The 53962-nt window shown below is 70.0% G+C and carries 65 protein-coding genes and 1 pseudogene (2 of these 66 running past the window's edge); 44 read left to right on the top strand and 22 right to left on the bottom strand.

The annotated features are described in order from the left end of the window. The 3 genes from ABIE45_RS06000 to ABIE45_RS05990 form a co-directional block, all read left to right on the top strand. Positions 1-621, top strand: partial view of a porin family protein gene (locus tag ABIE45_RS06000; RefSeq protein WP_192711346.1) — the 3' portion only. 204 nt of this gene lie to the left of the window's left edge; only the last 621 of its 825 coding nucleotides appear in the window; its start codon lies beyond the left edge, outside the window; the stop codon is at positions 619-621. Between the two features lie 451 nt (positions 622-1072). Further along, on the top strand, positions 1073-1624 hold the full coding sequence (locus ABIE45_RS05995; RefSeq protein WP_192711347.1) for a sigma-70 family RNA polymerase sigma factor: 552 nt from the start codon (positions 1073-1075) through the stop codon (positions 1622-1624). Next, entirely contained in the window at positions 1621-2316 is a 696-nt protein-coding gene (locus ABIE45_RS05990) for an anti-sigma factor domain-containing protein (protein WP_192711348.1), read from the top strand. The genes ABIE45_RS05995 and ABIE45_RS05990 overlap by 4 nt, the downstream gene beginning before the upstream one ends. An 89-nt stretch (positions 2317-2405) precedes the next feature. On the opposite strand, the gene ABIE45_RS05985 is transcribed toward ABIE45_RS05990, so the two are convergent. The 3 genes from ABIE45_RS05985 to ABIE45_RS05975 all read right to left on the bottom strand — a co-directional run bounded on the left by ABIE45_RS05985 (position 2406) and on the right by ABIE45_RS05975 (position 5386). Then, complete coding sequence (locus tag ABIE45_RS05985; protein WP_192711349.1) at positions 2406-2975, bottom strand: fasciclin domain-containing protein; 570 nt, start codon at positions 2973-2975, stop codon at positions 2406-2408. Between the two features lie 114 nt (positions 2976-3089). After that, entirely contained in the window at positions 3090-4742 is a 1653-nt protein-coding gene (locus ABIE45_RS05980) for a GAF domain-containing protein (RefSeq protein WP_192711350.1), read from the bottom strand. 353 nt (positions 4743-5095) lie between these two features. Next, a complete protein-coding gene (locus tag ABIE45_RS05975) occupies positions 5096-5386 on the bottom strand; it encodes a hypothetical protein (protein ID WP_192711351.1) in 291 nt (96 codons plus the stop codon). A gap of 323 nt (positions 5387-5709) precedes the next feature. Here ABIE45_RS05975 and ABIE45_RS05970 point away from each other — a divergent pair, with 323 nt between their 5' ends. Then, entirely contained in the window at positions 5710-6048 is a 339-nt protein-coding gene (locus ABIE45_RS05970; RefSeq protein ID WP_192711352.1) for a DUF1491 family protein, read from the top strand. 148 nt (positions 6049-6196) lie between these two features. Here the strand turns inward: ABIE45_RS05970 and ABIE45_RS05965 are convergent, their stop codons facing one another. The 5 genes from ABIE45_RS05965 to ABIE45_RS05945 all read right to left on the bottom strand — a co-directional run bounded on the left by ABIE45_RS05965 (position 6197) and on the right by ABIE45_RS05945 (position 11848). After that, positions 6197-7246, bottom strand: a complete 1050-nt coding sequence (locus ABIE45_RS05965) for a 2-dehydropantoate 2-reductase N-terminal domain-containing protein (protein ID WP_192711353.1) — start codon at positions 7244-7246, stop codon at positions 6197-6199. 406 nt (positions 7247-7652) lie between these two features. Then, a complete protein-coding gene (gene dgcA / locus ABIE45_RS05960; protein ID WP_192711354.1) occupies positions 7653-8636 on the bottom strand; it encodes an N-acetyl-D-Glu racemase DgcA in 984 nt (327 codons plus the stop codon). A 1-nt stretch (position 8637) separates the two neighbouring features. Beyond that, positions 8638-9651, bottom strand: coding sequence for an N-acetyltransferase DgcN (gene dgcN, locus ABIE45_RS05955; protein ID WP_192711355.1), 1014 nt, complete (start codon positions 9649-9651; stop codon positions 8638-8640). Positions 9652-9902: 251 nt separating this feature from the next. Beyond that, positions 9903-10454 carry a GNAT family N-acetyltransferase gene (locus ABIE45_RS05950; RefSeq protein ID WP_192711356.1) on the bottom strand — a complete coding sequence of 184 codons (552 nt, stop codon included), beginning with the start codon at positions 10452-10454 and terminating at the stop codon, positions 9903-9905. A 227-nt stretch (positions 10455-10681) separates the two neighbouring features. Further along, on the bottom strand, positions 10682-11848 hold the full coding sequence (locus tag ABIE45_RS05945) for a type III PLP-dependent enzyme (RefSeq protein ID WP_192711357.1): 1167 nt from the start codon (positions 11846-11848) through the stop codon (positions 10682-10684). Positions 11849-12562: 714 nt separating this feature from the next. On the opposite strand from ABIE45_RS05945, the gene ABIE45_RS05940 reads away from it, so the two are divergent. The 8 genes from ABIE45_RS05940 to dxs all read left to right on the top strand — a co-directional run bounded on the left by ABIE45_RS05940 (position 12563) and on the right by dxs (position 21497). Beyond that, positions 12563-13069, top strand: a complete 507-nt coding sequence (locus tag ABIE45_RS05940; protein WP_192711358.1) for an N-acetyltransferase — start codon at positions 12563-12565, stop codon at positions 13067-13069. Between the two features lie 431 nt (positions 13070-13500). Next, entirely contained in the window at positions 13501-15600 is a 2100-nt protein-coding gene (locus ABIE45_RS05935; protein ID WP_192711359.1) for a HAMP domain-containing methyl-accepting chemotaxis protein, read from the top strand. A gap of 127 nt (positions 15601-15727) precedes the next feature. Then, the gene (locus ABIE45_RS05930; protein WP_192711360.1) at positions 15728-17170 is read left to right on the top strand and encodes a lipopolysaccharide biosynthesis protein; all 1443 of its coding nucleotides are present in this window, start codon (positions 15728-15730) and stop codon (positions 17168-17170) included. Between the two features lie 48 nt (positions 17171-17218). After that, positions 17219-17833: a DNA-3-methyladenine glycosylase I gene (locus tag ABIE45_RS05925; RefSeq protein ID WP_192711361.1), complete on the top strand. Its 615-nt coding sequence runs from the start codon at positions 17219-17221 to the stop codon at positions 17831-17833. A 41-nt stretch (positions 17834-17874) separates the two neighbouring features. Beyond that, positions 17875-18435, top strand: coding sequence for a hydrolase (locus tag ABIE45_RS05920; protein WP_192711379.1), 561 nt, complete (start codon positions 17875-17877; stop codon positions 18433-18435). A 51-nt stretch (positions 18436-18486) separates the two neighbouring features. After that, positions 18487-18999 carry a tyrosine phosphatase family protein gene (locus tag ABIE45_RS05915; RefSeq protein ID WP_192711362.1) on the top strand — a complete coding sequence of 171 codons (513 nt, stop codon included), beginning with the start codon at positions 18487-18489 and terminating at the stop codon, positions 18997-18999. Positions 19000-19198: 199 nt separating this feature from the next. After that, positions 19199-19459, top strand: coding sequence for an exodeoxyribonuclease VII small subunit (locus tag ABIE45_RS05910; protein ID WP_192711363.1), 261 nt, complete (start codon positions 19199-19201; stop codon positions 19457-19459). A gap of 43 nt (positions 19460-19502) precedes the next feature. Then, the gene (gene dxs / locus ABIE45_RS05905; protein ID WP_192711364.1) at positions 19503-21497 is read left to right on the top strand and encodes a 1-deoxy-D-xylulose-5-phosphate synthase; all 1995 of its coding nucleotides are present in this window, start codon (positions 19503-19505) and stop codon (positions 21495-21497) included. A 102-nt stretch (positions 21498-21599) separates the two neighbouring features. On the opposite strand, the gene ABIE45_RS05900 is transcribed toward dxs, so the two are convergent. From ABIE45_RS05900 to ABIE45_RS05885, 4 genes are all read right to left on the bottom strand, one after another. Next, positions 21600-21797, bottom strand: a complete 198-nt coding sequence (locus ABIE45_RS05900; RefSeq protein ID WP_192711365.1) for a hypothetical protein — start codon at positions 21795-21797, stop codon at positions 21600-21602. Between the two features lie 143 nt (positions 21798-21940). Then, entirely contained in the window at positions 21941-22153 is a 213-nt protein-coding gene (locus tag ABIE45_RS05895) for a hypothetical protein (RefSeq protein WP_192711366.1), read from the bottom strand. A 10-nt stretch (positions 22154-22163) separates the two neighbouring features. Further along, positions 22164-22334, bottom strand: coding sequence for a hypothetical protein (locus tag ABIE45_RS05890; protein WP_192711367.1), 171 nt, complete (start codon positions 22332-22334; stop codon positions 22164-22166). Next, positions 22331-22789, bottom strand: a complete 459-nt coding sequence (locus tag ABIE45_RS05885; RefSeq protein ID WP_192711380.1) for an NUDIX hydrolase — start codon at positions 22787-22789, stop codon at positions 22331-22333. The genes ABIE45_RS05890 and ABIE45_RS05885 overlap by 4 nt, the downstream gene beginning before the upstream one ends. A 246-nt stretch (positions 22790-23035) precedes the next feature. Here ABIE45_RS05885 and ABIE45_RS05880 point away from each other — a divergent pair, with 246 nt between their 5' ends. Both ABIE45_RS05880 and ABIE45_RS05875 read left to right on the top strand, forming a co-directional pair. Continuing rightward, entirely contained in the window at positions 23036-23509 is a 474-nt protein-coding gene (locus tag ABIE45_RS05880) for a CYTH domain-containing protein (RefSeq protein WP_192711368.1), read from the top strand. A gap of 45 nt (positions 23510-23554) precedes the next feature. Then, positions 23555-23827, top strand: coding sequence for a hypothetical protein (locus tag ABIE45_RS05875; protein ID WP_192711369.1), 273 nt, complete (start codon positions 23555-23557; stop codon positions 23825-23827). A gap of 28 nt (positions 23828-23855) precedes the next feature. Here the strand turns inward: ABIE45_RS05875 and ABIE45_RS05870 are convergent, their stop codons facing one another. Both ABIE45_RS05870 and ABIE45_RS05865 read right to left on the bottom strand, forming a co-directional pair. After that, entirely contained in the window at positions 23856-24407 is a 552-nt protein-coding gene (locus ABIE45_RS05870; protein WP_192711370.1) for a hypothetical protein, read from the bottom strand. Between the two features lie 183 nt (positions 24408-24590). After that, a complete protein-coding gene (locus ABIE45_RS05865) occupies positions 24591-24824 on the bottom strand; it encodes a hypothetical protein (RefSeq protein ID WP_192711371.1) in 234 nt (77 codons plus the stop codon). A 359-nt stretch (positions 24825-25183) separates the two neighbouring features. Here ABIE45_RS05865 and ABIE45_RS05860 point away from each other — a divergent pair, with 359 nt between their 5' ends. The 7 genes from ABIE45_RS05860 (at position 25184) to ABIE45_RS05830 (ending at position 31445) form a co-directional block, all read left to right on the top strand. Continuing rightward, positions 25184-26053 carry a sensor histidine kinase gene (locus ABIE45_RS05860; protein WP_192711372.1) on the top strand — a complete coding sequence of 290 codons (870 nt, stop codon included), beginning with the start codon at positions 25184-25186 and terminating at the stop codon, positions 26051-26053. Between the two features lie 107 nt (positions 26054-26160). Continuing rightward, complete coding sequence (locus tag ABIE45_RS05855; RefSeq protein ID WP_192711373.1) at positions 26161-27732, top strand: ABC transporter substrate-binding protein; 1572 nt, start codon at positions 26161-26163, stop codon at positions 27730-27732. Between the two features lie 442 nt (positions 27733-28174). Next, positions 28175-29509 carry an MFS transporter gene (locus ABIE45_RS05850; RefSeq protein ID WP_192711374.1) on the top strand — a complete coding sequence of 445 codons (1335 nt, stop codon included), beginning with the start codon at positions 28175-28177 and terminating at the stop codon, positions 29507-29509. 89 nt (positions 29510-29598) lie between these two features. After that, complete coding sequence (locus tag ABIE45_RS05845; RefSeq protein WP_192711375.1) at positions 29599-30360, top strand: SDR family oxidoreductase; 762 nt, start codon at positions 29599-29601, stop codon at positions 30358-30360. A gap of 48 nt (positions 30361-30408) precedes the next feature. Continuing rightward, positions 30409-30588, top strand: coding sequence for a hypothetical protein (locus ABIE45_RS05840; RefSeq protein ID WP_192711376.1), 180 nt, complete (start codon positions 30409-30411; stop codon positions 30586-30588). A 25-nt stretch (positions 30589-30613) separates the two neighbouring features. Continuing rightward, a complete protein-coding gene (locus ABIE45_RS05835; RefSeq protein WP_192711377.1) occupies positions 30614-31027 on the top strand; it encodes a VOC family protein in 414 nt (137 codons plus the stop codon). An 82-nt stretch (positions 31028-31109) separates the two neighbouring features. Beyond that, positions 31110-31445 (top strand): HPF/RaiA family ribosome-associated protein, encoded by a 336-nt coding sequence (locus tag ABIE45_RS05830; RefSeq protein ID WP_192711378.1) that lies wholly within the window; start codon positions 31110-31112, stop codon positions 31443-31445. Positions 31446-31587: 142 nt separating this feature from the next. Here the strand turns inward: ABIE45_RS05830 and ABIE45_RS05825 are convergent, their stop codons facing one another. After that, the gene (locus tag ABIE45_RS05825; protein ID WP_373622194.1) at positions 31588-32424 is read right to left on the bottom strand and encodes an outer membrane protein; all 837 of its coding nucleotides are present in this window, start codon (positions 32422-32424) and stop codon (positions 31588-31590) included. Positions 32425-32856: 432 nt separating this feature from the next. Between ABIE45_RS05825 and ABIE45_RS05820 the strand changes: the two genes are divergently transcribed. From ABIE45_RS05820 to ABIE45_RS05790, 7 genes are all read left to right on the top strand, one after another. Beyond that, the gene (locus ABIE45_RS05820) at positions 32857-33351 is read left to right on the top strand and encodes a GAF domain-containing protein (RefSeq protein WP_192709562.1); all 495 of its coding nucleotides are present in this window, start codon (positions 32857-32859) and stop codon (positions 33349-33351) included. A gap of 121 nt (positions 33352-33472) precedes the next feature. Beyond that, positions 33473-33622, top strand: coding sequence for a hypothetical protein (locus ABIE45_RS05815; protein WP_192709563.1), 150 nt, complete (start codon positions 33473-33475; stop codon positions 33620-33622). A 561-nt stretch (positions 33623-34183) separates the two neighbouring features. After that, the gene (locus tag ABIE45_RS05810) at positions 34184-34636 is read left to right on the top strand and encodes a DUF1440 domain-containing protein (RefSeq protein ID WP_373622193.1); all 453 of its coding nucleotides are present in this window, start codon (positions 34184-34186) and stop codon (positions 34634-34636) included. A 153-nt stretch (positions 34637-34789) separates the two neighbouring features. Next, positions 34790-35398 (top strand): PAS domain-containing protein, encoded by a 609-nt coding sequence (locus tag ABIE45_RS05805; RefSeq protein ID WP_192709565.1) that lies wholly within the window; start codon positions 34790-34792, stop codon positions 35396-35398. Between the two features lie 564 nt (positions 35399-35962). After that, a complete protein-coding gene (locus tag ABIE45_RS05800; protein WP_192709566.1) occupies positions 35963-36337 on the top strand; it encodes a hypothetical protein in 375 nt (124 codons plus the stop codon). Positions 36338-36366: 29 nt separating this feature from the next. Continuing rightward, on the top strand, positions 36367-37011 hold the full coding sequence (locus tag ABIE45_RS05795; RefSeq protein WP_192709567.1) for a hypothetical protein: 645 nt from the start codon (positions 36367-36369) through the stop codon (positions 37009-37011). A 728-nt stretch (positions 37012-37739) separates the two neighbouring features. Then, on the top strand, positions 37740-38207 hold the full coding sequence (locus tag ABIE45_RS05790) for a MucR family transcriptional regulator (protein ID WP_192709568.1): 468 nt from the start codon (positions 37740-37742) through the stop codon (positions 38205-38207). A gap of 107 nt (positions 38208-38314) precedes the next feature. Here ABIE45_RS05790 and ABIE45_RS05785 read toward each other — a convergent pair whose 3' ends face one another. Then, the gene (locus ABIE45_RS05785) at positions 38315-38542 is read right to left on the bottom strand and encodes a hypothetical protein (protein ID WP_373622192.1); all 228 of its coding nucleotides are present in this window, start codon (positions 38540-38542) and stop codon (positions 38315-38317) included. A 149-nt stretch (positions 38543-38691) separates the two neighbouring features. Between ABIE45_RS05785 and ABIE45_RS05780 the strand changes: the two genes are divergently transcribed. Then, positions 38692-38940, top strand: a complete 249-nt coding sequence (locus ABIE45_RS05780) for a hypothetical protein (protein WP_192709570.1) — start codon at positions 38692-38694, stop codon at positions 38938-38940. Positions 38941-38996: 56 nt separating this feature from the next. Beyond that, positions 38997-39275: an adenylosuccinate synthase gene (locus ABIE45_RS05775; RefSeq protein ID WP_192709571.1), complete on the top strand. Its 279-nt coding sequence runs from the start codon at positions 38997-38999 to the stop codon at positions 39273-39275. A 9-nt stretch (positions 39276-39284) separates the two neighbouring features. Here the strand turns inward: ABIE45_RS05775 and ABIE45_RS05770 are convergent, their stop codons facing one another. Then, the gene (locus ABIE45_RS05770; RefSeq protein ID WP_283214895.1) at positions 39285-39413 is read right to left on the bottom strand and encodes a hypothetical protein; all 129 of its coding nucleotides are present in this window, start codon (positions 39411-39413) and stop codon (positions 39285-39287) included. 217 nt (positions 39414-39630) lie between these two features. Here ABIE45_RS05770 and ABIE45_RS05765 point away from each other — a divergent pair, with 217 nt between their 5' ends. From ABIE45_RS05765 to ABIE45_RS05725, 9 genes are all read left to right on the top strand, one after another. Beyond that, a complete protein-coding gene (locus ABIE45_RS05765) occupies positions 39631-40143 on the top strand; it encodes a DUF3016 domain-containing protein (protein WP_192709572.1) in 513 nt (170 codons plus the stop codon). A gap of 71 nt (positions 40144-40214) precedes the next feature. Beyond that, complete coding sequence (locus tag ABIE45_RS05760) at positions 40215-40436, top strand: hypothetical protein (protein WP_192709573.1); 222 nt, start codon at positions 40215-40217, stop codon at positions 40434-40436. Between the two features lie 298 nt (positions 40437-40734). After that, positions 40735-41229, top strand: coding sequence for a ferritin-like domain-containing protein (locus ABIE45_RS05755; protein WP_192709574.1), 495 nt, complete (start codon positions 40735-40737; stop codon positions 41227-41229). 171 nt (positions 41230-41400) lie between these two features. Next, positions 41401-42888 (top strand): HWE histidine kinase domain-containing protein, encoded by a 1488-nt coding sequence (locus ABIE45_RS05750; protein WP_192709575.1) that lies wholly within the window; start codon positions 41401-41403, stop codon positions 42886-42888. Beyond that, the gene (locus ABIE45_RS05745; protein WP_192709576.1) at positions 42885-43250 is read left to right on the top strand and encodes a response regulator; all 366 of its coding nucleotides are present in this window, start codon (positions 42885-42887) and stop codon (positions 43248-43250) included. The genes ABIE45_RS05750 and ABIE45_RS05745 overlap by 4 nt, the downstream gene beginning before the upstream one ends. Positions 43251-43373: 123 nt before the next feature. Next, complete coding sequence (locus ABIE45_RS05740) at positions 43374-44165, top strand: PIG-L family deacetylase (protein ID WP_192709577.1); 792 nt, start codon at positions 43374-43376, stop codon at positions 44163-44165. After that, a complete protein-coding gene (locus ABIE45_RS05735) occupies positions 44162-45193 on the top strand; it encodes a glycosyltransferase (protein WP_192709578.1) in 1032 nt (343 codons plus the stop codon). The genes ABIE45_RS05740 and ABIE45_RS05735 overlap by 4 nt, the downstream gene beginning before the upstream one ends. Further along, the gene (locus tag ABIE45_RS05730) at positions 45190-46035 is read left to right on the top strand and encodes a class I SAM-dependent methyltransferase (RefSeq protein ID WP_192709579.1); all 846 of its coding nucleotides are present in this window, start codon (positions 45190-45192) and stop codon (positions 46033-46035) included. Before ABIE45_RS05735 ends, ABIE45_RS05730 begins: the two co-directional genes overlap by 4 nt. Then, positions 46032-46976, top strand: a complete 945-nt coding sequence (locus tag ABIE45_RS05725; protein WP_192709580.1) for a GNAT family N-acetyltransferase — start codon at positions 46032-46034, stop codon at positions 46974-46976. The genes ABIE45_RS05730 and ABIE45_RS05725 overlap by 4 nt, the downstream gene beginning before the upstream one ends. Positions 46977-47587: 611 nt before the next feature. On the opposite strand, the gene ABIE45_RS05720 is transcribed toward ABIE45_RS05725, so the two are convergent. Continuing rightward, positions 47588-49054: an FAD/NAD(P)-binding protein gene (locus ABIE45_RS05720; RefSeq protein WP_373622191.1), complete on the bottom strand. Its 1467-nt coding sequence runs from the start codon at positions 49052-49054 to the stop codon at positions 47588-47590. Positions 49055-49345: 291 nt separating this feature from the next. On the opposite strand from ABIE45_RS05720, the gene ABIE45_RS05715 reads away from it, so the two are divergent. The 4 genes from ABIE45_RS05715 to ABIE45_RS05700 all read left to right on the top strand — a co-directional run bounded on the left by ABIE45_RS05715 (position 49346) and on the right by ABIE45_RS05700 (position 51448). After that, positions 49346-49549, top strand: coding sequence for a hypothetical protein (locus ABIE45_RS05715; RefSeq protein ID WP_192709582.1), 204 nt, complete (start codon positions 49346-49348; stop codon positions 49547-49549). A gap of 330 nt (positions 49550-49879) precedes the next feature. Next, entirely contained in the window at positions 49880-50143 is a 264-nt protein-coding gene (locus ABIE45_RS05710) for a hypothetical protein (protein WP_192709583.1), read from the top strand. Positions 50144-50355: 212 nt separating this feature from the next. Then, positions 50356-50664 carry a hypothetical protein gene (locus tag ABIE45_RS05705; protein ID WP_192709584.1) on the top strand — a complete coding sequence of 103 codons (309 nt, stop codon included), beginning with the start codon at positions 50356-50358 and terminating at the stop codon, positions 50662-50664. Between the two features lie 526 nt (positions 50665-51190). Continuing rightward, entirely contained in the window at positions 51191-51448 is a 258-nt protein-coding gene (locus ABIE45_RS05700) for a hypothetical protein (RefSeq protein ID WP_192709585.1), read from the top strand. Between the two features lie 149 nt (positions 51449-51597). Here the strand turns inward: ABIE45_RS05700 and ABIE45_RS05695 are convergent, their stop codons facing one another. Both ABIE45_RS05695 and ABIE45_RS05690 read right to left on the bottom strand, forming a co-directional pair. Next, a complete protein-coding gene (locus ABIE45_RS05695; RefSeq protein WP_373622845.1) occupies positions 51598-51825 on the bottom strand; it encodes a hypothetical protein in 228 nt (75 codons plus the stop codon). 262 nt (positions 51826-52087) lie between these two features. After that, positions 52088-52342, bottom strand: coding sequence for a hypothetical protein (locus tag ABIE45_RS05690; RefSeq protein WP_192709587.1), 255 nt, complete (start codon positions 52340-52342; stop codon positions 52088-52090). 592 nt (positions 52343-52934) lie between these two features. Between ABIE45_RS05690 and ABIE45_RS05685 the strand changes: the two are divergent. Then, positions 52935-53168: pseudogene (locus ABIE45_RS05685) on the top strand (hypothetical protein); the annotation flags it as partial. 27 nt (positions 53169-53195) lie between these two features. On the opposite strand, the gene ABIE45_RS05680 reads toward ABIE45_RS05685, so the two are convergent. Both ABIE45_RS05680 and ABIE45_RS05675 read right to left on the bottom strand, forming a co-directional pair. After that, a complete protein-coding gene (locus tag ABIE45_RS05680) occupies positions 53196-53387 on the bottom strand; it encodes a hypothetical protein (protein ID WP_192709588.1) in 192 nt (63 codons plus the stop codon). Positions 53388-53549: 162 nt separating this feature from the next. Beyond that, positions 53550-53962, bottom strand: the 3' portion of a protein-coding gene (locus ABIE45_RS05675) for a hemerythrin domain-containing protein (protein WP_192709589.1). Its footprint extends 226 nt past the window's final position; only the last 413 of its 639 coding nucleotides appear in the window; its start codon lies beyond the right edge, outside the window — the gene reads right to left on this strand; its stop codon occupies positions 53550-53552.

Genomic DNA, 53962 nt, shown 5'->3' with positions numbered 1-53962 from the left:
CAGAACAACGTGAACAACCTGCTGCGCAGCCCGGCGGTCCGCCTGCCGCAGGACGGCTTCACCGCCGGTGGCCAGGTCGGTTACAATTATCAATTCACGCCCGGGTCCGGCATCGTCCTCGGCGTCGAGGCCGACGCCCAGTACATGGATCTCCAGCGCACCGGCGTGCAGTCGATCTTCCGCCCGGCATTCAATCCCAACGTCCTGACCAACACCTATCGGACGGATCTCAGCTTCCTCGGGACCGTGCGCGGGCGCGTCGGCTACGCCTTCGACCGCGTCTTCGTGTACGGCACCGGCGGCTTCGCCTACGGCGACGTGACCCAGCGCGTCGGATTCCAGACCGGCGCGCCGCTGACCTACTTCGGCAGCCGGTCGCGGCTGGACACCGGATACGCGTACGGCGGCGGCATCGAGTACGCGCTGCCGACCGACTCCGTCCTGAACTTCTTCCGCTCCAGCGCGGTGACCCTCAAGGCCGAGTACCTGCGCTACGATCTCGGAAGCCACAATCTGCTCGTCGGCTCCGTCGGCGGCCCGGGTGTCGGCTACATCTCCCGGTTCCGCACCGAAGGCGGCATCGCGCGCGCCGGCCTGAACTTCAAGTTCGGGTCGTACTAGCAAGACGCGCAGCAGAACCCGCCCCCCCCCTGCCAAGGTGCCCGCGGCCTACGGGCGAGGACCTGATCCTCCTCGTCACGGTTCAGCCGCGAGGATCGTGGCAACTTGATTTGACCTTCGCAGCTCAAGCGGCATCACAGTGTCGGCGAGGTCGATGGCACCCTGGACGCGCGAGCGACTAGGGTGCTTTTTGCGTTTGGCTGTCTCATACCGATCGAGAACACATCCATCCGGCGGCTGGCGCCGGTTGAATGGGCGCAACGAAGACCGGGCCGCCAAGCCGGGACCTCACATCTTCATCCCTGACGCCGCGGACCGTGCCCGGGATCGGACGCTGCGCCGGGATCTCCTGTCCTTGCCACGGTATCTTTCCAGTCACGAAAAGTGGGCTAAAGCAGCGTTGGGGAGGGCGCCCAACACAGGACGCCTCGAGGTTTTGCGGGGAGCCATCTTGGCCGACGACGCCACGCTGCGCCGGCTGCTTGCTGGGATCGGCCGAGGTGAGGCGGACCAGCTTGCCGAACTCTACGATCTGACGAGCCCGAAACTCTACGGGCTGATCCTGCGTATCCAGCGCGACCGGGCCTTGGCCGAGGACGTGCTCCAGGACGTCTACATGCGGATCTGGCAGGCGGCGGGCAGCTACAGGCCGGACGCCGGTCCGCCAATGCCCTGGCTGATCGCGATCGCACGCAACCGCTCCATCGACAGCGTGCGCCGGAAAGTCGAGGTTCAGGGGCCGGAACTGGAGAGCGGCGAGGATTGGGTGGCACGGCTGATCGACCCGCACGACGAGGCGGTCGCGTTCCAGAATCGCGATGCCCTCGCAGCTTGCCTCGGCCGGCTTGACCCGCGCCACAGGGATTGCGTGGTGCTGGCGTATTGCGAGGGTCGCTCGCGTGAGGAACTGGCCCGCCGGTTCGACTGTCCCGTCAACACCATCAAGACCTGGCTGCATCGCGCGCTGGCCGCTTTGAAGACCTGCCTGGAGGCCGTGTCGTGACCGGACCGGGCGGACCAGACCCCGACGATCCCGACCTGCGCGCGGCGGAGTACGTGCTGGGAACGCTCGACGCCCGGGAACGCGAAGCCGTGGAGCGCGCAGCCGCCGGCGATCCGGCCGCACAGGCGCGAATTCGGGCCTGGGAACAGCGCCTCGGCCCTCTGGCCGAGGTGGTCCCCGCCGAGACGCCGCCGCCGCGCGTGCGCGCCGCGTTGTTGCGGGCGTTGCCGCGATCGGGCCACGCAGTCGCCGGTCAGATCGCGGCTCTTCGCGCTCAGCTCCGGTGGTGGCGGATCGCCGCCGGCGGAGCCGGGTTGCTGGCGGCCGGGCTTGCCCTGTTCGTAGTGGTGGGGCCGTCGCTGACGCCGTCCGGCGGCCGCTACCTCGCCGTGGTGCAGGGTGGCGGCACGGTGCCGGCGCTGATCGTGCGTGTGGACCTCGGCACCGGCATCGCGCAGGTGAGACCCGTCAACGCCGAGGCACCCGCGGATCGCAGCCTGGAGCTCTGGTACGTCGGCGCGCAGGGGCCGAGGCCGCTCGGCCTCGTCGGTGCCGGACAGAGCCAAGTGAGACTGCCGACGGGGACCGCGCCGGATGGGATGCTCGCCGTCTCGGTGGAGCCGCCCGGCGGTTCGCCGACCGGTCAGCCCACCGGCCCTGTGATCTATACCGGCAAGCTTCTCGCGGACTGACACGATGTCGGCGCGCCGCCGGCTCGTCCTGGGCGAGATCGGCACCCGCAGCCTCGCCGGGGCTGCGGGCGCCGATCCGCTTGGGCCAATCAGGGCGTCAGCACGGCGTTGACGACGTGGATGACGCCGTTCGACTGCATCACGTTCGGGATTGTCACGGTGGCGGTGTTGCCCTTCACGTCGGTCACGTAGACTTTCTTGCCCTGCACTTCGACGGCAAGCGGCTCGCCGGCGACAGTGGTGAGCGTCCCCTGTCCGCCGCCCTTCTTGGCGAGCGCCATCAGGTCCTGAGCCGTGTAGACGCCCGGGACGACGTGGTAGGTCAGGATCTTCGTCAGCGTCGCCTTGTTCTGCGGCTGCACGAGGCTCTCGACGGTCCCCGGCGGCAGCTTGGCGAAGGCGGCGTTGGTCGGTGCGAACACCGTGAACGGCCCCGGACCGTTCAGCGTGTCGACCAAGCCGGCAGCTTTCACGGCGGCAACCAGGGTGGTGTGATCCTTCGAATTGACCGCGTTCTCGACGATGGTCTTCTGGGCGTACATGGGCGCGCCGCCGACCATCGGGTTCTTGGCATAGGCTGCGCCGCTCGCCCCGAGGCCGAGCGCGAGGGTCAGAGCGAGCGCCTTGGCGGTGCGGCGGCTCGTGTTCCTGGCAAGCATCGTGTTTCCTTCCGTCCGACCCCTCTGAGCGGGGCAGCGCGCGCCTTTACGGAGCCGTCGGAAAAAAAGTTTCGCCGCGTTGAGGCAAACGGATGGGACGGCAGCCCCGGCCGCCTATTCGTCCGCCTCGATCGCGGCCAGCGGGGCGGTCAGCGCGCACACCACGCCCTCGGGTTTGTAGCTGAGGTTCGCCTCGCCGCCGAACGCCCCGGCGAGGCCGCGCTCGATCAGGCGGCTGCCGAACCCCCGGCTGGTGGGCGGCGTCACGGGCGGACCGTCGTGCTCGCTCCAGCACAGGCGCACGATCGGCTCCGGTCCTGTCGTGTCGATCGTCCACCCGACGCGGACGCGGCCTCCGGCAACCGACAGCGCCCCGTACTTGGCCGCATTGATCGCCAGTTCGTGGACGATCAGCGCCAGCGACAGCGCGGCCCGGGCGCCGACCTGCACCGGAGGTCCGTCCAGCCGCAGGCGATTGGCCTGTGCGTCGTCGTGGATCGCCAGCGTCCCCCGCAGGATGGCGCCGATGCTGGCGCTTTCGCGCGTGCCGCTCAGCAGCAGGTCGTGAGCCTTGCCCAAGGCGATCAGCCGGGCCGCGAGAGCGCTGCGGGCCGCATCGAGATCCACAGCGTTGCGCATGGTCTGCGTGGCGATGGCCTGCACCATCGCCAGCGTGTTCTTCATGCGGTGGCTGATCTCGTGGTTGAGGGTCGCCTGCTGCTCCTCAGCCCGCAGGCGGGCGATGCCGACCTGCACCCGGTCGGCCACGTTGCGGGCGAACGCGACTTCCTCCGGCCGCCATTCCCGCACCGTGGGACTATGCACGAAGAACACGCCGACCGTGCGTCCCCGCTCGCGCACCGGCACGTTGAGCATGGCGTAAACGTTGATGGCCGTGAACGGCTTGGCGTGACCCGCGGTGCGGATGTCGGTCTCGACATTCGTGACCACGAGGGTGTCGCCGCGCTCGATCCCGGGTCCGACCGTGCCGTAATCGGCGAAGCGATGACGGCCGATCAGCCTGACCTCGCCGGGCAAGGCCCAATCGTCCGGAATGGTTATCACCTGACCGGTGGCATCCAGCTCACCATAGCCGGCGCGGCTGGCGTTCAGGGTCCGGCCGACGATCTCGGCCGCCTTGGCGGTCATCGCGTCGATCGTAGGGAGGTCGCGGAGCTGATCGCCCAACTCGATCAACGCGAGACGCCGGGTCGTGGCGGCACGGGCCAGCACCTCCGAGGCCCGCATCTTGGCGAGCTGGCGGCGCTCGCGCAGCAGGATCATCACCTGCCGCGCCAGTCGCCGCAGCGCGTCCTTCTGCGCCTCCGTCAGCCCGTCCGGCCGGGGCTGGTGATCGATGACGCATAGGCTGCCGAGTACACGGCCGCTGGGTGTGCGCAGCGGTGCTCCGGCATAGAAGCGGATATGGGGCTCACCCGTCACCAGCGGGTTGTTGCGGGTGCGCGGATCTGCGGTGAGGTCGGGGATGATCAGCAGATCCGGTTCGCTCAGCGCGTAGACGCAAACGGACCGGTCGAGATCAGTCTCGCAGGCCGGAAAGCCGACCCGCGCCTTGAACCACTGGCGCTTGGCCGCGACCAGGCTGACGAGGGCCACCGGGGTCTGACAGATCAACCGGGCAATGTGCACCGCATCGTCGAAAGCCTCCTCGGGCGCCGTGTCGAGCACGTCGAACGCGTCCAGCTCGGCGAGGCGTTCAGGCTCGGATGTGTCCGGCCTGACGGAGCTTTCGGAGGGGTGGATCATGGACCGGGGACGGGGCTCAGCTTGGTCAGTCCTAGCGACTTCCGGAGGCCGTGTCATGGAATCGCCGCCGGATGGCCGACCGGCGTGGGGAGCACGAAGCCGCGGGTTCCGGTGCGCAGCGGCTCTGGGCTCCGCCCATCGGGCAGGATCTCACCGAGATGCGCACGGACCGTCTCGGCCGAGAAGGGCTCCGGGTTTCGGAATCGGAAGCGGAACCCCCGCTTCCGATCCCCGGGGCCAAGGTGAGGGCCATCCTCTGCGGACATCGCGGGCGGAAGTCCCAGCATCAGATGTGGGCCGTTACGGTGCTCTTCGCCAAAGTGGACACCGGTTCGGCGCGTGAGCGTGCGTCTCTAGTATTGCGTGCCGGTAAATCGGCAGATCGTCTTACAACGCGGGCCACCATTGGCCTGCCAGGACTTCGCGTGGCCAATCGAGCCGGTCATGTCCTGCGTGGGATTCCCGCCCGGCCGATGCACGACGATGTTGCAGGCATCCTGCGGCGTCCGCTGGTAGCGCGGGCAGGACGCAGAGTCGCGGTTACCGAGCAAATCCATGAGCGTCTCCGAACGGGCGTGAGCCGAGGGCGCAATACCGCACAGGCCAGCGAGCATCAGCGTCGCGAGCGAAATCGTTCTCCACATCGGAGTGCTCCTTCTTTCATCGCAAAATGCGAATTCAGGTGCCCTTTGCTCAGATAATCATCAAACAATACTATAGATGTGCGCATTCACACATCGACAAATTCTTTTTTAATCCCGAAAAATACGAAATTATGCGCCGGAATATTCCAGTCGCCGAACCGTTGCAGCCCGGCCGGGCCGCGTCGCGCGGCCGAGGTTGATCGAGCCGGCGCTTTCACGCATGGCGAAGGCAGCACTCCCCTGGATCCGCAGGGTTCAGGATCCGACCGCCGCATCGGGCTGCCCATCCTGCGGCGAGCCGATTTTCACGAGGTCCCAGACGCATGCGCCTGCGTTCCGATTTCTGGGTCTCGGCCCATCTCCGGCGGCTCGACGTCGCGGGCATCCCGGCCGTGCTCCGCCGGCGCGGAGCCGCAGAGGCCGGCGCGATTTTCGTGAAGGTCGATCGCCTCGACGGCAGCGCCGACCTCTACGGACCGGCGCCGCAGGCGCTGTTCGAGGCCGAGGAGAGCGGCGACCGGCGCTTCGCCGCAATGGTCGTCGGCGGCAGCCCGCTCGACGTTGAGGAGCGCCTGACCAAGGAGATCCGGTTCGATTCCGATCTCTGGATCATCGAGATCGACGACCGCCAGGGGCGGCATTTCCTGGATCTGGCGGAATGACGGATCGCAGATCCGTCCTGGCGAGCGGCGCGACGCCATCCAGAACCGCCACACCGATCGATGGCGCGCGGCTCCGGGTCACTTCGAGACGCTTGTGAGGACGGCGTAAGTGGCGCGACGCCGTGCGGCGTCGCGCCCGACGCCTCCGTCAGCCCTCGATGATGCGCTCGTCGAGCTTGCGATCGACGGTCTCGACCGTGCGGTCGATCTCGGCATTCGGCTCGCCGAGTTGGTGCGCGATCAGCTTCACCAGCAGGTCGACGCGCTCGATGTAGGGGGCGCCGTTCGCCACGGCCCGCGCGGCCGAGGACGGCTTCAGCAGGCTCTCGGCGGCCTTGGCGTACTTCTCGAACGGCACCTGATCGGCCGGATCGGCGCCGAGCTTCCGGGCGATCCCGTCGACATGCTCGTAGATCGCCCGCGAGCGCGCCAGATCGCCGTGGACGGCGTCGTGGATCGATTGCGGCTCGCCGGGCGTGATGCAGCGGTAATTGCCGGTCAGCAGCATCGACCACTTGGCCAGCGGAACGAACAGCGAGTCGAACACCTTGAGCTTCACCGGGACGTCCTGCCCGTCGAGGCGCACGGCGTCGATACCGGCCTCCAATTCCCGGAGCAGGCGGTTATGCGCCTCATCGGCGAAGGTCGCGGCCTTGAAGTTCGTCGGCAGCCCGACATGGAGGACGTTCGCCTCCTCCTCGGGCGGCCGGAAGGCCTGCGGATCGGGCGAGCACAGCGACACCAGCCCCGGCTCGAATCGGTCCCAGACGCCGGCATTGGTGTAGGCGTCCTCAAGATCCATGGCGGCGAGCCCCGGGATCCGCTTGAGGTAGGGCAGCGGCGGCATGTTCATGATCGACAGGCACGGCAGCTTCGCCGCCGCGATCTTGATCATCAGGACGCGGATCGTGTGGTTGTTGTACTGTGGCTCCTGCATGGCAAGGCCGACGAGATCGTATCGCGACACGTCGACCTCTTCCGGCGGCATGGCGTCGACCTTGCCGGGCAGGTCGCGCGAGTGGATCGCGCGGTGCTCCTTCTCGTCGCGGAGCTTGATGCGGACCTCGGTCCCCTCGCGGTTGATCAGGTCGGCGGTCTTCCGGCGGCACACGAGGGTCACGTTGTGACCGGCCATCAGGAGCTTGGTCCCCAGGAGCGAGCCGTAGGAGGCTCCCAGGATCAGGATATTTCTGGCCACGTCGTTCCTCCCCAGCATTGAAGACTGCTGTTGTGTTGTCTGGCTGCTGGGAGCAACGCGTCCGCGCCACGCCCCCATCGCACCGCCGATGGATGGCAGCCGGGCGGGCGGAACGCAAGCCTTCTGGTATACCTAATCCCAAACCCGTTGTGATGCCCCGCCGGTGACAGGTTGGGCGATCCCTATCCTCTTCGGCCGGCCGCTCCACAGGGTGAGGTCATCGCGCCCCGTCATTTCAGAGCCGCGCAGCGGAACCCGCAATCCAGCCGCGCTGGCGTGCCAGGATCTAGCACCGTGGGTGGCTCTGGATTCCGGGCTCGCCTTCGGCGCCCCGGAATGATGATGCCGCACGTGGGACGACGAGATCCGCGCTGCGGGTGGCGATACGCGCCCCCGCCCGTACACGCTATCCCCACAGCTCCGGCGTGGGCGGGTGCATCAGGCTGCCGTCGTAGCGCAGCGGCGGGTCGCGGTCGCGGGCCAGCAGCAGCGGCCCGTCGAGATCGACGAAATCCGCGTCATTCGCCAGCAACGCCGCCGGCGCCATGCCGAGCGACGTGCCCAGCATGCAGCCGACCATGATCGAGAGCCCCCGCGCCTTCGCCTCCCAGGCGAGCAGCACCGCCTCGGTCAGGCCGCCGGTCTTGTCGAGCTTGATGTTGATCGCGTCGTAGCGCCCGGTGAGCGCGTCGAGGCCGGCGCGGTCGTGCAGGCTCTCGTCGGCGCAGACCGGCACCGGATGGGCGATCTCGGCGAGCAGGGCATCGGCGTCGGCCGGCAGCGGCTGCTCGATCAGCGCGACGCCCGCCTTCAGGCAGGCCTCGAGGTTGGCCTCCACGTTCTCGGGCCGCCACGCCTCGTTGGCGTCGACGATCAGCCGGGCCTCCGGGGCGCCGGCCCGCACGGCGGCGATGCGCTCCGGATCCCCGTCCCCGCCAAGCTTGACCTTCAGAAGCGGCCGGTGGGCGGCCTTGCGGGCGGCTTCCGCCATGCCTTCTGGCGTGCCGAGGCTCAGCGTGTAGGCGGTGATCGCGGGCCGGGGCTCGGGGAGCCCGGCGATGGACCAGGCGGGACGACCCTGGCGCTTGGCCTCGAGGTCGAACAGCGCGCAGTCGAGGGCGTTGCGGGCGGCGCCGGCCTTCATCCGCGCCATCAGCTCCTCTCGGCCGATCCCGGCCGCGATCGCCCCCGCCTGCCCCGCGATCAGGGCGCTGACGCTCTCGACGCTCTCGCCGTAGCGCGGATAGGGCACGCATTCGCCGCGCCCGACCGTGTCGCCGTCCGTAATCGTCGCCACCACCACGGCGATCTCCGTGCGGCTGCCGCGGGAGATCGTGAAGGCGCCCGCGATGGGAAAGCGTTCGACGGCGAGAGTCAGGCGACGGGCCATGTCAGGCCTCCGGGAAGTCGGCGACGATCCGGTCAACCAGCCCGTCGACACCGAATCGCACCGGGTCAGTGGCGGGCAGGCCGTGCTCGGACGCGAGCTTGTCCAGGAGCGCCCGGGCCTCGCCCTCGGCGAGCGCCTGGGTGTTCACCGCGATGCCCACCGGCTTGATCGCCGGGTTGGTCAGGCTGCCGAGCTTCACGGTGAGATCGATGACCTGCTGGATCGTCGGCAGCGGATGCTTGACGCCGCGCATATTGGTGCGGGTCGGCTCGTGGCAGACCACGAAGGCGTCGGCCTGGGCGCCGTGCAGCAGGCCGAGGCTCACACCGGCGAAGGACGGGTGGTAGAGCGAGCCCTGGCCCTCGATCAGATCCCAGTGGTTCGGGGCGGCCTCCGGCGAGATCGTCTCGACGGCCCCGGAAATGAAGTCGGCGACGACGGCGTCGATGGCGACGCCCTTGCCGGAGATGAACACGCCGGTCTGGCCGGTGGCGCAGAAATCCGCGTCGAGGCCGCGCTCGCGCATGCCGCGCTCCAGGGCCAGCACGGTGTACTTCTTGCCGACCGAGCAATCGGTGCCGACGGTGAGCAGGCGCCGCCCCGCCCGCTTGATGCCCTTGCCGGTGGGGAAGCGCTCGTCGGTGTGGCGGACATCGTGGAGCTGGCGGCCGCGCCGGGCCGCGGCCTCCGCGATGGCCGGCACCGCGCCGAGCTTGACGTGCAGGCCGCTCGCCACGTCGAGACCCGCCTCGATCGCCGCGACGATCTCCTTGACCCAATGGTCCGGCAGCACGCCGCCGGCATTGACGACGCCGATCACCAGGGTGCGACAGCCCTTCGCCAGGGCCTCGGGCAGGGTCATGTCGGGGATGCCGAGATCGGCGGCGCAGCCCGGCAGGCGCATCTGGCCGACGCACCATTCGGGGCGCCAATCCTTGATCCCGTAGGCGGTCTTGGCCGCCAGCGTGTCGGGCACGTCGCCCAGGAACATCAGGTAGGGCGTGGCGATCTGCATCGGTCGAGCAACCTTCTCCGGAGGCCGGCGGACCGTCTATGCGGGATCGCGGGCGCCCGGCGCAATGCACGAGAGCGGCCAGGACGGTGGACGCGGCCGCAGCCCCGACATGCCAGGCTTGCACTCCGTTATCGCGCGCAGCGAAGCGACTCAGGGATTCGCTACGGTAAGGGATCGCGCGCTGCCCTGGGTTGCTTCGCTGCGCTGGCAAAGACGAGCCGCCTCAACCCGGCGACCCGTGACCCCCTCGCTCAGGCCGCGCGTCGTCGCGCGACCTGGGCCTCGTTCGCCACAGCCTCGACCGGTGCGAGCACACCGGTCGCCCGGACCAGTCCCTCGGCGCCCGCCAGGGCACCCGCGCGCAGCTCCAGACCGAGGAAGCGCTCCCGCTCGAACGGCCCCGGCAGGGTCAGACCCTCCGCGAGCACCCGATCGAAGCCGAAGCGGGCGTAATAGGGCGCGTCGCCGACCAGCAGCACGGCGGCGTGGCCGAGCGATTCGGCCCGGCCGAGGGCGGCCTGCATCATCACCGAGCCGAGCCCCTGGCCCTGGATCGCCGGATCGACCGCCAGCGGGCCGAGCAGCAGCGCCGGGCGGGCGAGGCCGGCCTCGACGTGCCACAGCCGCAGGGTGCCGACCAGCCGCCCGGCGCGGGTCGCCGCGAAGGCGAGGCCGCGCGCCGGCAGGCGTCCCTCGCGCAGGCGCTCCGAAGTCCTGCCGCGTCGGTTGCCGGGGAAGCACGCGTCGAGCAGGCGCTCGCGCGCCGGGACGTCGTGAAGGTGCTCCGCGCGGATCTCGATCATGACAATGCCCTCCCCGGGGCCGGCATGCGGGAGAAGCGATGGATCGTCTCGGCGAGCGATCAGGGCTGGCCGACGCTTCCGGAGAAACGACAGCGGCCCTTAACGCCGCGTGACCGCAGGGTGGTTCCAGACGAACGGGATCCGTGCGTCCGCCTCCTGCCGCGTGTCACCCGCCGGGAACGGTTTCGGAAGAAGGCCGCCCGGAATGTCCCGGGCGGCACGCGCGATCAGATCACGATCTGCTGAAGGGGCGGGAAGCCGTTGAAGGCCACCGCCGCGTAGGTCGTGGTGTAGGCGCCCGCGCCCTCGATCAGCACCTTGTCGCCGATCGAGAGCGAGACCGGCAGCGGGTAGAGCTGCCGCTCGTAGAGCACGTCCACCGAGTCGCAGGTCGGGCCGGCGATGACGCAGGGCTCGGTCGCGTCCCCGTCCCGCGCCGTGCGGATCGGGTAGCGGATCGCCTCGTCCATGGTCTCGGCGAGACCGCCGAACTTGCCGATGTCGAGGTAGACCCATCGGACCTCGTCGGCCTCGGCGGACTTCTTCGACACGAGCACGACCTCCGCCTCGATCAGGCCGGCATTGCCGACCATGCCGCGGCCCGGCTCGATGATCGTCTCGGGGATCTGGTTGCCGAAATGCTTGGTCAGGCCCCGGAAGATCGCCTCGCCGTAGCTCTCCACGCCCGGCACCGCCTTGAGGTACTTGGTCGGGAAGCCGCCGCCGAGATTGACCATCGACAGGCCGATGCCGCGCTCCGCGCACTCGCGGAAGATCCCGGCCGCGGAGCCGAGCGCCCCGTCCCAGGCCTCGGTGTTGCCCTGCTGCGAGCCGACATGGAACGAGATGCCGTAGGCCTCGAGCCCCTGGCGATGGGCGTGCTCCAGCACGTCCGCGGCCATCTCGGGCACGCAGCCGAACTTGCGGGACAGCGGCCAGTCGGCGCCCGCGCCGTCGCACAGGATGCGGCAGAACACCCGGATCTCGCCGGCCGGCACGGCCATGGCCTCGGCGGCCCGGGCGATCTTCTCGATTTCGGCCTGGCAATCAACCGCGAACAGGCGGATGCCGAGCTTCAGGGCGCGGCCGATGCAGCGCTCCTTCTTGATTGTATTGCCGAAGGAGATCCGGTCGGCGGTGGCGCCGGCGGCCAGCACCATCTCCATCTCGGCCACCGAGGCGGTGTCGAAGCAGGAGCCCATCTCGGCGAGCAGGCGCAGCACCTCGGGGGCTGGGTTCGCCTTCACAGCGTAGAACACCCGGGTGTCCGGCAGGGAGCGCGCGAAAGCGGTGTAGTTGTCGCGCACGACGTCGAGATCGAGGACCATCACGGGGCCCTCGTCTTGACCGAGGTCGCGGCGCACGCGCAGGAAGTCACGGATGCGGTCGGTCATGGTCGTCTCCCGGCACGGGTTCGCGTGCGCCCTTCGCGGGGCGCGCTGTCGAAGATGACGGCCCGAACGGGCCGCCGGCGTCAGGGGGCGATGCGTCGCGCCGGCCCACGCGCTTTGGAGACGCGTGTGTCCGTGCGGGCGCAGAGCACCCGGAAGCTGCCGTGGATTGGAAGGGATGACCCCCACCGCACGCCGGGCAAAGAGAAACAAGCCTCTTCGGTGCCGGCCTTTGGAGGGCCGACGAGACCAAAAAAGCCCGTTCGTCGTTGCTTTAAGCTGCGTCCCCCGTGGAGAGCGGGGTTCGCCGGTTTCGCCTCCGGCTGCCGGTTGTTGTCGGGGTCCGGTGTTGCCACCTGGATGCCGGCCGTAGGGATCCACCCTTGCGACCATCGATCCTTTAAGACCCCTGGCGGCTGTCCGGCAGTTGACCGGATGCCCACCAACCGACACGCGGCCACAGGCACGTGCGAAATTGGGCATGGCGCATATACGGAGGCGGGCCCGGCGCGACAAGAGCAAGCCGCCCCGGAACGCCCGCTTTTTCGTCCGGAATCCACACCCGGCACGGTCCGTTGCAAAAACGCCGCATCGCGACGGGGCGCGGCGGGCCGTGCGGGCTTCCCAAGCGGGGCGGAAGCGGGCATCTGACCGGCGGGATAGAGGATTCAAGCGAGCGATGGCCGGGCCGATCAGATCCACCGCGACGGCGAAGGCGTGAGCGCCCCCCTGCGCAACCCGATCGGCGCCGGGCTCCCCGAGCCGACGATCCGCACCGCCACGCTTGCCGATCTCGACGCCCTGGTCGCCCTGGAGCACGCCGCCTTCGCCACCGACCGGGCCGAGCGCCGGGCGATCCGCCACGCGATCCAGTCACCCACGATGGACGTGCTGGCAGCGCTGATCGACGCGCCGGACGCGGATCCGACCCCGGTCCTCGTCGGCGCCGCGGTGCTGGAGCGGCGGCGCAGCAGCCGGATCGCTCGGCTGGCCTCGATCGCGGTGGCGCCGAACCGTGGCGGCCTTGGTCTCGGCGGCAGGCTGCTCGACGCCGCGGAGGCTCACGCCCGCGCCCGAAGCTGCGACAGGCTCCGGCTGGAGGTGCGCGCCGATAACGGCGCCGGCATCCGCCTCTACGAGCGCCGGGGCTATGTCCGCTTCGCGGTGCGACCCGACTATTACGAGGACGGCATGGAGGCCTGGCGCTACGAGCGCGAACTCTAGGGACCTCGCGGGCGCGGTCACGGGCCCGACCGGCACTTTCAGCCCATGCAGCCCACTCCGCCATCACGCGGGCCGCGACGCGCCCAGTGGCCGAGGAACGCCGGCTCGGTCCGCGCCGCTTTGGATGGGAGGGCTCCTCTGCGCCTGCACGAACGGAAGCACCCGGACGCCGGAGATCGGCTCCGTATCGTACCGTCGCGTGGAAATGAGCCGGATGCCCCGCTCTGCCGGATGGATGCCTAGTTCTGCGGCGCAATTTATAATGCAAATCGATTATCTCGAAGGAAAATTTTGATATTTTATTATTTACTCGCGCATTTTAACGTGCAATATACACGGACTTGCCAGCTCAAGAAAACGACTTTCCCTTTATTGCTTGCACAAATCTTACACCGTAAGACAGAACGTCACGCAATCTGGGATTCTGACCCATGACCCTCTGGCTGGGACGCTTCTCGATTCGGACGTTGTTGTGCTTGGTCATCGTGATCATGGCCTGCATGGCACTGGGCGACGCCGTTCAGACTCTCGTCGACGCGCGGTCGCAGGCGAAGGCTGCGGACAGGGCCGTGACGTTGACCCAGGCGAGCCAGGGGCTCCTCAAGGCAATCCTGCCGCTGCGGCTCGAGCGCGGATCGACACTCGCCCTCGGGGGTGAAGCGCCCGCGGATGCGAAGACCCTGTCGACCATCGCGGCCAGCCGGCAGGCGATGATCGAGAACTACCGTCGGGCTCAGCGCAGCCTGAACGATCTGGCCGAGCCGGCGGTCGGCGCGACGCTCGATCGCCTGAACGCCGCCCAGGACGTGATGGCGGCCCTCCGGCCCCGCATCGACGCGGCCCTGAGTTTGCCGAAAGCCCGGCGTGACCCGGCTTTGCGGGACGCCGCGCTGACCGCGTTCCGGGACCTGCTGGAGGCCCTGACGGCGACGCTCAGGGCGGTCGACGCGGCCATTCCCCGGTCCGATCCCGTCCTGCAGCGCTATCTCGCCCTCAAGCAGGCGGCCTGGGACACCCGCGTCGCCAGCGGCAACGTCGCGGTGCGGGTGCAGGCGTCCCTGGTCGCCGGGACGTCGTGGTCCCTGCCCGAGACGGTCGCGGCCGCGGAAGAGCGGGCCGAACTGCTGAACGCGTGGCGGCGCGCGACCGAGGCCGCGACTGACGTCACGGAGGCGGTCCGGACCGCGTTCGAGAAGGCGAAGGCCGGTAATTTCGAGGGGGACGCCAAGGTCATCGCGCAGGCGGTCTTCGACGCGCTGAGCACGCACACCGCCGCCGGCTACACGTTCGACGAGCTGCGCCAGCGCAACACCGAGAACCAGCGCTTCATCGTCAACCTCTGCGACGCGGCCCTCGACGCGATGGTGGCGCGCGCCGAGACCCTCGCCGACGCGGCCCGGAGCGTCGTCGCGCGCAGCGTGGTGACGTTGCTGGCGGTGGTCCTCCTGGTCGCCCTGGGCCTGTGGACCCTGTTTGCCGGCGTGCTGCACCCGCTCCGGGCGCTGACGGCGGCGATGCAGGCGCTGGCGGACGGAGACGCGTCCGCCACGGTCCCGGCGCGCGCCTACCGGAACGAGATCGGCGCGATGGCGCGGGCCGTCCAGGTGTTCAAGGACAACCTGATCCACGGCCGCCGGATCGAAGCCGAGGCGGCCGAGGCGCGGGTTGCGGCGGAGGCCCGGCGCAGATCCGACCTGCAGGCGGTGGCTCAGCGCTTCGAGCGCACGGTCGGCGGCATCATCGGCATGGTGTCGTCTTCGGCGACCGAACTGCAGGCCACCGCCCAGACCATGACGGCCACCGCGACCGAGACCGCCAGCCAGTCCAGCACCGTGGCCGCTGCCGCCGAGGAGGCCGCCGCCAACGTCAACACCGTCGCGGCGGCCGCCGAGGAACTCGGCGCCTCCGTGCAGGAGATTGGCCGGCAGGTCGCGGGCTCGACCAAGCTCGCCGCGGGCGCGGTCTCTGAAGCCGACCAGACGGGCGCGTTGGTCCGGGCGCTGAGCGGCGCGGTGGGGCGGATCGGCGACGTCGTCGGGCTGATCGCCGCGATTGCCGGGCAGACGAACCTGCTGGCGCTCAACGCCACGATCGAGGCCGCGCGCGCCGGCGACGCGGGTCGCGGCTTCGCGGTGGTGGCCTCGGAGGTGAAGGCCCTGGCCGCGCAGACCGCCAGAGCCACCAAGGAGATCGCCGGCCAGATCGCGGGCATTCAGGGGGCGACCGGCGAGGCCGTCGCGGCGATCGACGCGATCACCGGGCGGATCCAGGAGATCAGCGGTGTGGCGAACTCGATCGCGGCGGCGGTGGAGGAGCAGGGTGCGGCCACGCAGGAGATCGTGCGGAATGTCGGGCAGGCGGCGATCGGCACCGGCGCGGTGACCAGTACCATCCTCGGCGTTGCCGGGGCCGCCGAGACAACCGGCCGGGCGGCAGGCGAGGTGCTCGAAGCGGCCTCCGCGCTGTCGCGGCAATCCGAGCATCTCGCGGCCGAAGTCGCGCGCTTCCTGGACACCGTCCGCGCCGCCTGAAGGCCCGCGGCAGCCGCATCGCGGCTTGGTCCGCCCCGATCCCGCCCGGTTAGGGGAGTTTTACGGGTCCCGCGCTACATCCTGCGGATTGCCCGAGAGAAACACCGCCGCTCATGAGACGCCGTCCATGGCCGTGATCGCCGCCTTCATCATCAATGCGGGGCTGAACTTCGTCCTCGGGCTGCTGATCGCCAAACTTCTGGGGCCGGCCGATTTCGGCCGGTTCGCGCTGGCGACCACCGGCGCCATCGTGCTGAACACGGTCCTGTTCGAGTGGCTGCGCCTCTCGGCGACGCGATTCTACTCGGGGCGCGTGCGGCTGGACGAACCCTGGATCCGCCACGGGCTCGACCGGGCCTATCTGCGCCTCGGCCTGCTGCTGCTCGCCGCCGCCGCCCTGTGCGGCGCCTTCGGCTTCGCCGGCGGCGCGGACGGGCGCGAGGCGGTCCTGTGCGGCACCGGGATGGCGGCCCTCGGCATCGGCGTGTTCGACTATCACGCGGCGCTCGCCCGAGCGCGGTTCGACGGGCGGCTCTATCTCGGCCTCGTCGCGGTGAAAAACGTCCTGTCGTTCGCCATGATGGCGGCGGCCGCGTGGTGGCTCGTCCAGCCGGCCTGGGTTCTGGCGGCGGCGGGCCTGAGCCAGCTCGCGGCGGTGTTCGTCCTGCGCCATCCCCTGCGGGACCCGCGCACCCCGTTCGAGCGGCCGCGCCTGTCCGACACCTGGCGGGTCTTCGCCCGCTACGGCCTGCCGCTCATCGCGGCCAACACCGCCTATCAGTGCCTCGCCTTCGTGAACCGCGGCGCTATCGCGGGCCATGCCGGCTTCGCGGAGGCCGGCTATTTCGCCCTTGCGGCCGACGTGACGTCCCGCTCGCTGACGACGCTCGGCACCGCCCTCGACCTGCTGCTGTTCCAGCTCGCCGTCCAGGCCGAGGAGGAGCGCGGACGCGCGGCCGCCGAGGCGCAGGTGGCGGAGAATGCCGGCACCGTCTTCGCGCTGCTGGCGCCCTGCGCGGTCGGGTTCTGGGCGGTGCTGCCGGCGCTCCAGGGGCTGGTGGTACCGGACGCCTATCGCGGGCCGTTCGAGACCTACAGCGTCGCGCTGTTGCCCGGCCTGTTCTGCCTGTCGATGATGTTCTACGCCCTCAACCCAGTCTTCCAGATCCGCCGCCGGACGCTCCCGGTGATCGCCGCCGCGCTGGTCGGGCTCGCGGTCAACGGCGCCGGCCTGCTGATCCTGCCCGATCGGATGGGCGGGATCGGGGTTGCGCTGGCGCAAACCGCGGGCCTCGCCGCCGCCGGGCTGTGGCTCGGCTGGCGCGCGCTCACGGGTCCGGAGCGCATCGTCCTGCCGTGGGGGGAGATCGGGGTCGCGACGCTCGCCTGCGCGGCGATGGGGCTCGCCCTCGCCCCGTTCCGCCATCTCCCGCCCGCCACCGCACTGGCGGTCCTGGTCCCGGCCGGGGTCGCCGCCTACGGCGCCCTAGTCTGGATCTTCGACATCGCGGGCCTGCGGCGGCAGGTCCTTGCCCGCTTCAGCCCGGCGCGGACGGTCGCCGCGGAGTAGGTGCGGACCGCCATGGCGTTCCGCTCCTGTTCTCGCTAAACCGGGCGCATGTCCGAGACCGGCCTGATCGATCACCCCGACGGCTGCCCCCGCTGCTGGTGGGCTGGCCTCGATCCGCTCTACGTCGCCTATCACGACACCGAGTGGGGCGTGCCCGAGCGCAACGGCCGGGCCCTCTACGAGAAGCTGATCCTCGACGGCTTCCAGGCCGGCCTGTCCTGGATCACCATCCTGCGCCGCCGCGAGGGGTTTCGCGACGCCTTCGCGGGCTTCGATCCGGAGCGGATCGCCCGCTTCACGGACGACGACGTGGCGCGGCTGATGGGCGACACTTACATCATCCGCAACCGCGCCAAGATCCAGGGCACCATCGCGGGCGCCAAGGCCTGGCTGCGGATCGAGGAGCGCGGCCCCGGCTTCGCGCACTTCCTGTGGGATTTCGTGGACGGGCAGCCGCTCCAGGGCACGGCCCGGAGCCGCGCCGAGATCGCCACCGAGACCCCGGTCTCCCGCGCGATCGGCAAGGCCCTCAAGGCCGAGGGCTTCTCGTTCTGCGGGCCGACCATCGTGCACGCCTTCATGCAGGCCGTCGGCATGGTCAACGACCACCTCGTCGGCTGCCACCGGCACGGGCCCTGCGCCCACCTGGGGCAGGCGCGATGAGCGGATCTGCGCCCGACCCGGCCCCGCGCGCGTGGCAGCGGATGCTCTCCGGCCGGCGCCTCGATCTCCTCGATCCCGCGTCCCGCGACATCGAGATCGCCGACATCGCCCACGGCCTCGCCCGGGTCGCCCGCTGGAACGGCCAGACCCGAGGGCCGCATGTCTTTTCAGTGGCCCAGCACAGCCTGCTGGTCGAGGCGGTGGGCCGACATGTCGCCCCGGCCTGCACCGACCCGGACGGCCTGGAGCTGCTGCTGCACGACGCGCCGGAATACGTGGTCGGGGACATCATCTCGCCGTTGAAGGCCGCGATCGGGGATGCGTATCGCGGCGTCGAGCTGCGGCTGCTGGACGCCATCCGCGGCCGCTTCGGCCTCCCGGCCCCGGCGCCGGCGCTCGCCCGCCTGGTGAAGCAGGCCGACCGGATCGCCGCCCATCTCGAGGCGATCCGCCTCGCCGGCTTCGCGCCGGAGGAGGCCGAGCGCTATTTCGGACCTGCCGCGGACCTGCCGGACCGGGTGCTGGCGCTCGCCGAGCCCTGGCCGACCGCCGAAGCCGAGACACAATTCCGCGCGCGCTTCGACGCGCTCCGCTCAAGCTGACACGCGGCCGCCCTCGATCCGTCACGATCGCACGCCACTGGCGCGGCCACCATGCCGAGCCTCCACGTCTGCCCTCTCTCACGCCTGCCCGAGACCGTCGCGGCGACCGGCGCCAGTCACGTGCTCACGCTGATCAATGTCGGCACGCCGCTGGAGCGTCCCGCCGTGATCGACGCCGAGAACCACGCCGTCATCGGCGTCAGCGACATCGCGGCGGCGCGCGACGGACACGTTCTGCCGGCAGAAGAGCACGTGGCGCGGGTTCTCGACTTCGTCCGGGCCTGGCCACGGGAGAAGCCGCTGGTGATCCACTGCTATGCCGGGATCAGCCGCTCCACCGCCGCGGCCTTCATTGCGGCCTGTGCCCTGGCGCCTGAGCGCGACGAGGCGGCGATCGCCGACACCCTGCGGGCCGCCTCCCCGTCGGCGACGCCCAATCCGCTGTTCGTCGCCATCGCCGACCGGATGCTCGGCCGCGACGGGCGCATGGTCGCGGCCATCGCGCGAATCGGCCGCGGCGCCGACGCGTTCGAGGGCACGCCGTTCTGCCTGACGCTCGCGTGACCGCTCTCCCGAACGGGTTTCGTCACGGCCGCCGCGGCCTGTCCGCGATCGTACGGCGGCGGTCTCACACCCGTCCCGAGTGTGGCGCAAACGCCGCCGCACGCTTCCAAAACGGTGCGGAGCCGGCCGCCAAACCTGTGCCCTGGGTTGTGGCGATGGGGGCTGGCGCCGTAGAAACCCTCCAAAGGAAGTATCTGGGATGAGTGCGAGCAGACCCGAGGTGGCCCCCGCTGCCGGCGACCTGCCCTTCGAGAAGGCGCTGGAACAGCTCGAGGAAATCGTGCGCCGGCTCGAGCGCGGCGACGTTCCGCTCGACGAGTCGGTGGCGATCTACGAGCGCGGCGAGGTGCTGAAGAAGCATTGCGAGGCGCTGCTGAAGCGGGCCGAGGCGCGGATCCAGCGGATCACCCTCGGCGCCGACGGGCGGCCCGAGGGCGTCGCCCCGCTCGATATGTCCTGAGGCTCGGCGATCAAACCGATCCCATCCGTTAGAGGTTGATGCCGTGGCAATTTCCCCCGAGCAGAGCGCGCTTCTCGACCGAATCCCGAATCCTGCGGCGTTGCGCGGGCTTCCGGAATCGGAGCTGCAGGCGGTGGCGGACGCGGTGCGCGCCGAGATGATCGACGCGGTGTCGATCACCGGCGGCCATCTCGGCTCGGGGCTCGGCGTCGTCGAACTCACCGTCGCCCTGCACCACGTGTTCGACACCCCCGACGACCGCATCGTCTGGGACGTCGGCCACCAGTGCTACCCGCACAAGATCCTCACCGAGCGTCGCGACCGCATCCGCACGCTGCGCCAGGGCGGCGGCCTGTCGGGCTTCACCAAGCGGAGCGAGAGCGTCTACGATCCCTTCGGCGCCGCCCACTCCTCCACGTCGATCTCGGCCGCGCTGGGCATGGCGGTCGCCCGCGACCTCGACAACGCCACCGCCAAGCAGACGGGCGGCGCGCAGAAGCGCCGCAACGCCATCGCGGTGATCGGCGACGGATCCATGTCGGCCGGCATGGCCTACGAGGCGCTCAACAACGCCGGCGCCCTGCACTCGCGCCTGATCGTCATCCTCAACGACAACGACATGTCGATCGCGCCGCCTGTGGGCGCCATGTCGGCCTACCTCGCCAGGCTCGCCTCGGGCGGCGCCTACCAGTCCCTGCGCGAGACCGCCAAGCAGCTCGGCAAGCTCCTGCCGAAGGCCCTCTACCAGCGCGCCGCCGCGGCCGAGGAATATGCCCGCTCGCTGGTGGTGGGCGGCGGCACCATGTTCGAGGAGATGGGCTTCCACTACGTCGGCCCCGTCGACGGGCACAACCTCGACCACCTGCTGCCGGTGCTCAAGAACGTCCGCGACGCCGAGCACGGCCCGATCCTGCTGCACGTGGTCACCCGCAAGGGCAAGGGCTACGCACCCGCCGAGGCCAGCGCCGACCGCTACCACGGGGTGGTCAAGTTCGACGTGGTCTCAGGCGTGCAGGCCAAGGCCAAGCCGAACGCGCCGGCCTACACGCGGGTGTTCGGCGAGAGCCTGATCAAGGCGGCCGACGCCGACGACAAGGTGGTGGCGATCACCGCGGCGATGCCGGGGGGCACCGGCATCGACCTGTTCGGCAAGGCGCATCCGGACAAGACCTTCGACGTCGGCATCGCCGAGCAGCACGCGGTGACGTTCGCGGGCGGGCTGGCCACCGAGGGCTACCGGCCGTTCGTGGCGATCTACTCGACCTTCCTGCAGCGGGCCTACGATCAGGTCGTGCATGACGTGGCGCTGCAGAACCTGCCGGTGCGGTTCTGCATGGACCGGGCGGGCCTGGTCGGCGCGGACGGGGCGACGCATGCGGGTGCGTTCGACCTGGCGTATCTGTGCTGCCTGCCGAACATGACCGTGATGGCGGCATCCGACGAGGCCGAGCTGGTGCACATGGTGGCGACCGCCCACGCCCATGACTCGGGCCCGATCGCGCTGCGCTACCCGCGCGGCGAGGGTGTCGGTGTCGAGCTTCCGGAGCGGGGCGAGGCACTGGCGATCGGCAAGGGCCGGGTGGTGCGCCGGGACGCGGAGGCGCGTGTGGCGATCCTGAGCCTGGGCACGCGTCTGTCGGAGGCGCTGAAGGCGGCGGATGCGCTGTCCGAGCAGGGCGTGGCGGTGACGGTGGCGGATGCGCGCTTTGCCAAGCCGCTGGACGAGGCGCTGATCCTGGAGCTTGCGCGGGACCACGAGGTTCTGATCACGATCGAGGAGGGCTCGCGGGGCGGGTTCGGCGCGATGGTGCTGCATCTCCTGGCGGAGCGGGGGGCTCTGGATGCCGGGCGGGTCCGGGTGCGGACGATGACGCTGCCGGACAGCTACCAGGACCACGACAGCCCGGAGAAGATGTACGCCGAGGCCGGCCTGGACGCCGCCACCATCGTCAAAACCGCCCTCGACACCCTGCCGGAGGCCGCCGGCAAGGCGGAGCCGGCCAGCAACGTGGTGAGCGTGCGCCGTCGGCCGCGCTGAGCCCGGACTTCCTGTTCCGCGGCGGCCGGCCCATCCAGCGCTGCGGCCAAACGAGAAGGGCCAGCCTGACGGCTGGCCCTTTTGCTTGGTCGGGGAGCGGCCCTACTCGGCCGCCGTCATCTCGGGGGTGTAGTGGCCGCACCAATCCTGTGCGGCGACCACCGGCCAGAGCCCCTTGGATTCGGGTGCGGGCTGGCTGATGGGCGGATTGAAGCGGCACAGGCCGGCATCGTTCTGCGCGACGGCGCCGTTGCCCTTGTGCTCGTCGAAGAACCGGCAGGTCTCGCACTTCTCGTTCATGGTCAGGCTCCTGTGGGATCGGCGGCGCAGGGCCGCTGCGACCTGGAACAAACGGGGTTGGAACTTAGAAATGATCCAATCTATCCCATCAACGGCGGGGCGCCCGGCCGGTTCCCCGAGCTAGGCGGTCCGATCGGCGCGGATCAGCGCGCGAAGAACGCTGCCACCATGGCATCGTGGGTCGGGAAGGCCGTCTGGACGGGTGCGTCGACAACCAGAACCTCGAGAACCTCGCCGTCGGGCTCGCCCCGATCCGCGAACCGGGAAGGCTGGCTCTCGCAGAACAGCAGGTTCTGCCGCCGATCAGGCGTGGTCACCACCGAGAGGAGGCGTAGCGGCTCGGCCGCGATCTGCAATCCGGTCTCCTCAGCACTTCCCGTGCGCCCGCCTCTGCCAGCTCTCGCCGCGCATCTGGTAGCCGCCGGGCAGGGCGAGTTGGCCGTAACCGTCGGCCAAGCCGCGGCGGACCATGAGCAGACCGCCCTCCACCGGGACGAGAACCACCACGACGGTGGGCATGTCGTCGTAGGCGCTCACGCGCGGCGGTCGTGCGGCCCCGCCGCGAAGCCCGCCAGCAGCCGCTGGAGCTCGTCCTCGTCGACAAGGCGCGCCGCTTCCTCCGGCGCGAACCATTGCAACGTCCGCTGATCCCGCTCCGGCCAGCGCTCGTGCTGCACCTCGACCCGCAGGGGATACACGCGCACCTTGCAGGGGAGCGCGAGGCCGTCCTCGAGGCGCTTCTCGTAGCGATACCATCCGACCGGACTGGCCGCGATCTGGCCCTTCAGGCCGGCCTCCTCGAACGCCTCCCGCTCGGCCGCCCGATGCGCCTTGCGGCCCAGCATCGGCCAGCCCTTCGGGATGATCCACCGCCCCGTGTCGCGCGAGGTGATCAGGAGAACCTCGATCCGGCCGTCCGCACCCACGCGGAACGGCAAGGCTGCAACCTGCTTGAGCGGCTTGGCATGCGCCTTCCGCAGCAGCTTCTTCAGGCTGGGACGCTTGGATACCGTCTTCAGTGCTGACCTCGGCGACGAGAGGGAATGGTTCTTCTGCGCGCGATCCTGCAATCGAAAGTCTCCTCCCGCTTTTACATAGTTGAAGATGTGGGCATTGCATCCTGGCTAAAGTGTCGGCGAGCCATGCCTGTAACGCCGTGCCGCGAGCCTACCGGCGCGCTTGCGTTGCGCCGCCTTGTTGGCGAAAGCTTTCGGCGTCGAACACCAGCGAGTCGCGGCATGCCGGTCGAGATCGAGCGCAAGTTCATTGCGAGCCCGTCGGTTCTGACCTTGTGTCAATCGGGGACGCGCCTCGTTCAGGGCTATCTCGTCGCCGACGGCACCGACACGATCCGCATCCGCCAAGCCGGCGCGCACATGCTGGTCACCTGGAAAAGCCCCCGGCGTGGAATCAGCCGCGACGAGATCGAGTTTCCGATCGCACCGGAGGACGGCGCGGAGCTTCTGGCCCGCCTGCCGGCCGGTCGGCGGCTGGAAAAGACGCGCTACCGGGTCGAGCATGCCGGCGCCGTCTGGGATGTTGACGTGTTCGGCGGCGACCTCGCCGGTCTGATCCTGGCCGAGATCGAGCTCGATCGGGAGGACCAGCCCGTGGTGCTGCCCCCGTGGGTCGAGCGCGAGGTCACGGCGGACCCGCGCTACCGCAACTCCCGGCTGGCCGCGGGCGCCCTCCCCGAGCAGCTGGCGGCGTGAGAGCGCGGCGCGTGAACGCACGGGTCGCGGCGCCGTTCTAACGGAATGCACGACCGCCCGACCAACGGACCCACCAAGAGCCTGATCACTTGGACGCAGGATGTGACGGCCGGCGTGCCGCTCCCACGCTTCGTCGGACGGGTCGGCGCGGTGCAGGTCGGAATCTGCGAGTACGACGGATCGAGCCGGTTCTGGACGTGGTGGAGCCCGCTCGCCGAGGACATCTGGGGCCATGGCCAGGATGCCGAGGGCGCCCAGCGGGGCTGCGAGGCTTGGCTGCGCGGCTGGATCGAGAACTTCAGGCCGTTCTTCGCCTGACCGCGCCGGAGGTCGGTCAGGCGACGGATCAGCGGCAGTATTGCGGCAGGCGGCGCTTCCAGCGCTCGCCGAGCCGCAGCTCGGTCCCCCGGCGCCAGGAGGGAACGGGTCGCGGCGACGGAGCCTGACCGGGCTGGGCCGGGATCGCGCGGGCGGAGGCTTCGACCACCTCGGGAGCGGCAGAGGGCTCGGGCCGAGGGGCGGCCCGGCGAGGCTTGGCCGCGGGCTTCGCCGCGGGGGTCTGCTCGACGCGGGCCCGCGGACGGCGCACCCGCGGCGTCGCGACCGGTTCTGACTCGACTGCGGGGGCGACCTCCGGCTCGGCCGAGATCTCGAACATCGGGACCAGGCTCGGAAGAACGCGCCGGGCCGGTGCCTGTGCCTGTGCAGGGCGCTCCTCCTGCCGGGCGGCAGGTGCAGCCTGAAGGTCCGGCTGGGTCGGCTTCGTCTCGGCCTCGGCCAGTTCCGGCCACAGGCTCTTGGCCGAGCGCGTGGCTGGATGAGACGAGGTCAGCGATGTGCGTGCGGTACGGGTGTGCTTGACTTCGACCATAAATGGTCGCGCGCTGCGGCGCTTCATGTAGAACGATCCTTGGAAGCATCCGGCCGAAACATCAGCGGCACGAACGCCCACAGGCTAAGCCTGATCTCCGGAGATGTCCAGAAAGACGAACCCGGACGCGATAGATTTCTTCGGTATTGAGACCGGGTCTCGCGGCATCCGAGCGCCGGAACGTTGGAACTTCGCCGGATTTCGGCCTGATCAGGCGGCCTGCGCCTGGGTCGTCGCGACCGGTACCGGCGCAGCGCGGTTGGGCTCGAACAGCGACCGGTACAGAGCCGCTGGCGTCCGGGCCCGGCCACTGCCGTCCGTGATCGTCACGTCGGCCATGCCGGCCGCGATCAGGCTCATGCCCTGATCCAGGGCGGTCAGGACCGAGACGTGCTGGTAGGCGAACCGGCGCGCGGACAGGCGTGCGGAGACGGTGAAATTCATGACGACGATCCTGGAAAGCCCCGCCCGCCCTCGGACTTGGAGGACGGCAACACCGCGCGAGGGCCGGAAGCCGGTCCGCTCAGCGCGGCGACCGCGACCTGATGACCTACAATAAAGTCCTTATATTGACGAAAGCTTGTTATCTTCGATCTTTATAAGCGGTTAAGAGTCTCAAGCCAGTCCTGCGCAACGGGCGGCCGGTTCGATGCCGGCCGGCGGGTCGGCGCGCGGCATCGAACCGGCCGCAACCCACGCTCGAAAAAACGCGCGCGTTAACGGACGTTAGCGGCCCGCCGCACGACATCGCCTATTTTCGCGCTTGCCGATCGAGGGCCGGGGCGTGTCGATAGGTGTCCACGATGTCGGGGCGGCGTCCGGAATCCACCGCCGAAACTGCGTATCTGCGGCGCTGCCTTGAAGAGGCCGGCGAGCGGGCCGAGCGGGCCGAGCGGGCCTTCGCGCTGATGGCGGACATCGACGCCGCGCGGGTCCAGGAGGTGGCGGAGAGCCGGGCGCAGGCGGATGCCAGCCGGGAGCGAAGCCTGGAGTGGGAGGTTCAGGTCCTGCGGGCGCGTCTCCAGGCCTCCGAGCAGGCAGCGGCCCGTCTGCGGATGCGCTGCGAGCATCAGACCTCCATGATGCGCGAGCTCTCGCATCGCCTGAAGAACTCCCTGACCCTGGTGCAGGCCATGATCAGCCAGACGCTGCGGGATCCGCCGAGTCTCGCCGACGGCCGGGCCGCCCTGCTGGCGCGGGTCGTGGCGCTGGGGCAGGCTCATCGGGTTCTCGTCGAGGAGCGCTGGCTCGGCACGTCGGTCCAGCGCACCGTCGAGATGGCCTTGGCCACCCATGCCGGGACCGATGCCGCCGCGCGGTTCGCCGTGACGGGACCGGCCGTGCGCCTGGGCCCGCGCCAGACGGTGGCCCTGTCGATGGCCCTGCACGAGCTGGCGACCAACGCCACGAAGTATGGCGCCCTCTCCTGCGAGACGGGGCGCGTGCGGATCGTGTGGCACACGGCCCGGGGCGAGGCGGGGCGAACGCTTCACCTGTGCTGGAGCGAGCATGGCGGCCCGCCGGTGACGCCCTCCGAACGACGCGGCTTCGGATCCCGGCTGATCGAGCGAACCCTGACCGACACGCTCGGGGGCGACGTGGTGCTCCGCTTCGCGCCGGACGGCGTCACCTGCACGATGAAAGCCGTGATCCAGCGCCTGCGGGAGACGTGAGGCGGGCTTAACTGGGCCCGGACACAGCCCTGGCGTTCCCTACCCTGGCGCTCCTTGGCCCGGTGCGTGCTACCATCCGGCGGGACAAACCGGACGGACGGGCTGGCATGCTGAACAGACGATCTTTCGTGGCCCTCACGGGCGCCGCGCTCGCGGCCCCGGCGCTGGCGCAGGGCACGGCCTCCCGGACGCTCAAGTTTATCCCGCAGGCCGACCTGACGGTGCTCGATCCGATCTGGACGACCGCCTATGTGACTCGCAATCACGGGCTCGCGGTGTTCGACACCCTCTACGGCACCGATGCCGGCTATGCCGCACAGCCGCAGATGGTCGCCGGCCACACGGTGGAGAATGACGGCACGCTGTGGCGCCTCACCCTGCGGCCCGGGCTGACCTTCCACGACGGCAGCCCGGTGCTCGCCCGCGACTGCGTGGCGAGCATTGCCCGCTGGGGCAAGCGCGACGCGATGGGCCAGACGCTCATGGCCTACACGGACGAACTCTCGGCCCCCGACGACCGGACGATCCAATTCCGCCTGAAGAAGCCCTTCGCGCTCCTGCCGGACGCGCTCGGCAAGGTCGGCTCGTCGATCTGCGCGATCATGCCGGAGCGCCTCGCCAAGACCGACCCGTTCACCCAGGTGACCGAGATGGTCGGCAGCGGCCCGTTCCGCTTCAAGGCGGACGAGCGGGTGGTCGGCGCCCGCGTCGTCTATGAGCGCTTTGCCGGCTACGTCCCCCGCGAGGGCGGCGAGCCGCAATGGACGTCCGGTCCCAAGCGGGCCTTCGTCGACCGGGTCGAATGGACCATCATCCCCGATCAGGCGACCGCCGCCTCGGCCATGCAGACGGGCGAGATGGATTGGTGGGAGCAGCCCCCGGCCGACCTCGTGCCGACGCTCGGCAACCTGACGACGCGGATCACCGACCCGACCGGCCTGATCGGCTGCCTGCGGATGAACCAGCTCCAGCCGCCCTTCGACAATCCGGCGATCCGGCAGGTGCTGCTGAAGGTCGTCGACCAGACCGACTTCATGCAGGCCGTGACCGGCACCGACCCCAAGCTGATCCACGTGCCGACCGGCTTCTTCTGCCCCGGCCTGCCGATGGCGAGCGATGTCGGCCTCGGGGCGCTCACGGGCAAGCGCGACTACGAGGCGGCCAAGAAGGCGCTCGCGGCGGCGGGCTACAAGGGCGAGAAGGTGGTGCTGATGGGCGCCTCCGACTTCCCGAGCCTGAAGGCGCTCGCCGACGTGGCGGCCGACATGCTGACCCGCGCCGGCTTCAACGTCGACTACCAAGTGATGGACTGGGGCTCGGTGGTGCAGCGGCGCGCCAAGAAGGATCCGGTCGCCCAGGGCGGGTGGAGCGCGTTCTGCACCTTCTGGGCGGGGCTCGATCAGGCCAACCCGGCGGTCAGCGCCTTCCTGCGGGGAACGGGACAGAGCGCGGCGATCGGCTGGCCGACCAGCGCGGCGATCGAGGCGCTGCGGGATCGATGGCTCGACGCTCCCGACACCGCCGCGCGCAAGACGCTCGCGGGCGAGCTCCAGCAGCAGGCCTTCACCGACCTGCCCTACCTGCCGCTCGGGCAGTACTTCAACCAGACCTCGTACAAGCCGTCCCTGACGGGGGTGCTCGACGGCGTGCCGGTGTTCTGGAACGTCAGGAAGGGCTGAGGCGGAGGGGCCGACCCCCTTCCAAGGCGTCGGGCCGGGGGCGCGGGATCAGCGGCTCCGGGCGCGGGCGCGGCCTTGTCCCTCAGACCCGAACGCGGCGAGGGTCGCGTTCCCGCGATCGGGATCGCGCAGGACCGGCGACCGGCGCCCCTGCAGAACCTCCGCAGCCCTCCTGCAAGAGCCTGCTGTATCGCCGGTTCGGCGGTCTTCACCGGTATCCTGCCATACGAAGACGCCGTCACGATCAACAGATCCGCTCCGTTGAAGCCCCGGGAGCGCTTCCCAGCCGTGTCGCGAACGGGTTAAGCAGGGTCGGCACAGGTCACCGCTAGAGATGACCGGCCCGCGAGGAAGCCCGAGACGTCCGTCTCACCGCCGTCGCGGCGGTGCATCGACGCCCTCGACGCCGCGCGGATTCCATGACGCGACGAGGACACGCCCGATGACAGGCTTGGTGACAGGCTCCCCGGACGACACCGCGCTGGAACGCTCGGCGATGCGCAGGATCGGCTGGCGCCTCGTGCCGTTCCTGATCCTCGCCTACTTCGTGTCCTTCCTCGACCGGGTGAACGTCGGCTTCGCGGCGATCCAGATGAACCACGATGTCGGCCTGTCGGCCACCGTGTTCGGCTGGGGCGCCGGGATTTTCTTCCTCGGCTACTTCCTGATGGAGATCCCCAGTAACCTGATGCTGGAGCGCTTCGGCGCGCGGCTCTGGATCGCCCGGATCATGGCGACCTGGGGATTGATCTCCGCCGCCATGGCCCTCGTGCAGGGGCCCTGGTCGTTCATCGGCCTGCGCTTCCTGCTGGGGCTCGCCGAGGCCGGCTTCTTCCCCGGCGTGATCCTCTACCTGACCTACTGGTTCCCCTCCGCCTACCGGGCGCGGATCATCGGGGTCTTCATGATCTCGATCCCGATCTCGTCGTTCCTCGGCTCGCCGATCTCCGGTGCGCTGCTCAACGTGACGGGGCTCGGGCTCGCGGGCTGGCAGTGGCTGTTCATCCTCGAGGGCCTGCCGGCGGTGCTCCTGGCCGTCGCGGTCCTGTGGCTGCTGCCGGACGGACCGCGGGACGCGGCGTGGCTGCCGGCGGATGAGCGCGACTGGCTGCAGCGGCAGCTCCAGGCCGAGGCGGCGCGCAACACCCGGCGCGGCCAGTCGGCGAAGCCGCCGCTGCGGGAGATCCTGAGCGACCGGCGGCTCTTGCTGTTCGCCGCGATCTATTTCGGCTCGACGGCGAGCAGCTACGGCCTCTCGTTCTGGACGCCGCAGATCGTGAAGAGCTTCGGCCTCGGCAATTTCGAGACCGGCCTGCTGAACAGCATCCCGTACGGCTTCGCCTCGGTCGCCATGATCCTCTGGGGCCGGCACAGCGACCGGACGGCCGAGCGGCGCTGGCACCTCGCGCTGTCCTTCCTGGTCCTGGCCCTGGGCCTGGCGGGCGGCACGGTGCTGACGGGGCTCGGCCCGGTCGTCGCGGCGCTGACGGTGGCGGCGGTGGGTGTCTACATGCTCAAAGGTCCGTTCTGGGCGCTGGCGACCGAGCAGATGCCGCCCGCGACGGCGGCCGCGAGCATCGCGGCGATCAACGCGGTCGGAAACCTCGGCGGCTTTCTCGGCCCCTACCTGATCGGCGCGATCAAGGACGGGACCGGCAGCTTCACCCTGAGCCTCATCCCGCTGGTGGTGTTCGCCCTGCTCTCGGCCGCCCTGTCGCTCGTGCCCGGTCGCGCGCGGCAGGCGGACCCGAACGCGCGCCGGCCGTCGACCGCCTGAGTGGGCCTGCGGGCCCGGGGTGAACCGGTTCCGGAACCGGGCGGTTAGCCCTGTGAAACGGCCGGACACGCGGGGCTCCAGGCATCGGCATGCAGTTCGACGGCAAAGTGGTGATCGTGACGGGCGCCGGATCCGGGATCGGGGCCGCCACGGCGAAGCGGTTCGGGGGCGCGGGCGCGCAGGTCGTCCTGAACGACCGCACGCGGGGCCCGCTCGAGGCCGTCGCGGCCGGCTTCGACCCCGGCCGGGTCGTGCTTCAGACGGGCGACGTCTCGGAGCAGGCGGACGCCGAGGCGCTCATCGCCGCGGCGATCGACCGGTTCGGCCGTCTCGACGTGCTCGTCAACAATGCCGGCGTCGTGCCCACCGGCTCGATCCTCGAAGCCTCCGTGCAGGATTGGCGCACCGTCATGGCGGTCGATGTCGACGGCGTGTTCTTCTGTACCCGCGCCGCCCTTCCGCACTTGGTTCAGGCCGGCGGCAACATCGTCAACGTCTCGTCCGTCTCGGGCCTCGGCGGCGACTGGAACATGAGCTTCTACAACGCCGCCAAGGGCGCGGTGTCGAACTTCACCCGCTCCCTGGCGCTGGAGCTCGGCGCGCAGGGAGTCCGGGTCAACGCGGTCAATCCCGGGCTGACCTTCACGGGACTGACGCAAGAGATCAAGCGCGATCAGGAGCTGATGCGCCGCTTCGCCGAGCGCATCCCGCTCGGGCGCGGCGCGGAGCCGGAGGAGGTGGCCGACGTGATCGCCTTCCTGGCCAGCGACGCCGCCCGCTACGTCACGGGCGTGAACCTGCCGGTCGACGGCGGCCTGACCGCCTCGAACGGGCAGCCGAAGCAGGCCTGAGCGCCGGGATCGCGGACGGACGCGCGGCACCGAGAGCGGGAGAGCATCATGGACCTGAACGACACCGTGCGCGACGCCATCGTGGCGGAGCTGCAGCGCCAAGCGGAGGCGGAGGATCCCGCGCCGAAGGTGGACCTGTCCGAGCCGGGCTACGCGCGGATCGACGGGCGGATCGATATCGACGCGCTGATCATGGTCGTCGCGGGCGCGCTTGCCGGCGGCCCGTGAGCCGTCCGACCGGGATGGGGGTTCCATGCCGAAGCTCAACGCGGTCCTCGAGACGGCCCTCTATGTCGCGGATCTCGCGCGCGCGGACGCGTTCTACCGCGACATCCTCGGCCTGACCTGCATCCACACCGATGCACGGATGCGCGCCTTCGACGTCGGCGGCCGCGGCGTCCTGCTGCTCTTCCCGGAAGGCGGGTCCCTCCAGCCGATCCCGACCCCGGGCGGGGATATTCCGCCCCATGACGGGCGGGGGCCGGCGCACATCGCCTTCTCGATCGACGCCGATGCCCTCTCCGCCTGGGAGGGCCGTCTGGCGGCCGCCGGCATCGCCGTCGAGGGCCGCACCCATTGGCCGCGAGGCGGGACCAGCCTCTACTTCCGCGATCCGGATGCGCACCTGCTGGAGCTTGCCACGCCCGGCCTGTGGAAGGGCTATTGAGACCCGCTCAAAAGGCGGGCTGCCTCCCCCCGGGACAGAACCCCGGCCCCCCTCCCCGGTTGTCCCTGCACGGGAGACATCCATGATCAACGGGACGATTACGGTCGGCAGCGCGCATCTCGAACTCGGCGCGAGCTTTCGCGATCAAGCGCAGCGGCGCATCCAGGATGCCGCCAACAAGTATCTCGGCAATCTCGTCACGGCCTCCGTCCACGTGGCGCGGGAGGGCGGCGATTTCCGCTGCTCGGTGAACATGCAGATGAGCGGCCAGGGCATGATGAGCGCCGAGGCCTTGGGGGAGAGCGTGCCGCGGGCATTCCGTGCAGCCCTGAACAAGGTCGAGAAGCAGCTGCGACGCACGAAGCGTCTGCAGCGCGAGGATCGCGCCCACCAGCCGGACAGGATCATTACCGCCTAGGGCAAGCTCCGCGCGAGCTGACCCCGCTCCCCAACGCGAACGAGGCCGCCCCCTTTCGGAGACAGCCTCGCGCGATCGTGCGGTGCTGGCGAGCGCTACCCGGCCCGGGATGCGGAACCGCGTCCCGGGCCTTTGCAGGCTCTTAGTACGAGCCGAACTTGTAGTTCAGGCCGGCGCGGACGACGGCGAACTCGTCGTCGCGGCGACCGATCGGGCTGTAATAGGCCGGGACCAGGTTGGCGGCGTTGACGACCAGGGCGCCCTGGTTGCGGTTGCCGCGCTCCAGGTTCACGTACAGACCTTCGATCTTGAACGTCACGGCGGACGAGCGGAAGAAGTTCAGGAACGACTCGGTGGGCAGGGCGAACTCGACGCCGCCGCCGACCGCGTAGCCGGTGCGGAAGCTGTCGTTGCCGGCGTAGCCGCCGAACGAGCGGTCAGCGCTGCCCGAGCCGTAGGCGAAGCCGCCGGTGCCGTACACGAGGGTGCGGTCGAAGGCGTAGCCGAGGCGGCCGCGCACGGTGCCGAAGTAGTCGAGGCTCGACAGGCCGCGCGGGTCGGTCACGTAGTAGCCCGGGGCGACGGCGCCGGAGATGAAGGCGTTGTTCCGGTTGCGGCCGAAGTCGAGGTACTGAGCGTCGGCCTCGATGCCGACGACCACGCCCGAGCCCGGGGTGAACTGGTAGTTGTAGCCGACCTGCGCGCCGCCCGAGAAGCCGTCCTGGCTGCGGTCACGGAAGGTGGCGGTGGTGCCGAGGGCGGCGTAGGGGGCGGGGACGCCGAACACCGAGCTGTTGGAGCGGCTGCTGGCGTCGAAGGCGTAGCCGGCGTTGATACCGAAGTAGGCGCCGGTCCAGGTGAAGACCGGGACGGGGGTGAACACCGGCGGCGGAGCAGCGCGGCGCGGCAGGTCGGCGGCCGAGGCGGCGCCGGTCAGGAGAGCCGTGGCGGCGCTCGCGAGAAGAAGCTTCTTGATCATCTGGTCCTCTGTCTCCCGTTGGGCGGGATGTGTGCGGCGCGACAGGACGTCAGGATGAGCCTTGGCGATAGTGCATCGCTGCAACACCGCTCCGGTACCGTTCGAAACGGATCAGCAGGAAAGTGCGATAAAACACATCATCACCGACCGGTGATCGATCGGTCGGGAACTATTCTGGTACGTCTGCTGCGGAGAGCCGAGCGTCAGACAAATTACATAGGGTCGACAGCCGCTCCTCTGGCCGCGGCACACAGATGCTGGCCGGGGCGGGGCGCGCCCAGAGGAAATCCTATCGCAGGTTGTCATCGGCGCCATCACAAGGCTACCCGGTGAGCCCGCGCCCGCGTGCCGAGCGGCCCGTATGTCGACAGGGGCGCCACATGTCTTTGCCCTTGCGTGGACGGAGCGCCCCAACCCCGCTAGATCTACGGGATGGCTGAGACGCATTTCCGGCCCGCTTCGGGCTTAGCGCTCGCCGCCGCCCAACTCGAAACAGCACAATCCCTGAATGAGGTCGTGGCCGCCCTTCGGGCATCCGCGCGGGCGGTCGTCGGCTCCGACGGGATCGCCGTGGTGCTGCGCGAGGGCGAGAGCGTGGTCTATGCGGCCGAGGATGCCATCGAGCCGCTCTGGCGCGGACGCCGGTTCCCGGTGACGGAATGTGCGTCGGGGTGGGCGATCCTCAACGGCGAGACGGTCATCGTGCCGGACATCGAGCTCGACGCCCGGGTTCCGATTGCCGCCTACCGCACCACGTCGATGCGCAGCCTCGTGATCGTGCCAATCGGGTTTCCCGAGCCGGTTGCGGCGCTCGGGGCCTATTGGTGCGCCTCGGTCATCCCCGACGACGCCACCATCTGCCGCCTTGAAACCCTGGCCGCCCAAGCCGCGGCGGCACTGGCTCGGATGCGCGCCCTGCACCGGTGAGTTCCGGACCGGTCGGATTTGGGCTGCGGCAGGGATCGATCATCGGCCCCGGCGGTTCCCCGGCCGTTCCCCGGCCGTTCCCCGGCGTGGCCGGGCCTGTACGGAAGCTCAAAGCCCTGTCATGAAGCGCCTCGTCCTCATCGGAATTTTCGTCGCCCTGCTGGCCGCCATCGTGGCGATCGCGGCCACTTGGTCGAAGGTCACGCCCGTGAACCCGGCGGTGTCGCCCGATACGTCCGCGACCCCGAATCCCACGAGCCAACGGAAGTAGAGTCCTGCGGCGCGCGGCCCTGAGCGGGCGCGCGGCGGCTCGCGCCCGGTTCGGATTGGGCCGTTGCGGGACCGGGCGCCCACCCTCCCGTCTCACGCCGCATTCGCCGGTCCCCATCGGCACTCCGAAGGCGGCGCCGTGCGTCTGCCGCCTTCGGAGTGCCGAGCCGAGGCGCATGAGCCGCTGCAACGATGTTCAACGATTATTGATGCTTTATGAAAGCTTAACATCCATCTAATCTCCGTAATTATTTCCTATATCGGTTTCGCAACTGACATTCATTTGAAATACTACGGGCGAAAATCATTTATCTACGCACCGCATATCTCACAAGACCACAGCCCTGTCTTGAGATTGAAGATTTTTTGCTGATAGCAGGGCGGGCCGAGGACGAATCGACCGGGCCGGCCGCCTATTCCCAGATCTTGCGAAAACTGGGAGCTGCGGCCCGACAGCGGATCACGTCTTGATCGGGGCAAAAACAATGGGTCTCTGAAGATGGGATCGATCACGGATGTTCAGGCGGCCACGAAGCCGCGGCATGACTTCAAGACAGCTGCCATGGCAGGCTTCGTGGGCGGGAACTTGTCGAGCTTCGTCAAATGGGGCTCCGAGATCCCGTTCCCGCCACGCGAGGCGGGCCGCATCTCGCCACCCTTCGCCATCCTCAAAGCGCTCGGCCTGAACGCCGAGGACATGACCTATGTCTTCACGGGCCACGTCATCAATTACGGCGTCGCCCTGGTGCATCAGGGCTTCTCGGTCATCTTCGGCCTGCTCTACTGCCTGCTGGCCATCCCGATCCCGCTCGTCACCCTGTGGCAGGGATTGGCCTTCGGGCTGATCGTCACCGTCCTGTTCCACGCCTTCCTGCTGCCCCTCGGCGGCTGGGCGCCGCAGATCTGGGACATCTCGACCCACGAGACGTTCTCGGAGGTGCTCGGCCACCTGCTCTGGGCGTGGACCATCGAGATCGTGCGGCGCGCGATGCTCTGCACACGCGAGGCGCGTTGATCGTTGGTCCCGCCCGAGGGTTGCGCTGCCCGTCGTGAGCGCAGCCGTCGGCGGCCTATCCCCCTCACCGGAACGTGAATTTTCCGCGCGGTCTGGATGAAATGGCATCTCCATGCGCCAGATCATCCTGAGATCGTGGGGTAGGACTGGCAAATGGGGGAGGGATCGGAAGCGCCGATCAACGCGATCGACGGCTTCAGCGAGCCGCTCGACAGGCTGCGCGCCGCACTGGACGCGTCCTGTGTGGTCGGAACCTGGGAATGGGACATCGTCGGCGGGACCATGATGTACGATGCCGGCACGGCGCGGCTGCTGACCGGCGACGCCTCCCTGGCCGACACGAGGATCGGCAGCCTCCAGGCGATTGCGGCGGTGCATCCAGACGATCATCCGTGGCTCCTCGACCATGTCCAGCAGGCCGTGCAGGCCGGAGGCCTGGTCCTGGCCGAGTACCGCGTCGTCGCGCGGGACGGAGCGGTGCGCTGGCTGCTGAGCCGCGGGCGCGCGTTCCAGGACCCGTTCGGGCATCCGGTCCGCGCAGGCGGCATCATCATCGACATCACCGAGCTGCGCGAGGGCGGCGAGCGCCCCGTCGTCGGCGGCGAGGCGGCACCGCTCGACTCCTTGAGCCGCGCCGCCGACTTGGCCATCGCCCTCAAGCGCACGCTCGACGACGACGCCGCGGCCGAGATCCACGCCGCGGTCGACCGCCTGCTGATGTGCCTCGGGCGCGCCATCGCCCGGGAGAGCGGCCTGCACTGACCGCCCTCGCGCGGCGGCCGCAGCCTCCGATCGCCCGGCGCGCGCCGGAATGCCGTCTCTCCGGGAACATGCGCCCGCTTGCCGCCTTGGCCTGTCACACGGACGGGCGGATCAGGAGAGTCGTCGCATGGGACAGGATGTCGATGCCGCACGCGAAGCGCTCGGATCGGTCCCGCCGGGGCGGCCGGCCGGTCAGGCGAAGCAGGTCGATCCTGTGGCCGGAGGCAGCGGGCCGCACGCGCCGGGCCCCGTGGAGCCGGCATCCGACGACGCTCCGGAGAGCGGCGGTTACGACACCCGACCACCGGCCGTTCAGCCTGACAATCGGAAGGGCGGCTACGGCGCTGGTTGAGTCGACCTGGCGTCGCCCTCGGGTCCTTCTGCACCGGCCAGCGGGTCGACTTGAGATCGATCCAAGACCAGGGGAAGATCTATCTCTGCGCTACAAGAATGGAGAGTTTCGGCGAGCGCGGCGATAATCGCCTGCGGACCGGATCTGCTCTTTCTGGAACGTATCGCCCGTCCGTCGAATTGGTCACCGTGAAACCGTCGACGGAGTCCATCATGCGTATACCCCTCGCCCTCGTCCTCGCGACTCTGCTCGGATCGAGCGCCGTCGCCCAGACCACGGTCACGGGGACGCCCGCCGCGCCCGACGCCAAGACGAGCCAGCAATCCGGCGGCCAGGAGAGCGTGACGCGGCCGAACACCGACAAGATGACGCCCGACGGGACCGGCACCGCCGGCACCGTCAAGCTGGAGAAGGGCGCCAACAGCTTCACCGAAGGCGAGGCGCGCTCGCGGCTCGCGAAGGCCGGCTACACCGACGCGAAGGACCTCAAGAAGGATGCCGACGGCATCTGGCGCGGCACCGCTACGCATGGCGGCCAGTCGGTGCAGGTCGGCCTCGATTTCAAGGGCAACGTGTCGGCGCAGTGAGCCCCTCGGAACCCGACAGGAGATTGATCATGGCCCAACAGACCATCACGGCTCTCTACGATCGCTATGAGGACGCCAGCGCCGCCGTCGGCGAACTCGAAGGCGTCGGCATCCCGCACGGCGATGTCAGTCTTGTCAGCAACAACGAGGGGGATCGCCATGCCGGCCGCCTCACGGGCGGCGGGCACGGAACCGCCGAGACGGCCGACAGGGCCAAGGACGGCACCGGCGCCGGCGCGACCCTCGGCACCGTCGTGGGCGGCGCCGCCGGCCTTCTCGCCGGTCTCGGCCTGATCGCAATTCCCGGAGTCGGGCCGGTGGTGGCCGCCGGCTGGCTCGTCGCCACCCTGACGGGCGCCGGGATCGGTGCGGCGGCGGGCGGCCTTGCCGGCGCGCTCACCGGCGCCGGCGTGAGCGAGACGGATGCGCATGCCTATGGCGAAGGCGTGCGGCGGGGCGGGACGCTCGTCACGGTCCGGATCGCCGAGGCCCGGGCGGTCCCGGCATCGGCCGTGACGGAGATCCTGGAGCGGCACGGCCCGGTCGATCTCGACGAGAAGGCGAGCGCGTGGCGCGCGGAGGGCTGGACGGCCCCGAACCCCGGCACCGGCGCCACCGGCTCGGCGGCGACTCAGGGCCGGGTCCGGGCCTATCCCGCAACCACGGACCTCTGACCGCCGTGCGCTGCGGCGCGCCGGGTCTGATCCCGGCGCGCGGCAGCCCGGCCCGGAGCCGCCCTCGATCGCGTTGCGGCACAGGACACGACGGCCACCTGGAACCAGGGGATCCTATCCCCCTCATCTTGAGGTGCAGCGTGAGCCGCCTCGAAGCAGCCCTCCGGCGGGCCGCGCGATCCCTGAAGCTTCCTTCGACGCCCGCTGACGCGGTCACCCCGGGATGAGGCGAAGGGGTTGGACAGCCATCCCAGAGGGGTCTGCTGCCGGGTGCAACGCGATCGGTCCAGAAGATGGGCGTCGCCGGCCGACACAGCGACGACGTACTCCCTCTCCCATGCGAGAGAGGGTTGGGGTGAGGAACGTGACATTTCAGGATCCGACGCTCCCCTCGAAGCGTGACCCGGATTGCACCTCGTCCGGACAGATCTGATCCCTCACCCGGCTCTCTACGAGATCCCTCCCGCACGGGAGCGGGGACCCGCCCCCGTCCGACCCGGGCAGGTTCATTGACCCCGGTCTCGAGCGCGATACCGGCCGTCACCGCAGCGACGAAACGATGATGGGACGACGTCAGACACTCTGCCCCGGACGCAGGCCCGCCTGGCGCGCAGCATAACGCGCAAAATTGCACGATATTCGCAAGGTCTTACTTCAAAATTTACCTCATCTAAACCTTTGCCCGCCTCAAACAACAAGAAGACCCAACGTGGATCGAAAGAGATCTTATGAACGAGACGCCCGACGAGACGACCGACACCTTAGCCGTTATCACTGCTGAGCTTGTTGCCGCCTATGTGTCGAACAATCCCGTGCCGGCTGCCGAGCTGCCGGCCCTGATCACGCGCGTGCACGGCGCGATCGCCGGCCTCGTCTCCGGCACGCTGACCGCCGACACCGGCGCGGCCGTGCAGGCCGATGTCGAGAAGCCGAGCGCCGCCCAGATCCGCAAGTCGGTCCGCCCCGACGGGATCGTCAGCTTCATCGACGGCAAGACCTACAAGACGCTCAAGCGTCACCTGACCAGCCACGGCCTCGACCCGCGCAGCTACCGCGATCGCTACGGCCTGCCGGCCGACTACCCGATGGTCGCCCCGAGCTACGCCGAGCAGCGCTCCGCCCTGGCCAAGGCGATCGGCCTCGGACAGCCCGGCGCCATGGCCGAGCGCGAGCGCAAGGGCCGCCGGACCGCCTGAACGGTCTCGCTGACATGTCACCCGGCGCGGGTCTTGAAAGCACCCGCGCCGGCGCCGCCGCAGAACGGCGCTCCGGACTCGCCACGCGGAACGGCCCGGCTCCTACGCTACGGCCGTTCCGGTCGCGACGGCCCCGCCGCCTCGGACGCACCCGTCCGGCCCCGTGCATAGCCGTGCGAGATCAGCTGCCCTTGCCGGGCGATGCACCGCTCCGCCTCGGCGAGATCCACGAGCGCGTCCGCGACGGCCGTCACCAGGGCGTGCCATGCATCGCCGCGGGCGGCCCGATGATAGGCCAGGGCGATCCTTTCGGCCTCCCTGAGACGAATCTCCACAGGCGCTTCATCAGGATCTGCGTGCATCGCGGCTCGAATCCGAATAGAACATTTCATGAACAAAGCGCATCGGCCGGGTCGGTTCAACCGCCGCGGCGCCGGGTTCTCGGATCGCTGTGGAGCGCTGTGGATTGGTCGAGGAAACGTCAATGCCGATGCGGCTTTACCGCTTCCACTGCACGGACGGCCACGAGCTGGTGACCGACCTGAGGGGCAGCCGGTTGCCGAACGCGGCGGGGATGCGGGTCCATGCCGAGCGCGTGGCGCTCGCCCTTATGGAGCGAGTGGTCGAGCGGTTCGACTGGTCGGCCTGGCAGGTCGAGGTCTACGACGCGCGGGGTCGCCGCGTCTGGATCAGGGCTTTCCCTGACGTGAACGTCGACGCGAGGGCCGCGTGACGGAGAGACTGCCGGCTCCAGGTCGGGCCGGCGCGCCGAGGAGGTAAAGAGACAGCATGGCGTTCAAGCCGAAATCCGCCGCGGAAACGAAGGCGAAGGATCTGGGCCTCGCGCTCGCCCGGATCGCCGAGGGCGAAGGCCTGCCGGCGAGCATCGGGGTCGATCAGCTGCGGCGCGCGAGCCCCCGGCTGACGCCGCTCGCGGTCGGCCAGATGGTGCGCAAGGAGCGGGACACCGTCGCGGCGACGCTGGCCGAGCGCGGCTTGGCGCTCGTGGATTATTCCGACCAGGGGCCGGGCCGCGGGATGGCGTTCACCATCGACGCGGCGGAATGACCGGCACGCTCAGGCGGCCGCCGGGCGATGGCGCAGCAGGCGGCCGGCGAGGCGGAACGGCAGGAGCGGCAGCTTGAACAGTGCCGTGACCACCAGCACCGCGATGACCGTGAGGAGCGCGAGGACAGAGTTCAGCATGCGGTCGTTCTCCCAGGACTGGGCAGCCCCGCGGGGCTGGTGATGCCACGAGGCGCCCGGAACACGGCGAGACTATGAACGGGGCCGGGTTTATTCGGTCGCAGGTCCCCGACGGAGCGGGACGCGGAAACGATGGCCGGCGCGACCTGTTACCCAGGGAGCGGGTCCCTGCGATCCCGGACGCCCGAGCGGCGGCCACACACAGAGGACACGCGACATGCGCACACGCATCGCCGGCGGCTGGGCCGGCTTGGCCCTCATGGCGGCACTGCTGGCGGCCGGGCCGGCCCGCGCGGAGGTGCAGGTGCGCTACGCGGCACCCGAGCGCTTCACAGACGCCGAGAACCGCTTCGCCTCCGGGCAGCCGCTCCGGGTCACCCTGGCTGAGCTGACCCGGATCTTCCAGGATCTCGGCGCCGCCCGGCTCCGGCCGGGGGAACGCCTCGACATCACCGTCCTCGATATCGACCTCGCCGGTTTTGACCGTCCGGGCTTCTCGACGCCGACGGGCGTCCGGGTCGTGACCGACGCCACGCCGCCGCGGATCCGCCTCGCCTACGCCCTGCGCCGCGGCGGCCACATCGTGGCGCAGGGCGAGGACATGGTCACCGACATCAACTTCCTGCTGACGTCGAACCCGCGTTTCTCGACCGGCGGCCTATATTACGAGCGCCAGATCCTGCGTGACTGGTTCGCCCGCCGCTTCCCGGAGACGGCTAACCGCAGGTAGGCCACCCGCGGGGAACTGGGCCGGCCACCGCTCCTTCTCCTGAGCGACGCGGCGTGATCAGGAGCCCTTCGATGAGCGAGTCCGACCCGAGACCGGCCCGCGACGTGCTGACCGAGGACCCGGCGGGTGCCCGCCCCTATCCGCCGGAGCCCATAGCAAAGCGACCGCAGGGGCCCCGCTCCCCGGGCCAGTCCGAGCCCGGCGACATGGGTGCCTTCGACAACAAGGCTCACGCGGAGCCCCAGCACGAGAGCCCGGCGGGCAACGGCGGGACGGGCTATCGCGGTGCCTGAGCGAAATCCGGGCTGGCCGCGCGCCGGCCCGGTGTGGCTCACCGGCCGCTCGGGGCCGCGGTGCTCCCGGCGACGGCGTTGCCGCCGCTGTCGATGGCGCTCCGGGTGACGTTGTTGAACCGGCTGCCGCTCGGCATCCGGGCGCCGCGCTGCACGCAAGGGGACTGCAGGCATGGGAAGCGTCACCCCTTCGGCCGGGAGGTTCGCCGCCAACCGAAGTCCCGCGTCCCGCGGCGTCCCGGAACACCGCCTGCCAGCCTGGGTTCACCGGGCATCGGCAACCAACACGGAGGCGGCGATGTCGGCACCCGGCACCCTGAAAGAGGTCTATCTCGATGAGATGCAGGATCTCTGGTCGGCCAATGACCAGATGGTCAAGGCCGTGCAGCAGCTCAGCGGGCAGGTCAGCGACGTGAAGCTGAAGCAGATGCTGGAGCATTCGGTCGGCGGCATCCAGAAGCACACGGACGTGCTGAAGAGCCTGATCCAGGCCAACGGTGGCGAGACCAAGCCCGAGCATTGCAAGGGCATGGAGGGTCTCGTGTCCGAGGCGCTGAAGCACGGGATCAAGGAAGCGCCGAGCGACGGCAAGCTGCGCGACGTCGCGATCATCGCGCAGTATCAGCGCATGTCGCATTACGGTCTGGCCGGCTTCGGCTCGGCCGCCGCCTACGCCAAGGCCCTCGGCCGGACCGAGGACGCGTCCAAGCTGAAGCAGGCGGTGGACGAGATCTACAAGGGCGACGCGGTCGCGAGCCAGCTCGCCGAGGCTGTGGAGCGCGCCGCGGCGTAAGCCCGCGCGCGCGCAGGGGCGGCCCTACCAAGGCTTGCGGCCATGTAGTAGCGTCGCGGCCGGGCGGTTTCGGCAAGCGGCCCGGCCAATGCTCCATGCCGTCGTGGGATCGCCGCCATCTCTCTCAGTCCCGCGCTCGACCGTGCTGTTGTCCCGGGGTTCGTTCAGGGCATGAACGAGGCGTGGCCCCTTCCGGCCGGCTGCGGCGAACTCGGTGATCTCGTCCGGAACTACGACTGGGCGCAGACGCCCCTGGGCCCGATCACGGGCTGGCCGCAATGCCTGATCTTCGCGGTCAGCACCGTGCTGCTCTCACCGGTGCCGATCGTCCTGCTGTGGGGCGAGGACGGCATCATGATCTACAACGATGCCTATTCAGGCTTCGCCGGCGGCCGGCACCCGCAGCTCCTCGGCTCGAAGGTGCGCGAGGGCTGGCCGGAGGTCGCCGATTTCAACGACAACGTCATGCGCGTAGGGCTCGCCGGCGGCACGCTGTCCTACCGGGATCAGGAACTCACCCTGCACCGCTACGGGCGGCCCGAGCAGGTCTGGATGAACCTCGACTACTCGCCGGTCTTCGACGCGAGCGGGCAGCCCGCCGGCGTCATCGCCATCGTGGTCGAGAGCACCGAACGCGTGCTCGCCGAGCGGCGTCTGCGCGCGAGCGAGGCGCTGTTCCGCACCCTGACCGAGGGGATCCCGCAGCTCATCTGGCGCGCCGCCATCGACGGGACGTGCATCTGGTCGAGTCCGCAATGGCAGGCCTATACCGGCCAGACCGACGTCACCAGCCTGGGCTGGGGCTGGCTGGACGCGGTCCATCCCGATGATTGGGCAACCGCCCAGGCGGCTTGGCGCGACGCGGCAGAGACGGGCCATCTCTCGTACGAGCACCGGCTCTGCAACGCCCCCGAGAACCGCCATTGCTGGTTCCAGACCCGCGCGACGGCGGTCCGTGACGCCGAGGGCCGGATCGTCGAGTGGCTCGGCACCTCGACCGATATCGACGACCTGCGCCAGCTCCAGGAGCGGCAGCAGGTCATGGTCGCCGAGCTGCAGCACCGGACCCGCAACCTGCTCGGGGTCGTGCGGTCCATCGCCAAGCAGACCATGGCGCAGACCGGGCCGGGCGAGACGTTCCGGGAGCGGTTCAACGATCGCCTCTCGGCGCTCTCCCGCGTGCAGGGCCTCCTGTCGCGCTCGGACCAGGAGCCGATCACGCTCCGGGCGCTGATCGAGACGGAACTGGCGGCCCTCGACGCGCCGACCATGCAGGGCCGGATCCGGCTTACGGGGCCGATGGTGCGCCTGCGCAAGGCGACGGTGCAGACCTTTGCGCTGGCTCTGCACGAGCTCGCCACCAACGCGCTGAAATATGGTGCGTTCACCACCCCCCATGGGCGCCTCAACGTGACTTGGCGGACCTTTCCGTCGGAGGACGGGCGCCGGCTGCTGGTCGAGTGGGTCGAAGAAGGTCTCGTCCGCGAGCGGGACATCCAGAGCCCGGTGACGCGGGGCGGCTACGGGCGCGAACTCATCGAGCGGGCGCTGCCCTATGCGCTCAAGGCCAAGACCCGCTACGAACTAGGCGAGACGGCGCTTCACTGCGCGATTGACCTTCCCCTCCCCGCGGGAGAAGCCATCGGGAGCCAAGCATGACCCTGTCCACCCAGGCGCTCACCGGCCGGCGGGTCCTGCTGGTCGAGGATGACTACTTCATCGCCGTCGACCTCAAGAGCTGGTTCGAGGAGGGGGGCGCCCAGGTCCTCGGCCCGGTGCCCAGCGTGAACGAGGCGCTGGCCCTGATCGCCAGCACCGCCGAGATCGACGCCGCGGTGCTCGACATCAACCTGCAGGACGAGCTCGTCTACCCCGTAGCCGACGCCCTACACGCGCGGGGCGTGCCGTTCCTGTTCGCGACGGGCTACGATCCGGCCGCCGTGCCGCCGCCCCACGGGGCCGTGGCCCTCTGCCAGAAACCGATCGACCCGCAGATCGTCGCCCGGACCCTGTTCGGCTGACCCACCGGGCAAGCCGGGCGGACAAGCGGCCGGGGAACTTCCGGCCGCGGCGGCGGATAGACCTGCAGCGGCCATCGATGGTCCCAGCCTGCGGGTGTCTTGCTTGCCCAGATCGGCAGATCCTTGAGCGCGTCCCTCGCCTTCGCGCGGCGCCTCGCGTCCGGAACGCCGATCCCCGACCCCGTCGCCCTCGTCGTGGCCCATGCCGACGACGAGACGCTCTGGGCGGGGACCGCCCTGCCCCGCCTGTCCGGGCTGATCCTGATCCACCTCACGGACAGCGCGCCCGCCGACATGGCGGATGCCGCGCGGCTGGGCTTCGCGACCCGCGCGGATTACGCCCGCGCCCGGTCGGACGAGCTCGACGCGGCCCTGGCGGTGCTGGACGCCCGCCCCCGCCGCATCGCCTACGGCCTCCCCGATCAGGAGGCCGTCGCCCACCTGCCGGACCTCGTCGCGCGGCTGGCGCACGACCTGACGGACGTCGCGGCGGTCCTGACGCATCCGTATGAGGGCGGCCACCCCGATCACGACACCGCCGCACTCGCCGTGCGGAAGGCGGCCGCGCGGATCGGCGACCGGACCGGCCGGGCACCGGCCCTGGCGGAGTTCGCCTGCTATCACCGGCACGCGGGCACGCGCCGCTTCGGCCATTTCTGGCCCGACGCGGGCTGCCCCGAACGGGTCAGGCCCCTCGACGCGGCCGAGCGCGCGCGCGTGGCGCAGGCGATCGCGGCCCATCGCAGCCAGGCCGCGGTGATCGACGGCTGGTGCCCGCAGGCCGAGCGCTGGCGGCCCGCACCGGCCTACGATTTCACCGCGCCGCCGCCGCCCGGCGCGAGCCTCTACGACGGGTTCGGCTGGTCGATCACCGCCGCGCGCTGGCGCCGGCTGGCGGAGGCCGTCGCGGCGTGAGCCTGACCGTCGTGAGCGTGGCCTACCCGTTCGCACCGGTCACCGCCGATCCGGCGGGGGGCGCCGAGCAGGTGCTGGCGCAGCTCGACCGGGCGCTGGTGCGGGCCGGCCACCGCGCGCAGGTGATCGCCGCCGCGGGCTCCTGCACGGCGGGAACGCTGACGCCACTGCCGGCGCCGGCGGGCGAGATCACCGAGGTGCATCGCACCGCCCTCTACGAGCGCCTGCAGGCGCTGCTGGCCGGGATCGTCCGCGCGCGTTCCGCCGACCTCATTCACCTCCACGGCCTGGACTTCGACCGGTACCTGCCGCCCCCGGGGGTGCCGGTGCTCGCGACCCTGCACCTGCCGATCGACTGGTACGATCCGGGCGCCCTCCGGCCAGACCGCCCGGGCACCTGGCTCAATCCGGTCTCCCCCGACCAGGCGCGGCGCACCCCGCCCGACATCGCGCTGCTGCCGCCGATCCCCAACGGGGTCGACACCGAGGCCTACCGGCCCGGCCCGGCCAAGAAAGCCTACGCGCTGGTGCTCGGCCGCGTCGCCCCCGAGAAGGGCTTCCACGATGCCCTCGACGCCGCCCGGATGGCGGGAGCGCCCCTGATCGCAGCGGGCCGCGTCTTTCCCTACGCGGCCCACCGCAGCTACTTCGAGACCGCGATCGCGCCGCGGCTCGACACCCTGCGCCGCTGGGTCGGCCCGGTGGAGGGCGCGCAGAAGCGCCGGCTGCTCGCGCAGGCGCGCTGCGTCCTGATCCCCTCGACGGCGCCGGAGACGTCCTCGCTGGTGGCCATGGAGGCGCTGGCGAGCGGTACGCCGGTGATCGCCTTCCGGGCCGGCGCCCTGCCGGAGATCGTCACGCACGGCACCACCGGGCTGATCGTCGACACCGTGGCGCAGATGGCCGAGGCGATCCGGACGGTCGGCGCCATCGACCCGGCGGCCTGCCGGCAGGCGGCCTGCGCGCGCTTCGCGCTCCGGCACACCACCGACGCCTATCTCGACCTGTACGCGAGGCTCGCCGCATGACCGATCCGGAGATCCTCGAAGCCTGCGCGCGCGGCGAGATCTCGCCCCAGATCGCCCTGTCCCGCCTGCTGCTGTCCGGCCGGGCGATCGACGTCGCGCGGCTCGAACGCGCCGCTGCGGAGCGGCCGGACGCGCCGCCGCTGGCCGCCCTGGCCCGCTTGGCGGAGCGCCACCGCGGCCGCCTCGACGCCCTCGGCCGGCTGGCGCGCTCGGGCCTGTGGCCGGAGGGGGCGGATGTCCGGGCGGCGACGGCGGCTCTGTTCGACCGCCTGGCCGACGAGGCGCCCGAGGCCGGCGTCGCCTTCTACACGTTCGGCGACCCGGACGACCTCGCCGCCGCCACCGACGAGCTGGTGGCGGTGATCCGCGCCTGGGCCCCGCCGGCGGGACGCCGGGTGGTGGATTTCGGCTGCGGCATCGGCCGGGTGGCGGCCGCGCTCGCCGGCGAGGCCGGACGCGTGCTGGGCCTCGACCTCTCCGCCGGCATGGTCGCCGAGGCCCGCCGCCGGGCCGGCGAACGCGGCAACCTGGCTTTCGCGCAGAATGCCGACGGCCTCTGCCCGGTGCCGGACGGCGCCGTGGATCTCCTGATCGCGGTCGACAGCCTGCCCTACGTGGTCCAGGCGGACGGCCTCGACGCCTTCCTGGCGGAAGCCGCGCGGGTGCTGGTCCCGGGCGGCGACCTGCTGGTGTTCAACTGGTCCTACCGGTCCGACCCGGAGCGGGATCACGCCGAGGCCCGGGCGCTGGCCGCCGCCCACGGCTTCGCGGTGCTGCGGGCGGGCGAGCGCCCGTTCAGGATCTGGGACGGCACGGGATTTCACCTGAGGCGGCGCGCGTGAACCGGCAGGAGCATTGGTCCCTGTGGCGGCGCGACCCGCGCGCCACGCCCTTCCAGTCCCCGGCCTGGCTGGAGGCGTGGTGGACGCATCTCGGCGGCGGCGAGCGCCTGGACGCGGCGGTGCGCGACCCGGCCGGCGATCTCGTGGCGGCCCTGCCGCTGTTCGTCTGGCACGATGCCGGCGTGCGCCGGCTCGTGCCGGTCGGGGCCGGACACAGCGATTATTGCGATGCCCTGGTCGTGCCCGGCGCCCCGGTGGACCGGTTGTGGTCCGCGATCCTGGCGACGGCGGACCGGTGGGACGAGCTCCTGCTGCCGGACCTGCGCGCCGATTCCCCGCTCCTCGGACCCGTGCCCGGGGGCTGGCAGGCCCACGACACCGAGGCGGAGATCTGCCCGGTCCTGACGCTGCCCGGCGCGGGTTCGCCGCTCGCGGCCCTCACCGGCACGCAGCGCCGCAAGGTCGTGCATGACCGGCATCGGGCCGGGCGCCTCGGCGGCGTCACCGAGGCGCTCGCCACGCCCGCCGAGATCGGCCCGGCGCTGGACGCGCTGTTCGCGCTGCACGCGGCGCGCTGGGCCCGGGAGGGCCAGCCCGGGGTCCTGGCGGATCCCCGGATCCAGGCCTTCCACCGGAGCGCGGCCCCGGCGCTGGCCGAGGCCGGCCTGCTCCGGATGTCCCTGGTCCGCCGCGAGGCAGCGATCATGGCCGTGCTGTACGGCCTCGCCGACCCGCGCGCTGGCTATTCCTACATCAACGCCGTCGACATGAGCGTCCCGGGGCAGAGCTTCGGCACACTCGCCTTCGCCTGCCTGATCGAGACGGCCGCGGCGGCGGGGGCCGCGGAGTTCCACTTCCTGCGGGGTGAGGAGCCGTACAAGTACCGCTGGGGCGCCGAGCCGCGCCGGACCGTCCGCCGCACCGTGCGGCGGGCCGGCTAGAACCCTGTGGGCGATTCAAGGATCGCCGACAGGGCGCCACCGGGCGAAACCCGACGGTTGGCACCCGTGGCGGGGGCCGCCTGCGGCGCGGACCGAACCGTTACGTCGCTGGACGCTCTGCGGGCTTGTCCGCGCGGACAGGCCCTGCTGCCCGCAGCAGGGCCGCCTTGTCCCGCGCCTGACGGGCTTCCCGGAGGGCAACGTACAGCTTCTCGATGAGGACATGACCGTCCCAATCGTCAGCGATGCGAATGACGGTGTCGCCGTGCTCAACCTCGAAGAGGCACGGTGCCTGAGGTTCGACCGGCTGGTCGCCGGCCGAGGGGATGGACGCTGATCGCTGGGAGGGCATTGTGGTCTCTCGTCGGTGGTGGACGCGCCGCCCCCGGAGACCTGCCTGGATATGAAAGCGCCGCCGGAATGCGGCGGCTCGGTATGATCGTTGGTCGTGATCGAACGCAGCCGCCCTATGGTGAGGGCGGGCGATAGCTCACGGCGTTGCTGGCGCGACAGATCATGGGGCTGCTTAGGCCAGCCTCCCGGCGACCGTCAACGAGACACAGACCGGGTCCGCCTTTCACGCCCTGCGGATGCGCAGGAGCTTTCGAGCGTCAGGCTCGGTCGACGGGCTCGTCGATGAGGCCGCCGTCTCCGGCGCCGAGCCGGCGGCCGCCCCGGCGGAGAGCGCCCTCGAGATCCCATTCCAGCAGGCCGGCCACGACGGCCTCGATGTGGTGGGCGATGTCGGTGGCACCGCTCATCTCGCCGAAGCTGCCCCGGGTCATCGGGCCGAAGGCGTAGAGGCCCGGCTGGGGCACGCCCGCCGCGCCGAGCACGCGGCTGCGGCGGTCGACGGCGAGCCCGAGCCCGACCGCGTCGAGGCGCGCGGTGCCGTCGGCGAGCAGGGCCGCCACCAGCGGGTTGCGCGAGACGTCGCGCTCCGGCCCGGTGCAGAGCACCACCGCGTCGAACCGGCGGCGTTCCGTGGCGCTGCCCGCCCGCAATTCCGCCTCCAAGCGGCCATCCGCGGCCAGCGCCAGGCCGATCACCGAGGCCCGCCGGACGGAGAGCTGCCCCTCCGCCCCGGCCTGCGCGAGGCCGGCCGCGATCTGCGGCGCGATGCGGAACCGGTGCACCTCCCAGAACGGCAGCAGGCGGCGCACGATCCGCCGCTGCTCTGCGGCCGGCAGGGCATTCCAGACATCGGGCAGGACCTTGCGGAACGAGTCGAGCACCGGTTGCCAGCCCAGGGCGGGATCGGCGGCCGCGACCTGCCGCCGAAGCAGGCGCAGCAGATCAATAGCGGTCCGCGGCCGATCCGGCCCCAGCACGTCGAGGCTCGTCAGGAAGACTCCGTGCGCCCTGGGCAGGAGGCCGCGGCGCGACACCGCGGTGATCGCTCCGCGATGGCCGCCCGCCCGGAGGCTCGTCACCACGTCGGCCATGGTGAGCCCGGTGCCGACGACCAGGACGGAGGCCCCGGGCTCGATGGCGGCCAGGGCGTCGATCGCCCAGGGATCCGGGACGAAGCGGCGGGACGCGGCGACGCCCGGACCGAAACGACAGGGCAGAGCCGGCACCGCGTGGCCGAAGCACAGGGCGACGCGGTCCGCCGCGATCCGCTCACCCGTATCCGTGTCCACCATCCAGGCGCCGTTCTGCGGCCGCACTGCGGTGGCCGCCATCCGCAGATGGCGCAGGCGCACCCGGTCGCCGGCCGTCGCGCCTGTCCGGGCAAGCAGGTCCCCGACATAGGCACCGTAGGCAGCGCGCGGCAGGTAGCGCGCCGCCTCGCCCTCCGGCAGGAGGCCCTGCGCGCGAAACCACGCGGTCGCGGCCCCGGACTCGGCGGCGGCGACGTCCATGCGGTCGCTCGGCACATTGATGCGATGGTTCCGGTCCGCCGTGCCGTAGGCCACGCCGCGCCCAAGTTCCGCCCGGGGCTCCAGCACGACGATGTCGAGGGGACCGGCAGCGGCCCGCATCGCATGAATGGCGAGCGCCGCGCCGGTGAAGCCGCCGCCGACGATCACGAGCCGGAGGGCATCCGGAGCGGGCGGTGCGGCGTGCGCGCTCACGAAGCGTCTCCGGGAACGTCCATAGGTCGGTCGGGAAGGCGCCGCGTCGCGATCATCGTGTCGCGCGTGAGCCGGAGCCGCGCCGATGACAAGACCACCGCGCGAACGGCCGTGCCGTTTCACACGTGATCGTGGAGCTCGGGCGCGGGCCGACGGCGCGGCCTCCGCACCTGACCGGCTCGACATTCGGGAACGCCGCTGTGGGCCGGAGCGGCGGACCCGGTCGGGCGGTTGCGCGGTTAGCGGCTCGGGGCGTGCAAGCCACAATCCGTCACGTCGAGAGGGAATACCGTGGAGCCAGCGAAGCGTCGGGAGTGGCGCGATCTCAAGCCGATCGTGATCGGCCTCGTGGTGATGGGCCTCGTCTTCGCGGGCGGGATCGCGGGGTACTGGACCTGGCAGACGGGGAGCCAACAGCACACCGCCTCGCAGCAGAGTTCCGGGTCGGCCCTGTCGCCGCAGAATCCCGCTCCGGCTGCAGCCCCCGCACGCTGAGCGTCCCGGACGACAGCGGCCTGCGGAAGCCCGCAGCTTCCGAAGGCGCCCCAGGCCCGCTCCCGATGCCGATCGAGGCGCGGTCTCCCGGCCGCGCCTGCCCCCCGCAGAACGGTGAATGTCGGGCGTTTCGGCAGCATTGCCTCGCGACGATGGAGCCTCGTTGCGTCGTCTGACGGTCGGTGTCCCGAACTTCCGGCGACGGTCAGCCGAACAGTTCGCGGGTCCCGCGGGCGTAAGTACTCATCCCACGCCACGATCGCGCGCATCATTTGATGTGGAAGCTAGCCTATGGGCCGATAGTATAATAAATATTCGATTTTATAACGTATGAGAGTTTTTGTGTCTGAAAACAGGAAGAGCGAGGCGATCCGAGCCGGCCTGAAAACGGGACAGATCTATTTTGGCGATCCGAAGGAACGCTGCGGCTGCCTGATCTGGAACCTCAACAAGGGCGGAGCCCTGATCGAGGTGGCGTCAGATGGCCCCATCCCACAGAAACTGCGACTGATCTCGGCGGCTCTGGAAGTGGACAAGCTGTGCCACGTCGTCTCGCACGACGGCCGTAAGATCAGCCTGAAGTTCGCGCCCTGACGTTTGCGCCGCGTGATCGTACCCTCCGGCAGGGTGCTGTGGCCCGCACCGAGCCGCGCGCGCGGAGGATCGGGCACCGGATAGGCGATGAGCGACCCGCGTTGCATGATCGGAGGAACTGCAGCACTGGGTGAAAGCGCAGATTTATCAATCAGCGCTGTTCCAAAACTCGATACACAACCCGCCGAGACACACTTGGCGGGACCCGGCCTATGGAAAACAGCGTCGCGGAAAGCGAGTGGCTTCCTGATGAGGTGCAGGAGGCCAACGGCGTCGCCTTCCTCCTTGCGAGCGCGGCTTACCTCACGCTCTCCGACGCTTACCTGAGGCTTGAGGGCTCCAAGGGCCTCAAGCTGATGGATGAGATCGAGCGGAATCTCACGGAAGCGCTTCGGCGCTTCGTGACCGAGACGCCTCACGGGGTCGCGCGTCCCGACATCATCCTGATCGCAGCGCGGAAGCTGCGCGCCCTCTTGGAAGCCGGGCGCGAGGTGCCCGCGGGCGCATGCACGCTCCAGTAGAGCAGGAAAGCCTGGGCCCCTCGGCGACCCTGAAGGGGCGCACGCGCCGTTCGCCCGGGGAGGCGCGGAGCGCGCGAACGACGCCACGGACGCAACAATCGGCGCAATCAGCCGGATACCGGGCTTAACCATAAGCCTGTCCCGACGCGGCCGGTCGCCGGCCACAGGATCGGAAGGGTACGCCATGACCAAGCCAGCCACGATGACCAGCCGGTTCGTCGACGCCGTCGTGACGGCCGCCATGGCCTTCAGCCTGATCGTGCACGCGCAGTTCCTGATCCTGCCGCCGCACGTCGTCTGACCTCGGTCCATCCTGCGACCGCCGCGCGTCGGGCGGTTCCAGCATCGCGGCCTCTGCACGGCCGAATCATCAGCGCCGCCCGGATCGATCGCGCCGCGCGCAACCAGCCATGTGCCTGAAGCACGGCAGGCCGATCAAACCCGACGACGCACGCTTCCGTGATTTGTACGCGGTTGCATACAAACCTAGCGGTTGAGCCTTGCGAACTGACCTGGGGTTCCGGGCATGGATGACACGGCACAAGCCCTCTCGCAGATTGCCGATGCACTCGGCATCTCGATCGAGACCCTCCGGGTCGCGAGACAGCTCAACGACGCAAAGGGCTTGAGCCTGTCAGAGAATGCCGAGTTGATCCGGGCGTTCGAGCAGATCGAGGACGTGGCGGTCCGACGTCGCGTTATCAGCTACGTGCAGGGTGAGGCCAACCGCGCCAGAGTACGCGCCGTGGGTCGGACGCTCAGAGGACCGGCCGCACCTGAGTGACCAAGGCCGCACTCCGTTGTGGTGAGGTCCGCGACGGTGTTTCGTGCAATCCGGACTTCTCGTCCGACCCGCGACAATCTCAGCCCGCCCAGCAAACCGCTGTGGCGGGCTTTCGTCTGCCGCTGAGCCTCGCGTGCAGGCGGAGTCGCCTAGCCCTTCTTCTTGTAGGCCTGGATCGCGTTCTGGCAGCCCGGCGAGAGCTTGGACATATTCTTGTCGAAGCAGGCCTGCGTCTCTGGACTATCCGCAGGAGGCATGTCGCCACAGAAGGTCGTGAAATCGCCGCTGCATTGCTGCTGCAGCGCGGCTTTGTCCTCTGTCGTCATCGGCGCAGCCAGTGCGATGCCCCCCATGGCCATCGTCAGCGCCAACCCCACTCCGAAACGTAGCATTGTTTCCTCCCGTAGCTGACCCGGTTCGGATCAGCCGCAGGAACGAAGCTGTGCGCTTTTGGGTTGCGGGGCTCGGCGCTCTTCTGTGTCGGGAACACCGCCGGCCTCATCAACGGCGCGGAGCAGATCGCCAGAGGCGCCAGCGATCCCGACCGCCGTTCCAGCTCAACCGTCGGGGCACGCGCGATGATTCCGGCGGCCGCGCGATCCTCGTCCGGCGACAGTCCAACGCGATGAGAGCGGCCGCTCAGCCGCGACGCGGCATCCGGTGCGCGCTGGAGAACAGTCCGATTGGCACGTGCGCAACAGTCAATCCCATCTCGTCACGCACGACGAGCGTCCACGGGTTGTTGAGATCGGTGGTACCGAGATCGTCCGCCATTTCGCCGATGACGCCGCGCGCGTCGGTCAGCGCTTGCTCCAGATCTGCGGCCTCGACGCCTTCATCGTCCCGGATTATCTCCCGACCGTTGTCGACGTCGAAATAGAACCGTCTGAGCATTCTTGCCCCCGAACAGCGCTCTTCCCTGGTGCTAACGTAGGTCAACCTGTGCGAAATCGCATAGGGATAGGAACGGAAATCGAGCTACGAGCGTCCCTAAGTCGCGATCGCATGGATTGCGGTACATCTTAAGGCTCTGGAGGCGCCATTATGGCGGTCATTGCTAAAGGAGAGGGGCAAGTCGATTACGGCCTTTCGGATAGGCTCAAGAGACGAGCGCATATCCGCGCCATGCTGTTGCGAGCAAAAAATGAGTTTTCGAAGGATAAGGACGGGCGCGTGAGCGCGCGACCGATGTCCGATTAGCCGCTCGACAGGGCGCTGCGGAGGTCCTTCCGGCGCGTTGATCACGCTATTCGGAGACGGGCGAAGGCACCGCGCGCAGCTTGAATTTCCTGCCGCCGGCCATCCTGACGCTGAGCCGCCTCACGGTTCGGATTGGCTCAAGAGCAGGTTGGCGCCTTGCAGCGCCCCCCCACACCCGCCTGTGATCAAGCCCCTTGGATGACCTCGTGCATGCCGAAGCTCGGCCGTTGACGGCCATGGGGCAGATCAAGGTCGGAAGGCGGCCTAAGCGCCTCGCTTCTACTTCGACATCCACGATGGCGAGATCCAGCGTGATGCGGAAGGCCTGAAATGCCAGACTATCGAAGCCGCCCGTGAGAGGGTTATGGCAAGCTTGCCGGATGTCGCAGAGCTGATCACCTCAAACGACGGCGACAACCAAGCCGTTACGGTGATGGTCCGTGATGAGGAAGGCAGCCAGATCTACGCGGGGACGCTGACCTTCACGGGGCGCCGGCTGAACGGCGCGGCGTCTCGCTAGTCTCTGATCAGCCGACGGCGGTTCTCATCAGAGATCGGTTATGTTGCCCGCATGGAACCGGGCGAAACCGAGATCGAGATGCTGCGGCGGCATGTTCGCGAAGGTGCAGAGCACGTCGCGAAGCAGCGCGCGCTCGTCGCTCGCCTCAGAGCAGACGGATTGCCTGTCGAGGAGGCCATGGGCCTTCTGCTCACCTTCGAAGGCCTGCAGCGCCAACACGAGGCGCATCGTGCTGAGGCTGAACGGGCATAGCGCATCCCTACGGCCGCGGGGGCGATCGGTTGCTCCCCCGCCCCGCGAGCAGCTCGGGGCGGGTCCAAGTGGGCGGCGCGTCCCGATGCGCGGGCGCCGCCTTGCGCCCCACCGCGGTGTCGACGGCGGTCACCGTGGCATCGGGCGCACCGCCTGCCGGGGGACACGCTCCCCCGCCTCGGCTGCGCGGCGCGACCGCGAGCCGCCAAACCGGCCGCCGTTCCAGACCAGATAACCGAGTCCGACCGCCACGCCGGCGAGCGTCGCAACGAGGGCGACCTCGCTCGACAACCCCCCCGCCACAGTGCGCCGCCGGCGCGTCCGAAGGGCGTTCGTCTTGGCGCGCACGAAAGCCCGTGTCGCTGCGGCGACCTCCTCGGGCCCGAGAAGGGTCTGGGCTGCCGGGACCAGCTCGTGAACATGGCGGTGCAGGTGCTGATCCACGAGGAACGTGACATCCTCGAAGGTGTCGAGCCAGCCGGCCGAGTTTCTCCGCGAATAGCGGGCGAGCTGCTGCAACTGGCGCCTGAACTCCGCGTGGC

It is taken from the genome of Methylobacterium sp. OAE515, assembly GCF_041806315.1.
Taxonomy (GTDB): domain Bacteria; phylum Pseudomonadota; class Alphaproteobacteria; order Rhizobiales; family Beijerinckiaceae; genus Methylobacterium; species Methylobacterium tardum.
The sequence above is the reverse complement of the archived record's forward strand: the minus strand, read 5'-3'. Positions and strand labels throughout refer to the sequence as shown.

Excerpts from the sequence above, each read along its gene's own strand:
- ABIE45_RS05860 (WP_192711372.1), top strand. The coding sequence starts at position 25,184 with ATGTCGGGGCGGCGTCCGGAATCCACCGCCGAAACTGCGTATCTGCGG.
- ABIE45_RS05700 (WP_192709585.1), top strand. The coding sequence starts at position 51,191 with ATGGATGACACGGCACAAGCCCTCTCGCAGATTGCCGATGCACTCGGC.
- ABIE45_RS05840 (WP_192711376.1), top strand. The coding sequence starts at position 30,409 with ATGGACCTGAACGACACCGTGCGCGACGCCATCGTGGCGGAGCTGCAG.
- ABIE45_RS05830 (WP_192711378.1), top strand. The coding sequence starts at position 31,110 with ATGATCAACGGGACGATTACGGTCGGCAGCGCGCATCTCGAACTCGGC.
- ABIE45_RS05755 (WP_192709574.1), top strand. The coding sequence starts at position 40,735 with ATGTCGGCACCCGGCACCCTGAAAGAGGTCTATCTCGATGAGATGCAG.
- ABIE45_RS05970 (WP_192711352.1), top strand. The coding sequence starts at position 5,710 with ATGCGCCTGCGTTCCGATTTCTGGGTCTCGGCCCATCTCCGGCGGCTC.
- ABIE45_RS05985 (WP_192711349.1), bottom strand. The coding sequence starts at position 2,975 with ATGCTTGCCAGGAACACGAGCCGCCGCACCGCCAAGGCGCTCGCTCTG.
- ABIE45_RS05855 (WP_192711373.1), top strand. The coding sequence starts at position 26,161 with ATGCTGAACAGACGATCTTTCGTGGCCCTCACGGGCGCCGCGCTCGCG.
- ABIE45_RS05935 (WP_192711359.1), top strand. The coding sequence starts at position 13,501 with ATGACCCTCTGGCTGGGACGCTTCTCGATTCGGACGTTGTTGTGCTTG.
- ABIE45_RS05800 (WP_192709566.1), top strand. The coding sequence starts at position 35,963 with ATGCGTATACCCCTCGCCCTCGTCCTCGCGACTCTGCTCGGATCGAGC.
- ABIE45_RS05815 (WP_192709563.1), top strand. The coding sequence starts at position 33,473 with ATGAAGCGCCTCGTCCTCATCGGAATTTTCGTCGCCCTGCTGGCCGCC.
- ABIE45_RS05765 (WP_192709572.1), top strand. The coding sequence starts at position 39,631 with ATGCGCACACGCATCGCCGGCGGCTGGGCCGGCTTGGCCCTCATGGCG.
- dgcA (WP_192711354.1), bottom strand. The coding sequence starts at position 8,636 with ATGGCCCGTCGCCTGACTCTCGCCGTCGAACGCTTTCCCATCGCGGGC.
- ABIE45_RS05875 (WP_192711369.1), top strand. The coding sequence starts at position 23,555 with ATGCACGACCGCCCGACCAACGGACCCACCAAGAGCCTGATCACTTGG.
- ABIE45_RS05690 (WP_192709587.1), bottom strand. The coding sequence starts at position 52,342 with ATGCTCAGACGGTTCTATTTCGACGTCGACAACGGTCGGGAGATAATC.
- ABIE45_RS05975 (WP_192711351.1), bottom strand. The coding sequence starts at position 5,386 with ATGTGGAGAACGATTTCGCTCGCGACGCTGATGCTCGCTGGCCTGTGC.
- ABIE45_RS05810 (WP_373622193.1), top strand. The coding sequence starts at position 34,184 with ATGGCAGGCTTCGTGGGCGGGAACTTGTCGAGCTTCGTCAAATGGGGC.
- ABIE45_RS05835 (WP_192711377.1), top strand. The coding sequence starts at position 30,614 with ATGCCGAAGCTCAACGCGGTCCTCGAGACGGCCCTCTATGTCGCGGAT.
- ABIE45_RS05850 (WP_192711374.1), top strand. The coding sequence starts at position 28,175 with ATGACAGGCTTGGTGACAGGCTCCCCGGACGACACCGCGCTGGAACGC.
- ABIE45_RS05925 (WP_192711361.1), top strand. The coding sequence starts at position 17,219 with ATGTCCGAGACCGGCCTGATCGATCACCCCGACGGCTGCCCCCGCTGC.
- ABIE45_RS05930 (WP_192711360.1), top strand. The coding sequence starts at position 15,728 with ATGGCCGTGATCGCCGCCTTCATCATCAATGCGGGGCTGAACTTCGTC.
- ABIE45_RS05900 (WP_192711365.1), bottom strand. The coding sequence starts at position 21,797 with ATGAACGAGAAGTGCGAGACCTGCCGGTTCTTCGACGAGCACAAGGGC.
- ABIE45_RS05775 (WP_192709571.1), top strand. The coding sequence starts at position 38,997 with ATGGCGTTCAAGCCGAAATCCGCCGCGGAAACGAAGGCGAAGGATCTG.
- ABIE45_RS05950 (WP_192711356.1), bottom strand. The coding sequence starts at position 10,454 with ATGATCGAGATCCGCGCGGAGCACCTTCACGACGTCCCGGCGCGCGAG.
- ABIE45_RS05730 (WP_192709579.1), top strand. The coding sequence starts at position 45,190 with ATGACCGATCCGGAGATCCTCGAAGCCTGCGCGCGCGGCGAGATCTCG.
- ABIE45_RS05945 (WP_192711357.1), bottom strand. The coding sequence starts at position 11,848 with ATGACCGACCGCATCCGTGACTTCCTGCGCGTGCGCCGCGACCTCGGT.
- ABIE45_RS05910 (WP_192711363.1), top strand. The coding sequence starts at position 19,199 with ATGAGTGCGAGCAGACCCGAGGTGGCCCCCGCTGCCGGCGACCTGCCC.
- ABIE45_RS05805 (WP_192709565.1), top strand. The coding sequence starts at position 34,790 with ATGGGGGAGGGATCGGAAGCGCCGATCAACGCGATCGACGGCTTCAGC.
- ABIE45_RS05745 (WP_192709576.1), top strand. The coding sequence starts at position 42,885 with ATGACCCTGTCCACCCAGGCGCTCACCGGCCGGCGGGTCCTGCTGGTC.
- ABIE45_RS05825 (WP_373622194.1), bottom strand. The coding sequence starts at position 32,424 with ATGATCAAGAAGCTTCTTCTCGCGAGCGCCGCCACGGCTCTCCTGACC.
- ABIE45_RS05920 (WP_192711379.1), top strand. The coding sequence starts at position 17,875 with ATGCTCTCCGGCCGGCGCCTCGATCTCCTCGATCCCGCGTCCCGCGAC.
- ABIE45_RS05870 (WP_192711370.1), bottom strand. The coding sequence starts at position 24,407 with ATGAAGCGCCGCAGCGCGCGACCATTTATGGTCGAAGTCAAGCACACC.
- dgcN (WP_192711355.1), bottom strand. The coding sequence starts at position 9,651 with ATGCAGATCGCCACGCCCTACCTGATGTTCCTGGGCGACGTGCCCGAC.
- ABIE45_RS05770 (WP_283214895.1), bottom strand. The coding sequence starts at position 39,413 with ATGCTGAACTCTGTCCTCGCGCTCCTCACGGTCATCGCGGTGCTGGTG.
- ABIE45_RS05750 (WP_192709575.1), top strand. The coding sequence starts at position 41,401 with ATGAACGAGGCGTGGCCCCTTCCGGCCGGCTGCGGCGAACTCGGTGAT.
- ABIE45_RS05980 (WP_192711350.1), bottom strand. The coding sequence starts at position 4,742 with ATGATCCACCCCTCCGAAAGCTCCGTCAGGCCGGACACATCCGAGCCT.
- ABIE45_RS05880 (WP_192711368.1), top strand. The coding sequence starts at position 23,036 with ATGCCGGTCGAGATCGAGCGCAAGTTCATTGCGAGCCCGTCGGTTCTG.
- ABIE45_RS05760 (WP_192709573.1), top strand. The coding sequence starts at position 40,215 with ATGAGCGAGTCCGACCCGAGACCGGCCCGCGACGTGCTGACCGAGGAC.
- ABIE45_RS05790 (WP_192709568.1), top strand. The coding sequence starts at position 37,740 with ATGAACGAGACGCCCGACGAGACGACCGACACCTTAGCCGTTATCACT.
- ABIE45_RS05780 (WP_192709570.1), top strand. The coding sequence starts at position 38,692 with ATGCCGATGCGGCTTTACCGCTTCCACTGCACGGACGGCCACGAGCTG.
- ABIE45_RS05915 (WP_192711362.1), top strand. The coding sequence starts at position 18,487 with ATGCCGAGCCTCCACGTCTGCCCTCTCTCACGCCTGCCCGAGACCGTC.
- ABIE45_RS05845 (WP_192711375.1), top strand. The coding sequence starts at position 29,599 with ATGCAGTTCGACGGCAAAGTGGTGATCGTGACGGGCGCCGGATCCGGG.
- ABIE45_RS05865 (WP_192711371.1), bottom strand. The coding sequence starts at position 24,824 with ATGAATTTCACCGTCTCCGCACGCCTGTCCGCGCGCCGGTTCGCCTAC.
- ABIE45_RS05710 (WP_192709583.1), top strand. The coding sequence starts at position 49,880 with ATGAGAGTTTTTGTGTCTGAAAACAGGAAGAGCGAGGCGATCCGAGCC.
- ABIE45_RS05795 (WP_192709567.1), top strand. The coding sequence starts at position 36,367 with ATGGCCCAACAGACCATCACGGCTCTCTACGATCGCTATGAGGACGCC.
- ABIE45_RS05705 (WP_192709584.1), top strand. The coding sequence starts at position 50,356 with ATGGAAAACAGCGTCGCGGAAAGCGAGTGGCTTCCTGATGAGGTGCAG.
- ABIE45_RS05820 (WP_192709562.1), top strand. The coding sequence starts at position 32,857 with ATGGCTGAGACGCATTTCCGGCCCGCTTCGGGCTTAGCGCTCGCCGCC.